This is a genomic window from Ralstonia flaminis (assembly GCF_958415495.1).
Taxonomy (GTDB): domain Bacteria; phylum Pseudomonadota; class Gammaproteobacteria; order Burkholderiales; family Burkholderiaceae; genus Ralstonia; species Ralstonia flaminis.
The window spans coordinates 1-55,402 of sequence record NZ_CATZLL010000013.1 but is presented as its reverse complement, the minus strand read 5'-3'; the positions used below and the strand labels follow the sequence as shown (position 1 = coordinate 55,402).

The 55,402-nt window shown below is 63.0% G+C and carries 55 protein-coding genes and 2 pseudogenes (1 of these 57 cut by a window edge); 19 read left to right on the top strand and 38 right to left on the bottom strand.

Annotated features, from left to right (window positions below; all coding sequences use genetic code 11):
• Positions 1-328: the 5' end (the start) of a hypothetical protein gene (locus R2N11_RS19070; RefSeq protein WP_316682002.1), read on the bottom strand. Its footprint begins 503 nt before the window's first position; 328 of the gene's 831 nt are visible here — the first part of the coding sequence; the start codon lies at positions 326-328; its stop codon lies beyond the left edge, outside the window.
• Entirely contained in the window at positions 325-876 is a 552-nt protein-coding gene (locus R2N11_RS19065) for a Pvc16 family protein (RefSeq protein ID WP_316682001.1), read from the bottom strand. Before R2N11_RS19065 ends, R2N11_RS19070 begins: the two co-directional genes overlap by 4 nt.
• An 818-nt stretch (positions 877-1,694) precedes the next feature.
• Between R2N11_RS19065 and R2N11_RS19060 the strand changes: the two genes are divergently transcribed.
• On the top strand, positions 1,695-2,900 hold the full coding sequence (locus R2N11_RS19060) for a sterol desaturase family protein (RefSeq protein WP_316682000.1): 1,206 nt from the start codon (positions 1,695-1,697) through the stop codon (positions 2,898-2,900).
• Positions 2,901-2,920: 20 nt separating this feature from the next.
• A pseudogene (locus R2N11_RS19055) lies at positions 2,921-3,448 on the top strand (cupin domain-containing protein).
• On the opposite strand, the gene R2N11_RS19050 reads toward R2N11_RS19055, so the two are convergent.
• Together R2N11_RS19050 and R2N11_RS19045 are read right to left on the bottom strand one after the other, a co-directional pair.
• The gene (locus R2N11_RS19050; RefSeq protein ID WP_316681999.1) at positions 3,449-3,580 is read right to left on the bottom strand and encodes a hypothetical protein; all 132 of its coding nucleotides are present in this window, start codon (positions 3,578-3,580) and stop codon (positions 3,449-3,451) included. It abuts the pseudogene before it with no gap.
• 167 nt (positions 3,581-3,747) lie between these two features.
• Positions 3,748-3,981: a hypothetical protein gene (locus R2N11_RS19045; RefSeq protein ID WP_316681998.1), complete on the bottom strand. Its 234-nt coding sequence runs from the start codon at positions 3,979-3,981 to the stop codon at positions 3,748-3,750.
• Between the two features lie 207 nt (positions 3,982-4,188).
• Here R2N11_RS19045 and R2N11_RS19040 point away from each other — a divergent pair, with 207 nt between their 5' ends.
• Entirely contained in the window at positions 4,189-5,067 is an 879-nt protein-coding gene (locus tag R2N11_RS19040) for a 2-hydroxy-3-oxopropionate reductase (RefSeq protein ID WP_316681997.1), read from the top strand.
• 60 nt (positions 5,068-5,127) lie between these two features.
• On the opposite strand, the gene R2N11_RS19035 is transcribed toward R2N11_RS19040, so the two are convergent.
• From R2N11_RS19035 to R2N11_RS18965, 15 genes are all read right to left on the bottom strand, one after another.
• On the bottom strand, positions 5,128-6,240 hold the full coding sequence (locus R2N11_RS19035) for a porin (protein WP_316681996.1): 1,113 nt from the start codon (positions 6,238-6,240) through the stop codon (positions 5,128-5,130).
• Positions 6,241-6,400: 160 nt separating this feature from the next.
• Positions 6,401-7,357: a PDR/VanB family oxidoreductase gene (locus tag R2N11_RS19030; protein ID WP_199027861.1), complete on the bottom strand. Its 957-nt coding sequence runs from the start codon at positions 7,355-7,357 to the stop codon at positions 6,401-6,403.
• Positions 7,358-7,378: 21 nt separating this feature from the next.
• Complete coding sequence (locus R2N11_RS19025) at positions 7,379-8,341, bottom strand: VOC family protein (protein ID WP_316681995.1); 963 nt, start codon at positions 8,339-8,341, stop codon at positions 7,379-7,381.
• Between the two features lie 67 nt (positions 8,342-8,408).
• Positions 8,409-9,674, bottom strand: coding sequence for an MFS transporter (locus tag R2N11_RS19020; protein ID WP_316681994.1), 1,266 nt, complete (start codon positions 9,672-9,674; stop codon positions 8,409-8,411).
• 75 nt (positions 9,675-9,749) lie between these two features.
• Positions 9,750-11,246 carry an aldehyde dehydrogenase gene (locus tag R2N11_RS19015; protein ID WP_316681993.1) on the bottom strand — a complete coding sequence of 499 codons (1,497 nt, stop codon included), beginning with the start codon at positions 11,244-11,246 and terminating at the stop codon, positions 9,750-9,752.
• 16 nt (positions 11,247-11,262) lie between these two features.
• Positions 11,263-12,066, bottom strand: coding sequence for an aspartate dehydrogenase (locus tag R2N11_RS19010; protein ID WP_316682083.1), 804 nt, complete (start codon positions 12,064-12,066; stop codon positions 11,263-11,265).
• A gap of 32 nt (positions 12,067-12,098) precedes the next feature.
• Positions 12,099-13,826 (bottom strand): thiamine pyrophosphate-binding protein, encoded by a 1,728-nt coding sequence (locus R2N11_RS19005; protein ID WP_316681992.1) that lies wholly within the window; start codon positions 13,824-13,826, stop codon positions 12,099-12,101.
• Positions 13,819-14,622, bottom strand: coding sequence for an SDR family oxidoreductase (locus R2N11_RS19000; protein WP_199027851.1), 804 nt, complete (start codon positions 14,620-14,622; stop codon positions 13,819-13,821). The genes R2N11_RS19005 and R2N11_RS19000 overlap by 8 nt, the downstream gene beginning before the upstream one ends.
• Before the next feature lie 2 nt (positions 14,623-14,624).
• Positions 14,625-15,452, bottom strand: coding sequence for an IclR family transcriptional regulator (locus R2N11_RS18995; protein WP_199027849.1), 828 nt, complete (start codon positions 15,450-15,452; stop codon positions 14,625-14,627).
• A gap of 12 nt (positions 15,453-15,464) precedes the next feature.
• Entirely contained in the window at positions 15,465-16,367 is a 903-nt protein-coding gene (locus tag R2N11_RS18990) for an alpha/beta fold hydrolase (RefSeq protein ID WP_316681990.1), read from the bottom strand.
• A 4-nt stretch (positions 16,368-16,371) separates the two neighbouring features.
• Positions 16,372-16,908 (bottom strand): cupin domain-containing protein, encoded by a 537-nt coding sequence (locus R2N11_RS18985; RefSeq protein WP_199027845.1) that lies wholly within the window; start codon positions 16,906-16,908, stop codon positions 16,372-16,374.
• A 40-nt stretch (positions 16,909-16,948) separates the two neighbouring features.
• Entirely contained in the window at positions 16,949-17,722 is a 774-nt protein-coding gene (locus R2N11_RS18980; RefSeq protein ID WP_199027843.1) for an SDR family oxidoreductase, read from the bottom strand.
• The gene (locus R2N11_RS18975; protein ID WP_316681989.1) at positions 17,715-18,782 is read right to left on the bottom strand and encodes a Rieske 2Fe-2S domain-containing protein; all 1,068 of its coding nucleotides are present in this window, start codon (positions 18,780-18,782) and stop codon (positions 17,715-17,717) included. The genes R2N11_RS18980 and R2N11_RS18975 overlap by 8 nt, the downstream gene beginning before the upstream one ends.
• A 71-nt stretch (positions 18,783-18,853) precedes the next feature.
• Positions 18,854-19,159, bottom strand: coding sequence for a recombinase-like helix-turn-helix domain-containing protein (locus R2N11_RS18970; protein WP_316681988.1), 306 nt, complete (start codon positions 19,157-19,159; stop codon positions 18,854-18,856).
• A 198-nt stretch (positions 19,160-19,357) separates the two neighbouring features.
• Positions 19,358-19,924, bottom strand: a complete 567-nt coding sequence (locus tag R2N11_RS18965) for a TetR/AcrR family transcriptional regulator (protein ID WP_316681987.1) — start codon at positions 19,922-19,924, stop codon at positions 19,358-19,360.
• Between the two features lie 93 nt (positions 19,925-20,017).
• Here R2N11_RS18965 and R2N11_RS18960 point away from each other — a divergent pair, with 93 nt between their 5' ends.
• The gene (locus R2N11_RS18960; RefSeq protein ID WP_316681986.1) at positions 20,018-20,434 is read left to right on the top strand and encodes a helix-turn-helix transcriptional regulator; all 417 of its coding nucleotides are present in this window, start codon (positions 20,018-20,020) and stop codon (positions 20,432-20,434) included.
• Between the two features lie 12 nt (positions 20,435-20,446).
• Here R2N11_RS18960 and R2N11_RS18955 read toward each other — a convergent pair whose 3' ends face one another.
• From R2N11_RS18955 to R2N11_RS18945, 3 genes are all read right to left on the bottom strand, one after another.
• Positions 20,447-20,923, bottom strand: coding sequence for a nuclear transport factor 2 family protein (locus tag R2N11_RS18955; RefSeq protein ID WP_199027835.1), 477 nt, complete (start codon positions 20,921-20,923; stop codon positions 20,447-20,449).
• Between the two features lie 151 nt (positions 20,924-21,074).
• A complete protein-coding gene (locus tag R2N11_RS18950; protein ID WP_316681985.1) occupies positions 21,075-21,542 on the bottom strand; it encodes a GNAT family N-acetyltransferase in 468 nt (155 codons plus the stop codon).
• 435 nt (positions 21,543-21,977) lie between these two features.
• Positions 21,978-22,217, bottom strand: coding sequence for a DUF2798 domain-containing protein (locus tag R2N11_RS18945; protein WP_199027831.1), 240 nt, complete (start codon positions 22,215-22,217; stop codon positions 21,978-21,980).
• Positions 22,218-22,325: 108 nt separating this feature from the next.
• Here R2N11_RS18945 and R2N11_RS18940 point away from each other — a divergent pair, with 108 nt between their 5' ends.
• Positions 22,326-23,234, top strand: coding sequence for a LysR family transcriptional regulator (locus R2N11_RS18940; protein ID WP_316681984.1), 909 nt, complete (start codon positions 22,326-22,328; stop codon positions 23,232-23,234).
• A 3-nt stretch (positions 23,235-23,237) separates the two neighbouring features.
• Here the strand turns inward: R2N11_RS18940 and R2N11_RS18935 are convergent, their stop codons facing one another.
• The 5 genes from R2N11_RS18935 to R2N11_RS18915 are packed head-to-tail and all read right to left on the bottom strand — an operon-like array spanning position 23,238 to position 27,891.
• On the bottom strand, positions 23,238-23,717 hold the full coding sequence (locus tag R2N11_RS18935; RefSeq protein WP_316681983.1) for a hypothetical protein: 480 nt from the start codon (positions 23,715-23,717) through the stop codon (positions 23,238-23,240).
• 31 nt (positions 23,718-23,748) lie between these two features.
• Positions 23,749-24,531: an FAD:protein FMN transferase gene (locus R2N11_RS18930; protein ID WP_316681982.1), complete on the bottom strand. Its 783-nt coding sequence runs from the start codon at positions 24,529-24,531 to the stop codon at positions 23,749-23,751.
• Between the two features lie 8 nt (positions 24,532-24,539).
• On the bottom strand, positions 24,540-25,100 hold the full coding sequence (locus tag R2N11_RS18925; protein WP_316681981.1) for an FMN-binding protein: 561 nt from the start codon (positions 25,098-25,100) through the stop codon (positions 24,540-24,542).
• Positions 25,101-25,146: 46 nt separating this feature from the next.
• The gene (locus R2N11_RS18920) at positions 25,147-26,523 is read right to left on the bottom strand and encodes a porin (protein WP_199027823.1); all 1,377 of its coding nucleotides are present in this window, start codon (positions 26,521-26,523) and stop codon (positions 25,147-25,149) included.
• Positions 26,524-26,553: 30 nt separating this feature from the next.
• Positions 26,554-27,891, bottom strand: a complete 1,338-nt coding sequence (locus R2N11_RS18915; RefSeq protein ID WP_430715456.1) for a cytochrome-c peroxidase — start codon at positions 27,889-27,891, stop codon at positions 26,554-26,556.
• A 300-nt stretch (positions 27,892-28,191) separates the two neighbouring features.
• Between R2N11_RS18915 and R2N11_RS18910 the strand changes: the two genes are divergently transcribed.
• Entirely contained in the window at positions 28,192-29,220 is a 1,029-nt protein-coding gene (locus tag R2N11_RS18910; protein ID WP_430715455.1) for an alpha/beta fold hydrolase, read from the top strand.
• 13 nt (positions 29,221-29,233) lie between these two features.
• Here R2N11_RS18910 and R2N11_RS18905 read toward each other — a convergent pair whose 3' ends face one another.
• Together R2N11_RS18905 and aspT are read right to left on the bottom strand one after the other, a co-directional pair.
• The gene (locus tag R2N11_RS18905) at positions 29,234-30,859 is read right to left on the bottom strand and encodes a bifunctional aspartate transaminase/aspartate 4-decarboxylase (protein WP_199027819.1); all 1,626 of its coding nucleotides are present in this window, start codon (positions 30,857-30,859) and stop codon (positions 29,234-29,236) included.
• 76 nt (positions 30,860-30,935) lie between these two features.
• On the bottom strand, positions 30,936-32,621 hold the full coding sequence (gene aspT / locus R2N11_RS18900; RefSeq protein WP_316681979.1) for an aspartate-alanine antiporter: 1,686 nt from the start codon (positions 32,619-32,621) through the stop codon (positions 30,936-30,938).
• A gap of 347 nt (positions 32,622-32,968) precedes the next feature.
• On the opposite strand from aspT, the gene R2N11_RS18895 reads away from it, so the two are divergent.
• Positions 32,969-33,166, top strand: coding sequence for a hypothetical protein (locus tag R2N11_RS18895; RefSeq protein ID WP_199027815.1), 198 nt, complete (start codon positions 32,969-32,971; stop codon positions 33,164-33,166).
• Between the two features lie 36 nt (positions 33,167-33,202).
• Here the strand turns inward: R2N11_RS18895 and R2N11_RS18890 are convergent, their stop codons facing one another.
• A complete protein-coding gene (locus R2N11_RS18890) occupies positions 33,203-33,745 on the bottom strand; it encodes a surface-adhesin E family protein (protein WP_199027813.1) in 543 nt (180 codons plus the stop codon).
• 65 nt (positions 33,746-33,810) lie between these two features.
• A complete protein-coding gene (locus R2N11_RS18885) occupies positions 33,811-34,683 on the bottom strand; it encodes a D-amino-acid transaminase (protein ID WP_316681978.1) in 873 nt (290 codons plus the stop codon).
• A gap of 175 nt (positions 34,684-34,858) precedes the next feature.
• Here R2N11_RS18885 and R2N11_RS18880 point away from each other — a divergent pair, with 175 nt between their 5' ends.
• Together R2N11_RS18880 and R2N11_RS18875 are read left to right on the top strand one after the other, a co-directional pair.
• The gene (locus tag R2N11_RS18880) at positions 34,859-35,368 is read left to right on the top strand and encodes a GNAT family N-acetyltransferase (protein ID WP_199027809.1); all 510 of its coding nucleotides are present in this window, start codon (positions 34,859-34,861) and stop codon (positions 35,366-35,368) included.
• A gap of 105 nt (positions 35,369-35,473) precedes the next feature.
• Positions 35,474-35,812, top strand: a complete 339-nt coding sequence (locus R2N11_RS18875) for a hypothetical protein (protein WP_316681977.1) — start codon at positions 35,474-35,476, stop codon at positions 35,810-35,812.
• Positions 35,813-35,830: 18 nt separating this feature from the next.
• Here the strand turns inward: R2N11_RS18875 and R2N11_RS18870 are convergent, their stop codons facing one another.
• From R2N11_RS18870 to R2N11_RS18855, 4 genes are all read right to left on the bottom strand, one after another.
• A complete protein-coding gene (locus tag R2N11_RS18870; RefSeq protein ID WP_316681976.1) occupies positions 35,831-36,574 on the bottom strand; it encodes an ABC transporter ATP-binding protein in 744 nt (247 codons plus the stop codon).
• A gap of 11 nt (positions 36,575-36,585) precedes the next feature.
• Positions 36,586-38,412 (bottom strand): branched-chain amino acid ABC transporter ATP-binding protein/permease, encoded by a 1,827-nt coding sequence (locus R2N11_RS18865; protein WP_199027803.1) that lies wholly within the window; start codon positions 38,410-38,412, stop codon positions 36,586-36,588.
• Between the two features lie 4 nt (positions 38,413-38,416).
• Complete coding sequence (locus tag R2N11_RS18860; RefSeq protein WP_316681975.1) at positions 38,417-39,469, bottom strand: branched-chain amino acid ABC transporter permease; 1,053 nt, start codon at positions 39,467-39,469, stop codon at positions 38,417-38,419.
• Between the two features lie 123 nt (positions 39,470-39,592).
• A complete protein-coding gene (locus R2N11_RS18855; protein WP_316682081.1) occupies positions 39,593-40,477 on the bottom strand; it encodes an IclR family transcriptional regulator in 885 nt (294 codons plus the stop codon).
• 292 nt (positions 40,478-40,769) lie between these two features.
• Here R2N11_RS18855 and R2N11_RS18850 point away from each other — a divergent pair, with 292 nt between their 5' ends.
• The 5 genes from R2N11_RS18850 (at position 40,770) to prfH (ending at position 45,734) form a co-directional block, all read left to right on the top strand.
• Positions 40,770-41,729 carry an MBL fold metallo-hydrolase gene (locus tag R2N11_RS18850; protein WP_316681974.1) on the top strand — a complete coding sequence of 320 codons (960 nt, stop codon included), beginning with the start codon at positions 40,770-40,772 and terminating at the stop codon, positions 41,727-41,729.
• A gap of 72 nt (positions 41,730-41,801) precedes the next feature.
• Complete coding sequence (locus R2N11_RS18845; protein WP_316681973.1) at positions 41,802-43,481, top strand: FAD-dependent oxidoreductase; 1,680 nt, start codon at positions 41,802-41,804, stop codon at positions 43,479-43,481.
• A 30-nt stretch (positions 43,482-43,511) separates the two neighbouring features.
• On the top strand, positions 43,512-43,718 hold the full coding sequence (locus R2N11_RS18840) for a DUF2783 domain-containing protein (protein ID WP_199032582.1): 207 nt from the start codon (positions 43,512-43,514) through the stop codon (positions 43,716-43,718).
• Positions 43,719-43,980: 262 nt separating this feature from the next.
• Complete coding sequence (locus R2N11_RS18835) at positions 43,981-45,111, top strand: RNA ligase RtcB family protein (protein WP_316681972.1); 1,131 nt, start codon at positions 43,981-43,983, stop codon at positions 45,109-45,111.
• Positions 45,111-45,734, top strand: a complete 624-nt coding sequence (prfH, locus tag R2N11_RS18830; RefSeq protein WP_199032580.1) for a peptide chain release factor H — start codon at positions 45,111-45,113, stop codon at positions 45,732-45,734. The genes R2N11_RS18835 and prfH overlap by 1 nt, the downstream gene beginning before the upstream one ends.
• Here the strand turns inward: prfH and R2N11_RS18825 are convergent.
• A complete protein-coding gene (locus R2N11_RS18825; protein ID WP_199032579.1) occupies positions 45,731-46,783 on the bottom strand; it encodes an aldo/keto reductase in 1,053 nt (350 codons plus the stop codon). The genes prfH and R2N11_RS18825 overlap by 4 nt on opposite strands.
• Positions 46,784-47,106: 323 nt before the next feature.
• Between R2N11_RS18825 and R2N11_RS18820 the strand changes: the two genes are divergently transcribed.
• Complete coding sequence (locus tag R2N11_RS18820) at positions 47,107-48,372, top strand: glutamate carboxypeptidase (protein ID WP_316681971.1); 1,266 nt, start codon at positions 47,107-47,109, stop codon at positions 48,370-48,372.
• A 44-nt stretch (positions 48,373-48,416) separates the two neighbouring features.
• On the opposite strand, the gene R2N11_RS18815 is transcribed toward R2N11_RS18820, so the two are convergent.
• Positions 48,417-49,334, bottom strand: coding sequence for a LysR family transcriptional regulator (locus R2N11_RS18815; RefSeq protein WP_316681970.1), 918 nt, complete (start codon positions 49,332-49,334; stop codon positions 48,417-48,419).
• Positions 49,335-49,481: 147 nt separating this feature from the next.
• Here R2N11_RS18815 and R2N11_RS18810 point away from each other — a divergent pair, with 147 nt between their 5' ends.
• From R2N11_RS18810 to fahA, 3 genes are read left to right on the top strand one after another with little or no spacing between them, the layout of a single operon-like run.
• Positions 49,482-50,870, top strand: a complete 1,389-nt coding sequence (locus R2N11_RS18810) for an MFS transporter (protein WP_316681969.1) — start codon at positions 49,482-49,484, stop codon at positions 50,868-50,870.
• 57 nt (positions 50,871-50,927) lie between these two features.
• Positions 50,928-52,274 (top strand): homogentisate 1,2-dioxygenase, encoded by a 1,347-nt coding sequence (hmgA, locus tag R2N11_RS18805; protein WP_316681968.1) that lies wholly within the window; start codon positions 50,928-50,930, stop codon positions 52,272-52,274.
• Between the two features lie 48 nt (positions 52,275-52,322).
• Positions 52,323-53,588, top strand: coding sequence for a fumarylacetoacetase (gene fahA, locus R2N11_RS18800; protein ID WP_316681967.1), 1,266 nt, complete (start codon positions 52,323-52,325; stop codon positions 53,586-53,588).
• A 220-nt stretch (positions 53,589-53,808) separates the two neighbouring features.
• Here fahA and R2N11_RS18795 read toward each other — a convergent pair whose 3' ends face one another.
• Positions 53,809-54,852, bottom strand: a complete 1,044-nt coding sequence (locus R2N11_RS18795; RefSeq protein ID WP_316681966.1) for a right-handed parallel beta-helix repeat-containing protein — start codon at positions 54,850-54,852, stop codon at positions 53,809-53,811.
• Between the two features lie 240 nt (positions 54,853-55,092).
• Here R2N11_RS18795 and R2N11_RS18790 point away from each other — a divergent pair.
• Positions 55,093-55,251, top strand: a pseudogene (locus R2N11_RS18790) (fumarylacetoacetase); the annotation flags it as partial.
• Positions 55,252-55,402: the final 151 nt, after the last annotated feature.

Below are 55,402 nucleotides of genomic sequence, written 5' to 3'. Positions count from 1 at the left end.
CGGCGAGCATGCGCACATCCGTGTAGCAAGCCCACTGCGGATCGGACGAATGCAGCGCCAGCACCAGGCCATCAGTCAGCCAAGCATCGCGTTCGCTCCACAGCCCCGCCAACTGGCGCTCCGGCGCGAGCATGACGGCATGACGCGCATCGCCACGCAGATGCAAGTCAAAGCGGGCCATCAGCGCCGCTGCGGCCGGCTCCGCCCGCAGATGCAGCGCATCGGGCCGGCCCGGCGCGAAGTACGGATGACGCACGGTCAGGCTTGCAAGCGTGCGGTATCCAGGCATCGTCTCGCGGGTGGTGCCGGGTTGGCTGGCCGCTGTCATCGCACCGCCCTCTGGGCATCGATATCGGGCTGGCTGACCAGCGTTTCCCGGCGGCTCGGCGCGTCGTCACCCAGGCAGACCAGCCGCACCCGGTACAACACCGATGGCAAGTAACGGCCGCCATGAATGCTCCACAAACTGTGCATCTCGCTATTGCTCAGGTTCTCGATGTTCAGGACCAGCCGATCGATGCGCGGGTCCAGGCCCGGCGAGTTCTGATGGTCGAATACCGGCCGCGCCTGGAAGTACGCGATGGCATCGGACAGAAAACGCAGTGCTTCGGGATAGCTCTGTCCGCTGAAGGTCGCCGCGCAGATCACCAGCAAGTTCAGGAACAGCGGCTCCGCGCCGCGCAGTTGCGTGCGTTGCTCGCTGCCGCCCCCGCCCGTGCGATGCGCCGCGGTGTCGCGCTCAACACCGCTGATGAACAGCACCAGCTTGTTGCTCGCCGATGTCACCACGCCACCGCCGGGTTCTTGCAGGTTCGAGACCACGACCAGGTCTTCGGCCAGCACGAGACGCCGTCGCAAATGCTGGTTCAACTGCATCGCGAGATGGCCAAGGGCACTGTCAATCACGGTTGGTTGGCGAGTTGTCGCGGCTATGTTGCCGGGCACCGGCGTCCGTCGCGGACCGCCGTCAGCCGCAGCGCTTCGGGAATCGTTCGCCCGATATTGATGGGGCACCCGGCGACGAGCCATCGGTAGATTGCTGAAGTGCGATGCTGAAATCCTTAGGACATCGGTAACGTGTCTTGGCACACGTCGTCCGCCGTCAACAAAGCGCAGCTAGCCCACATGGTGAAAGACGCCAATGGAAGAAAACGCCAACGAGAACGGCGACTCGCGCAACGGCAAGAAGTGATGTGTTCGTGGGCCAACCATCCAGATGCACGCAACGCATTGGCAGGGCCGGGGTGACTCGGCACTGTTCAGCGCGGGTTGATCGGGAGCAATCTGGCCTTGTTGCTTGGGGGCAGGTCAGCCAGCCAGCTCTGCACCGGAGAGCGCAACTGCGGGCAATGGCGAGCATGGCCACCTTGTTGCTCTTGGGCATCGCCTTGCTCATGAACGCGGGGATGCACCCATCCCGCAGTTCAACATTGAACTCCGGCAACCGCGCAGCATTAACAACCGCTTCGGCAGTTTGATTTAGGTCATCTGACGCGTCCAACCCATGCCTTGATTCCAGCAGCCAGACGCAAGAGAACCGGTGCGATTTACATCGCGTACCGGTATATCATCCGGGGCGTTGCTTCTACGGAAAATCCGCTGCAACAAGCGGCATCCAAGCTAAAAGGGTTTCCGGTATAGGGCACGTCATTTGTTATCAAAACAAAATAAAACAATACGCGCGAGTCAGGTCCATGAATACCAACCATAAACCTTCGGCACCGTTGCCCGAAGAGGAACACCATCCCGCCATCGTCCGCGTGGCTGACGCCACGATTCGCGATGCCAACACGCTGCTGCACTCCAGCGGCGGCATGGTCTTTGGCCGCGGCATGGTCGGCACCGTGCTGGCACTGGTGCTGGGCTTCCTCTGCCTGCTGGGCGTGCTGGCATTTCACTTTCCGCAGTACCTGACAACGCCAGAGCTGCGACGCTCGTACTCCGTGGATGTGATCCGGCAGATCCTGTTTTTCTCGCTGCTGATTTCCGGCGGCTTGTCGCTGGCGAATATCGTGCTGGATAACCGCCGCCGCCTGAACTGCCTGGCGTTTGTGTTCGTGGTGATTGCAGTGGCATTGGGCGGCTCACGCGTGCCGGTGGGCGATTTTCCGGACCACACGCCGTATATCGGCATGGACTGGTTCATTCTCGACCTGCTTGGCTCCACGGCCATCTTCGTGCTGCTCGAAAAGCTGTTCCCACTCTATAAGAAGCAGCCGGTGTTCCGCGCTGAGTGGCAGACAGACATGGCGCACTTCGCGGTCAACCACTTCATTGTGGGCCTGGTGCTGCTGGTGGTGAACTTCCTGATCCACCGCGTGTTCGGGTGGATGGTTCACGCAGAATTCCAACAGATGGTGCAGCACATCTGGTTCATTCCGCAGTTGCTGTTGTGCATGCTGGTGGCCGATCTGATGGAGTACGTCACACACCGCGCGTATCACGAGGTGCCGCTCCTGTGGCGCTTCCATGCCGTGCATCACAGCGTGAAGACGATGGATTGGCTGGCCGGCTCACGCCAGCACATTCTTGAATTGATCGTTACGCGGGTGGCCGTGCTGGGACCACTGTTCGTGCTGGGCTTCGACAAGGCCGTGGTTGATGTCTACATCATCATCGTGGGCTTCCAGGCTGTGTTCAACCATGCCAACGTGCACCTGCCGTGGGGGCCGTTGAAGTACATCTTCGTGACACCGGATTTTCACCACTGGCACCATTCGTCAGAAGACGAAGCCATCGACAAGAACTACGCTGCGCACTTCGCGTTCATCGACTACCTGTTCGGCACGGCGGTGAAATCGAAGAAGGCATTTCCGGAAAAATACGGCGTGGTGGGTGACTACATGCCTGACGGCTTCATCAACCAGCAGCGTTTTCCGTTCCAGCGTCAGAAGGGTTGAGCCGAAGACGCCTCATCATCATGCCAATCCACCCCGCTGCGTTGCACCTCATCCGTCGGCTCGGCCTCGAACCGCACCCGGAAGGCGGCTTCTACCGCGAGACCTATCGCAGCGAGGAACGCATCCAACGCGGCCGCACTGATGGTCAGACCGTCGAACGTGCGGCTGCCACCGCGATCTACTACCTGCTGGCAGATGATGCATATTCCGCCTGGCATCGGATCCAGTCGGACGAGCTCTGGCATTTCCATACGGGCGATGCATTAGACGTGCATGTGTTGGAAGACGACGGTACGGTGCGCACGCATCGCCTGGGCCAAGTGGCCGAGGACGAGATGGCGGTGTACCAGGCGGTGGTGCCGGCGGGCCGGTAGTTTGCTGCCGAGCGTGTGGCCGGTGCGCACGGTTACGCGCTGGTTGGCTGCACGGTCGCGCCGGGTTTCGAGTTCAGTGAATTCGAATTGGCCGAGGGCGGTGTGCTGCTGGCAAGTCATTCGGCACATGGAGATCTAATCCGAAGGCTGCTACCCAAGCCTGCGGTGCGCTAGTCAGCACCACACCACATTCTCATAGCCAACCGTGCGACGGTAAACGCTCATGCCGCGCCAGGTGCTGTACTCCATGTACGCGCATGTCAGGACGACGATCCAGTTGGCGGCTGTGGTGGCTGTGGTGGACATATCCCCTCCCATCTCTGCCGTGCTCCGATAGCTGTCTTATCGGCACGGATTCAGCTTATGAGAGGGCAGCGCAAAGCCATTGTGCGAGCAATGATGGTTCTTGCCGCCTATTCTCAGGGCGATCTTTCGCGTCACGTCGCCGCTATGTGATGCACGATTGACGAGCCCTACGCCACTCGCCTCAGGGGGCGGAACACATCGGGCTCCCACAGGCGCATTGCCAGCAACAACGCCGTACCGCGCTTCTCGGCAAGCGGTGCATCGGCAGCCTCGTCATGCAAGGTGGCGGGCTTGGCGCGCAACCTGCGCAGCTCGGCCGGCAACTGCGCATATCCCGCCTTGGTCAGCATGCCATGGCTGAAATCCAGAGTCTCTTCCGCGCCGTCGAAGCGGCTTTCCATGAAGTCCGGCATGCCCCCGTTACAGCCTGTGGGGAAACGGACGGACACCGTGCTGGTAGCCCGGCAGCCTGCGTGGCAGGTCGAACACATCTACGACTACTGAGACGCAATCCTGACCAATAAGCGCAGGGTTCATGCACCGCAGCACCCAAACTGATCTACGCTGGCGGTCTGCCTCAATCCATTGCCTCTTGGGAGAAGAACATCATGGCAACCGTCGGCTTCATCGGTCTGGGCATCATGGGCGCGCACATGGCCCGCAACCTGCTCAAGGGTGGCCACACCCTCGTGGTCAGCGGCAAGCACTCCGTGCCTGACGACCTGCGTGCGCAGGCGAAGGTCGTCGCCAATTCCGCCGCTGTGGCACACGCGGCGGATATCGTCATCGCCATGGTGCCGGACACGTCAGACGTGGCGAACGTGCTGTTCGGTGAAGACGGCATCGCCCAAGGTCTTGCCGCCGGCAAGCTGTTCATCGACATGAGTTCGATCTCGCCCCTCGAAACGCAGGCGTTTGCCAAGCGCGTCGAAGCACTGGGGGCCGACTACCTGGATGCGCCAGTCTCGGGCGGTGAAGTTGGTGCACGCGATGCCACGCTCACCATCATGGTCGGCGGCAAGGAAGCCACGTTCGAACGCGCCAAGCCGCTGTTTGCGTTGATGGGCAAGAACATCACGCACGTGGGTGCGTCGGGTGCCGGGCAAACGTGCAAGGTTGCCAACCAGATCATCGTTGCGTTGACCATCGAGGCGGTGGGCGAAGCGCTGCTGTTTGCCTCCAAGGCTGGAGCAGATCCGGCGCGCGTGCGCGAGGCGCTGATGGGCGGCTTTGCCTCATCACGCATTCTGGAGGTGCATGGCGAGCGCATGATCAAGCGCACATTCGACCCGGGCTTCCGTATCGAGCTGCACCAGAAAGACTTGAACCTGGCGCTTGAAGGTGCGCGCAAGCTCGGCATTGCCTTGCCAAACACGGCCAGCACGCAGCAGCTCTTCAGCGTATGCGCGGCCAATGGCGGCAAGGCGTGGGATCACTCGGCAATGGTAAAGGCGCTTGAGCTGATGGCAGACCACACCGTCGCCTGACCGCACGCAAAGCAACACGGCGCTGCGAGTCTGCCCGCAGCGCCACGTTCGGTCACAACATCAGAACGAGTGATGCACCCCGGTGCTGACAACGATCTGGCTGCGGTTGGCCGACACGCCCACGCCGTTGATCGCCGCCGATTGGGCGTCACCTGAGGCGCGCTGATACGTGCCCTGCAGGTACACCTGCGTGCGCTTGGAAAACGCATACACATTGCCCACGCTGAACTGGTTCCAGCGCGCGCTTTCGTACTTGCTGAAGGTGTAGCCCACGTTGAGCGTGTTAGCGGCGCTGTAGTGCCACGCGGTGCCCAGATCGACGTTCTGCGAGCGGGCATTAGCGCCACCCAGCGTAATGCGCGTCTGCGTGTAAACCGCATTGATCTGCACCGGCAGGTTGCTGAACTGGTACAGCGTGCCCGCACCGAACGACTTGACCGAGCTCATCGGCGTCATCACGCCCGGCACCAGCGTTGTACCCAGCGTGTTGGTAATCCCCAGGCGACCGGCAATGTCCAGCGCGCGGTCGTTCGACGCGGTGTAGGCCGCTGCCGCACGGAAGCCACCATTGCTGTAGTACGCGCCCAGGCTGTAGCTGCGGCTCTTCGACGGCGAACCCGGCACCTCCCCAAAACCGTACATGCCGCCCAGTTGCAGCCCGCCGAAGATGGGCGAGACATAGCGCACGGCGTTGTCGATCTGGAACTGGTTGGCCAGGTTGTCGAAGTTGCCCGGGTGGAACAGGTAGAAGTTGGTGAGCTGGAAGCCGTTGCTCAGGCGGCCGAGGTAGTCGAACATGAAATCCGCCTGATGGCCGAGCTGGATGTTGCCCAGGCGCTCGTTCGACAGACCAACCCATGCGGCGCGATTGAACAGCTTGCCAGCCACTACGCTGTTGCCGGTGTCACCGAGAAAACCCGATTCCAACTGGAAGATGGCCTGCGTGCCGCCGCCAAGATCTTCCGAGCCACGCAGGCCGAAGCGATCCGGCTGCATCGTACCCGGGTCCATACGCAGGGCCGAGCCGCTGGTCGCGCCGCTCTTCAGGTTGTTGATGTACGCCACGCCTTGGTCAATGCTGCCATACAGCGTTACGTTGCTCTGCGCGGCTGCGGTACCTGCCAGGCCCATCGCCGCCCCAACGCCCACCATCGTGCACAGTGTCTTCCTCATTCTTGCTTCCTCCGTTGGCCAGGGTGTCGGGCCCTGCCGGTTGTTATCGCCTGCCTGGTGGCAGGCTGTTATTAATCGTTCCACCTATGAAACGACGTTTAAGAAATTGACAACGCAAAAAAAGGAGAGCGCGCGGCTGGTCAGGCCGGCGCTCAACTGCTTAAAGATCAACCACCAGCCGCTTGCCCTTGCAGCCGGATACGCAAACCATCATGGTCTGGTTGGAGGCACGCTCGCTCTTGGAGAGCACGCTGTCGCGATGCTCGGGTTCGCCCTCCAGCACGCGGGTCTCGCAGGAGCCGCACACGCCTTCCTTGCAGCTGTACTCGACCTCTACGCCCACTTCCAGCAGCGCGTCGAGCAGCGACTTGCCGGCGGGCACGCACAGCTCCGAGCCGGTGCGCGCGAGCTTGACCGTGTACTCACCCTCCTGCACCGACGACACTTCCGCATCCGCGGCAAAGCGTTCGATGTGGACATTGGTGTAGCCCAGCGCTTCGCATGCGGCCTCGAAAGCGCGCAGCATCGGGCCGGGTCCGCAGCAGTAGAAATGCGTATCCGCCGGATGCCCTGCGAGCAGCGCCTTCAAATCAGGCGGGCCGCCTGCATCTGCGTCGAAGTGAAAGCGCACGGCATCGCCATGGGCCGCCAGTTCATCGGCGAAGGCCGCTTCTGTGCGTGAGCGCGCGCAGTAGAGCATCGAGAAGGTCTTGCCCCGCTCTGCCAGCCGACGCGCCATGCACACGATGGGCGTCACGCCAATGCCACCGGCCACCAGCACCGTACGCGGCGCGGCTTCATCCAATGCGAAGTTGTTGCGCGGGCCTCCGATCTTGAGCATCGAGCCCACACGCAGTTGCTCATGCACGTAGCGCGAGCCGCCGCGGCTATTGCGATCGAGCAGCACGCCAACCACGTAGCGGTCACGCACCTCCGGCGCACCGCATAGCGAGTAGCTGCGCACCAGACCATTGCCCAGGTGCAGGTCGATATGCGCGCCCGGTGCATATTCGGGCAGCGTCTTGCCGTCCACATCGCGCAGCTCCACGCTCACGATGCCCTGGGCTTCGTAGCGCATGGCGTGCACGCGCAGGTTGAGGGGGGGATTCGTACTCATGGCACTTCTCTCTGCAACGTTTCAGCGCTTTTCCGTGAGGAACTTGCCTTCCGGGCCAACGACGTTCTTCTGGCGGCGCGTGTTGCCGTCAATGCCACCGTCGATGGCCCATTCAGCAAACACAGTCGGGCCGGGTTCGAAATCGCGCGGCTGCCAATCGCCGTCGAGTTGGTCTTCATCGGCGTAGTACTCGATCAGGCCGCCGGCGGGGTTCCTGAAGTACCAGAAGTACGCCGACGAAATCGGGTGACGACCCGGGCCGAGTTGCGTATCCCAGCCACAACGCGAGACGTGCATGCCGCCGCCAAACACCTCGTGGATGTCGCGCACCGTGAAAGCCACATGGTTGAGCCCGCTCTTGGCTTGCGGTGTTTGCAACAGGAAAAGATCGTGGTGACCGCCTTCCGGTTCGCAACGCAGAAAGGCGCCGCGGCCTGGGTAGTGATCGGACGGCACGAAGCCGAGCTTGTCGATATAGAAGCGCTCCGTGGTCGCCACGTCCTTCACGAAGAACACCACGTGGCCCACTTCGATGGGCGTGGCGCGTTCGTAGATTGGGCTGGGCTGGTTCAAGCGCGGCTTGTCCGTCCAGGTGTTCATGGCGGCGCATTGCACCTCGACATCGCGCTTGGCGGTCAGCTGCACGCGCACGGCCAGACCGTTCGGGTCGGTGCAACCAACGCGGCCATCGGCGTTGACGTAGCCGGGCTGGTCCGCCAGCTTGTCGGCCAGGCGATCCAGTACGGCTTGCGAATCCGCGCCCCAGATCACCTCACGTAGTGTTGGGCCGGCTTCCATGGCGGGCGGCAGCGTTGCATCGTCGCTGCGCTTGACGCGTACGCGGCAGCCGTTGAGCGTTTCGAACAGCAAACCGCTGGCGTCTTCTGCCTTCAGCGTGAGCCCCCAATCCTGGAAGAACTGCTGACAGGCGGCAAGGTCGTCGGCACCGTAGACGATTTCGTCGATGCCTCGAATGGTATTCATCTTCATCTCCTGCTTTGCGCCGCGTGGCCTTGGGTGGCCGGCGAGCGCGGTGATTCATTGCGGGTTGTCAGTGCGCCGCGCCCGGGACAGCACGCGTGGCCGCCTCACCATTGCGCAGCAAGGCCAGGCCACACAGCAGCACGATCAATTGGGTACCCACCAGGCTGCCGAAACCCGCGGCAAGGCCACCGCCGCTCCCCAACCCGATCACGACACCCATGATGGCTGGCATGAAACCCGCCACCAGGCTACCGACGCCATTGGTGACGCCAAACGCGCACGCAACGTGCTCTGGCTTGGCGTTGAATTGCACGGTGCTGGGGATGGCCGGGCTCTGCAGGCCCCAGCACAGGCTGGCGGCCGTCAACCAGTAAGCGGCGGCATAGCGGTCGGTACTATTGATGGCCAACAGCACTGCCACCGCCACGCCCAGGCTGCCAAACACAAAGATCAGCGGGATGCGGCGGCGCGGGATGATATCCAGCAGCAGGCCGCCCAACAGCACGCCGAGCACGGCCGCGTACTGCGGCATGGACGCCATCCAGCCCATCTCGCGCAGGGAAAAGCCACGCGCTTCCTTCAGGTAGGTCGGCAACCAGTTACTGCTGCCCCACAGGTAGGAAAGGAAGGCGGCGGTCAGCACCGTCATGGTCAGGATATGGCGCGTGTGGAAGGCGCCGCGAAACATCTCGCCAACCGTGTTCAGCGCGGCCGGCAGCGATTCCGGCTTGGGGATGGCCGCGTAGCGAGCCGGCATGCGCACGAACGCCAGCACCAGCGGAATGCCCAAGAGCAGATTAAGGAGGCCGAGCAGATGGAACGACGCTTCCCAGTCGGCGCTGGCAATGGCGTAGCCCACCAGCGGATAGCCGACGGCCAAACCGACACCTGTGCCCATGTTGAAGATCGCATTGGGCTTGCCGCTTTCCCGGCTGTCGAAATGGGCCTTGATGTAAGACGCGCCCAGCGAGAAGAGCGGCCCTTCGGCAAAACCCAGCACGAAGCGGGATGCCAACAGCTCCATGTAGCTGTTGAACCAGGGCGAAACCATGGTGATGACACCCCACAGCACCAGCCCATAGATCAGGCTACGGCGCACACCAAACAGCGCCGCGCAGAACGGGGTGAACACAATGGCCGACAAGCCATAGCCTGCCATGAACGCCGTCGCCAGCAGCCCTTGGCCGCTGCGGTCGCTCGCAGCAAGACCCACATGCTGCAGAAAATCATGCTGCGTGATCAGCACCGCAATATTGATGCGGTCGATATACGAAATGGCGACGACCAGGAACAACACGACCACGCCAAACCAGCGTTGCGCACTTGAGTTCATTGCGAGCTCCTTTGCGCGTTGCGTTGATGCGATTTCATTCTTTTGTCTCCTCACACCTGCCTTGGCTTCAAGGCTTCAATTGGCCCAGGCCAGCGGTTGTTCGTTCAGGCCCCAGTAGAGGCTCTTCTGCTCCATGTACTGCAGGATGCCCAGGCGGCCCTTCTCGCGGCCCAGGCCGCTGTCGCGCCAGCCACCGAACGGCGTCGAGATCGAGAACTGTTTGTACGTGTTAATCCACACGTTGCCGGCCTGCACCGCACGGCCGATGCGCCAGGCGCGCTTGTAGTCGCGCGTCCAGATGCCGGCGGCCAATGCGTAGACGCTGTCGTTGGCTTGCTCGATGAGTTCCTCCTCATCGTCAAACGGCATGGCGACTAGCACCGGGCCGAAGATCTCTTCTTGGCAGATGCGCGCGCTATTGGTCAGGCCTTCGATGATGGTGGGCGTGTAGAAGTAGCCCGACTCGCAGCCGGTGATTTCCGGGCGCAGGCCGCCGGTGCGCAGGTGACCGCCCTCTTCCACGCCCATTGCCACGTACGACTCGATGGTGTCGCGGTGGCGATCGGTGATCAGCGGGCCCATTTGCGTGGACTCATCAGCCGGGTTGCCGACACGCAGGCGTGCGGCGGCGGCCGCCAGGCGGTCCATGAACGGCTCATACAGGGAGCGAGCAACAAACAAACGCGAACCCGCGATGCACGACTCGCCCGACGAGCTGAAAATGCCGTACAGCACACCGTTGACCGCGTGGTCGAGATCGGCGTCTTCAAACACCATGGTGGGCGACTTGCCACCCAGCTCCAGCGACACCGGCATCATCTTGTCGGCCGCGATGTGCGCGATGTGGCGGCCGGTGTTCGTGCCGCCCGTGAACGACACGCGACGCACCAGCGGGTGCTTGGTGATCGCATCACCGATGATCGACCCCTTGCCCGGCAGCACGCTGATCATGCCCTTGGGCACGCCAGCTTCTTCGCAGATAGCGGCCAGTTCCAGCGCCATCAGCGGTGTGACCTCAGCGGGCTTGACGACGACGGCATTGCCGGCTGCCAGCGCGGGCGCCATCTTCTGCGCCTCGCTGGCGATGGGTGAATTCCATGGTGTGATGGCGGCCACCACGCCCATGGGCTCGTGCACGCTCATCGTCAGGCAGTCACCACGTGCGGGCGTCAGCGATTCCTCTAGCGTTTCGCAGGCGGCGCCGAAGAATTGGAACGTCGCAGCAGCACTCGCCACCAGGGCGCGCGTTTCGTTGATCGGCTTGCCGTTATCCAGGCGCTGGCGCTGGGCCAGGGCTTCGCTGCGCGAGCGGATCAGCTCGGCCACGCGGTACAGCACAGCCGCACGCTCATGCGGCTTGCGCTGCGCCCAGCCACTGGAGAGGAAGGCTCGGTAGGCACCGGCCACGGCCTCTTCCACATCAGCCACGCTGGCGGCGTTGAGTTCAGCCACGACTTCGCCCGTGGCGGGGTACCGCGTGACATAGCGCTCGCCGGTGCCGAGGCGCCATTCACCTGCAATGCAGATCGGCAGCAAAGCAGTTGCGGTTGGATTCAAGGTGGAGACAGTCATGGCGCAGTGGCCTCACTCAGATCGAAACAGCGTGCGCGCGGTTGCCCAGCGCACGCACCACGCTGAACACCGTCAGCGCAGAAGTCTTGGGATTGGCTGCCAGCGGTTTGCCGCGCATGGTCAGCTCGAAGCCGCCAAAAGCGCCGCGCGCCTCGACGTGGTGAATGTTCTCGTCCACCGTCGGATCGGCCAGCAGCTTGACGTGCGTGTGTTCGAGCCCCAGGCCCGCCAGCGACAGCGTGGCCGCCACATTGGCGTTCTTCGGAAACAGGCGCGCGGCCTCGCGAGCACTGCCTTCGAAAATCACGGTCGGCTCGCGCAGCGCATCCAGATCGAACTGCTGATCGGCCGGCGTGTCCTTCCAGGCGCGCGGGGGCTTGCGGCCGGTGTAGACCACCGCATCCAGCCCGCCAAGGCGTGCGGCGGCCAGCGCATCGATGGCACCGATGGCGCCCGACAGCAACTGCATCTGCGCGTTGCCACGCCGTGCTGCAGCTTCCAGGCGTTCGGCCATGCCCGGTTCGGACAACGCACCGACGGACACCACCAGGCAATCGATGCCCTGCTCCAACGCCGGCACCACGTGCTCTTCCAGTGCGTCGTGCCCGGCGCATTCGACCAGCAGGTCGGGGCGCTCATCTGCGGACAGATGCGTGACTACGCGGGCGTTTGGCGCGAGCGGGGCAATGGCCTCGCGCGCCTTATCCATCGCGTGCTCCGGCACGATCACGGCATCAAAGCAGACGTCTGGATCGCTCTTGAGCAGCTCCAGCACGCCCTGCCCGATCGCTCCGCAACCGACCATCGATACATGCAGCATGTCCGGCTCCTTGGGTTGGCTCAGTTGCTGGCTCACGCCACCACCGTGGTGCGCTCGGCTGCGCGTTCGCCCTGGCCTTCCTTGGCCTGCTGGTTGACCGGCGGGCCCGCAAAGATGGTCTTGAAGCTGCCGATGGAGAGCATGTCGATCTCCAGCAGAAACGGGCCTTCGCCCGAAGCTGCCTCTTTCAGAGCGTCGCCTACGTCGGCCAGATCCGACACGCGGCGATGGCGCAACTGCAGGGATTGCGAGAGCGCCGTGTAGTCCGGCGTGTGCAGATCCACGTAATGACGGCGGCCGCCATACTGCGCGTCCTGGATGTTCTTGATGACGCCGTAGCCCTTGTCGTTCATCAGCACGATGACGAGGTTGGCGCGCTCCTGCACAGCCGTAGCCAGCTCACCCAGGTTCAGGATGAAGCCGCCGTCGCCGGCCAGGCAGAAGGTGGTCTTGTCCGATGCGGTTGCCGCGGCACCGATGGCCGCGCCGATGCCCATCGCCAGCCCCTGGCCGATGCCGCCGCCCAGGGCATGCACGCCCGCACGTGAGTCGAAAATACGCAGGTGACGGTTGCCCCAGGTGCTGTTGGAGACGGTCACATCGCGCACCCAGTTGAACTCACGACCGACGGCAGCTTGGAGGGCTTCCACCAGCTTCGAGTACGGGCCGAGACCATCGACCAGTGCACCAACAGCCGTCTCATGTGCAGCACGCAGGTCGCCGGCAAATGCCGCATCGATCTGCATCTTCTTCTCCAGCCGGTCGGCCAGACCGTCCAGCGCGAGGGCCGAATCACCGCAGACGAAGTAGTCGCTGGCGTAGCAACGGCCTTCGGCCGAAGCATCCGCGTCAATGCGGTACAGCGGACGCGGCAGCTTCAGTTCGTACTTGAGCGTTTCATTGCCACGCAGGCGCGAGCCGACCACGACCATCGCATCGCACGTCTGGTAGAACGCTTCGACCGGCTTGTGCAGGTTGAAGGCACCCAGCGAGCGCGGATCGTCTTCCGGCACGATGCCGCGGCCTTGCGTGCTGGTGACCACACCAAAGCCCAAGTCCATCAGGCGCTTGACCTGCTTGGCGGCATGACGGGCACCACCGCCCAGCCACAGCATCGGGCGGCGCGCGCGCGACAGGCGCTCTGCCAGCTCATCCAGCGCGTGGGCCGACGGCACATGCTGCGGCACCAGCAGCGGGCGCAGGTCGTCCGGCATCGGGATCAGCGCGGCCTGGATGTCGATGGGAATCTCCACGCTCACCGGGCCGGTCGGAGCGGTCAGTGCGGTCTGCACGGCCAGCTTGATCGTGCTGATGGCGGTGTCCGCGCTGCGGATGCGGAAGGCAGCCTTGGAGACGGCCTTGAGCATCGTGAGCTGATCCGGTGCCTCGTGGATGTAGGCGAGGCTCTGGTCCAAGTAAGGCGTTTCGATCTGGCCGGTGATATGCAGCAGCGGCGTACCTGCGGTCAGCGCTTCGACCATCGCGCCTGCTGCATTGCCGGCAGCCGTGCCAGTGCTGGTCAGGCACACGCCCAGGCCACCCGTAGTGCGGGCATACGCGTCGGCCATGTTGGTGCCGCCGGCTTCACCGCGTGCCGGAATGAAGCGGATCTTGCCGCGCTCGCCCATCGCGTCGAGGATGGGCATGTTGTGGATGGAGATCACACCAAAGGCGGCCTTGACCTCGCAGGCTTCCAGGAAGGCTGCAATGGCGCAGCCCACCGTAACCAGTTGTTGTTCCTGTTGTTGTCGTTTAAGCATGACGGGAGTGTCCTCCGGAGATATCGATGTGGCTGCCCGTGGTGTACGAAGACAACGGCGAGGCAAGGAACAGAATGGCGCGGGCTGCTTCTTCGGGCAGGCCCAGGCGGCCAAGGGGAATATGTTTTTGCGCGGCCAGGCGGCGCGTCCACGCGGCCCAGTCGAGATGACGATCTTCTTCAGCGCGTGCTTCGAAGCGGCGGCGCCACTGGCCCGACTCGACCAGCCCGATCAGAATGCCGTTGACGCGCACGCCCTTCGGCGCGAACTCGGTGGCCATCGAGCGCACCAGGTTGAGCACCCCCGCACGCGCGGCCGACGTGGCCACCATGTGGGGCTCGGGCTGCTGCGCCAGGAGCGAATTCACACAGACGATGGCGCCGTGCTCCGAGCGCTCCAGTTGCGGCATGAGCGCGCGCGTCGGGTGGATGACGGAAAAGAACTTGAGATGCAGCTCTTGCGTCCACGCGGCATCGTCGGTATCGGCAAAGGTCGAGACGCGGCCCTGGCCGGCGTTGTTGACCAGCATGTCGATGGGGCCAAGCTCCTGCTCCACCGCATCAGCAAACGCAGCCATCTGCGCTGCATCAAGCACGTCGCAGGTTGCGGCAAACAGCTTGGCGCCCGGGAATCGACTGCGCAGACGCTGCTCGGCTTGCGCGAGGCGCTCCGCATTGCGGCCGCACAGCGCCACAGCTGCACCGGCTTCCAGCAGCAGTTCAACGGTGGCGAAGCCGATGCCGGAGGAGCCTCCGGTCACCACGGCAGCCTTGCCTGTCAGATCAATCATCGGCATGGTCATTCCCGGAACAGGTTGACGACCTTGCCGCTGGCGGGGCGGTAGTCCAGCAGGTACGACAGCTCACCGGCGGCGGCGCGCACCTTGTCGATCATCGAATCCAGCTGCGCAGGCTCGATGCGCGGTGACGGGATCGTCGTGCCGAGCGCGGCCACCACCTTGCCGCCGCGGTCCAGCACGGGGGCGGCAATCGTGGAGATGTTGGCCTCGAAGAAGCCCTCTTGCAGCACGTAGCCGTGCTCGCGATCACGCTGGACCATTTCGAACAGTTCTTCCACCGTGCGTGGCGTGTTGGCGGAGAACACCTCCAGCTGTGGCTCCGGATAGAGCTGGCGCAACTCAGCCAGCGACAGATCCGCCAACAGCACGCGGCCCAGCACCGTGGCATGCGCAGGCAAGCGCGTGCCAACATTGACGGAGCTCGTGAACGGCGTGGGCGCCACCGATTTCGCCACGTAGACGATCGAGCGGCCATCGCGCACCACGAGGTTGCACGGATAGTGGATGTCGTCGCGCAGGCGGTCGAGCAGCGGACGGCCCAGCTCGGTCAACTCCAGCGAGGCGAGGTATTCAAAGCCCAGGCGCAGCACGGCCATGCCGAGGCGGAAATCACGGCCACCGTCGACACGCTCCACGAAGCCCATCACTTCAAGCGTGGTGAGCAGACGGAATACCGTCGAGCGCGGCACCTTAAGTCGGCGCGCCAGTTCCGGCGCAGACAGCACGCGGTCTTTGTGGCTGAACTCGCACAGCAGGCGCAGGCCGCGTTCGAGCCCGGGCACGATGTACTTTTCCTGCACGTCTTCTGAGATGAGGTCGTTGCTCATACGTGTTGGCGCTTACGCGTTTCGGGAATGGGAGAGGACGGCTTGTTCGATCCAGCCAGCAACGGCATCAGGCGCATCGATATAGGAGGCATGCCCGGCAGACGGCACGAGCGCAAACGGCAGGCCGAAGGTCTCAGCCAGGGCTGCACAGCCTTGCGGCGGCGTGATGCCGTCAACATCGCCACAGGCCACGCGGGCAGGTGTCGATGCCGGGCGCTTGCGCAGATAGGCGCCGATGTCGTCGCCGCTGAGCATCGCCACGGCCTGGCGATAGCCGCCATCGTTCAGGCGCTTCATGTTCCAGTGCACCCATGCGCGCTCTTCGTCGGAGGCATTCGGGCGCAGCAGATGTGCGTGGCGCGATTCCGCCATGCCATCAATGCCAAGCTGGCCGAGCGTTGCCAGACGCTGTGCCTGCACCGTGCGGGATTTTTCTTCCTGGCCCGGTTGGCCGTAGCCTTGCGCAGGGTTCAGGAGCAACAGGCACTTCGCCTGCATCGCTGCCGGCGCTTCGGCCACATACGCCGAGGCCATCAGCGCACCCAGCGAATGCCCGACGATCGCGCCAGGCTTCACCTGCAACACCGAGAGCCATGCCTGCAAGCGCACCGCATAGTCGGCAGCGCGCGGCTCGGCTTGTTCCAGCGGCGTGGAGTTACCGTAACCCGGGGCATCCCACGCGAACACACGCATGGTTTGCGAAAGGACTTGCGCGCAAGGCAGCCACGATGCGGCGCTGGAGCTGATGCCGTGCAACAGCACCACCACCGGCCCGCGCTCGCCCCATTGCCGGTAGCCGATGCGATCGCCTTGCTCGTTGATCGCGACGGTGTGTTCGGCAAACTCGGCGCCGAGCACGGCAAGCGCGTCGGCAACGCGGAATGGGTGGGAAGACATGACAGCCTGCGCGCTCATGGCATCAACGCTTGATCTTGGCGAGCGGGTGCTCGGGCGGGTACGTGGGCGTGATCGGCTTCTTGGCGCCGAGCATCACGCACATCAGCGCATCTTCATCGCCGATGTTGATTTCTTCGCGGTACACGCCCGGCGGCACCGAGACCAGATCACGATCCGTCAGGATGGTCTCAAAGCGCTCGCCGTCCTTCTCCAGGACCAGCTTGAGCTTGCCGCGGATGACGAAGAACACCTCTTCCACATCGATGTGCAGGTGCGGCGGGCCTTCGTGGCCAGCCGGGATGACCATGGTCGAAAACGTGAAGTGTTCAGACGGCACCGTGTTTGTGTCGGCCGCGACGCCCGTGCCGCCCGTGCCGAGGTAGCGCATTTGCGCACGGCGGTATTTCGGGTCGTAGTCGGCCTGGAACTTGAGGGCGTCCCAGTCGTAGCGGCGGGTGGCGAAGCGCGCCACGCGGCTGTTCATCCAGTCTTCAAACGACGCGCCTTCCGGGCGGTCCCACGTGCGCTGCACTTGCTGTTGTTCGGAGAGATCGCTCATCGAATACCTCTTCTCAATGGTGTTTGGTTACGTGACTGCGTTACTGCATGACAAAACCGCCGTTGACGGCCAGTGTCTGGCCCGTCACGAATCGGGAGAGATCGGACAGCGCGAACAGCACGGCGCCGCAGACATCGTCGGGCACCTGATCGCGCGAGATGGCACGCTGATCGCGGTACAGCGCATGCCGGTGCGCCGGCACGTATTCGGTGGCTTCCACCAGCGTCAGGCCCGGGGCGATGGCGTTGACGGTGATGCCATCTGCGCCGCATTCGCGCGCCAATGACTTGGTCATGCCGATGACGGCGCTCTTGCTGGCCACATAGGCCAGCAGGTTCGGGGCGCCCCACAGTGGCGTGTCCGACGACAGGTTGACGATGGCGCCACGGCCCGACGCCTTGAGCGCCGGCAGGCAGGCCGTCGTCATCAACCAGGTGCCGCGCACGTTGACGTTCATCACGCGGTCCCAGGTGTCGATGTCAATGGACGAGGCATCGCGCCCGCCCGAGTTGGTGATGGCCGCGTTGTTGACGAGGCCGTCAAGACCACCCAGTGCCTGCGCAGCCGCGGCGGCGCAGGCCTGGATCGAAGCGGGGTCACCCAAGTCGAGCGCAAAACCATGAGCTTCGAAGCCAGCCGCACGCAGTGCTGCGGCCTCTTCTTGCACACGCTCACCCAGAATGTCAGCCAGCGCGACCGCGCCACCGGCTTCGGCGATGGACTTGGCAAACGCCAGACCCAGTCCGCGTGCCGCGCCCGTCACGAGCACCTTGCGGCCGGCCAGCAGTCCGGTGGCTGGATTGCGCTCAGGCATGTTGGGCTTCCGAAGCGATGGGCTTGAGCATGGCGACCGGCGCGTCGGCCAGTTCGGCGGCAGCGCGGCGTGCCAGCAAACGGCGGATACGCGTGATGCCGATGTCGTGCTGGTACAGCGTCTCGTGGTCGCGCGCCTCAGGTGCCATCGATTCAAGCACCACGCGGTCCTGCTCGAGCACGTCCCAGTGCAGGCCTTCCAGACGGTTGCGGTACAGGAAGCGCCACACATCGCGCTCCCAGCCTTGCACGTGGCGCGTGCGCCAGAAATAGACGATGCAATGCTCTTCATCCACCGGTGTGGTGATGCCGATGATGGTGAACGGGCCACCCGGGCCAACCTTCGGCTGATACGGAATCGACAGGCGCAGCCACATCGTGCCGGTCTCGCCAAACTCGGTCCAATCGAAGTTCACGCCGCGCTGGCCGGTCTTCTGGAACATGATGCCGTGCTCCGTTTCCAGCACTTCCATCACGGCCTTCTTCTCACCGCTGGCCATGGAGTGCGACACGGCGTGCAGGTACGCACCGTGCATCGGGTCCATGACGTTGTCGATGGCGTAGCGGTAGTTGACGTTCCAGTGCGCGAAGCAGAGGAAGTGGCTGTGCTCTTCATTGGTCAGCTCTTCGGGCAGGCGCAACGTGCCGACGGCGTCGTCATATTCCGACGGAGCCTTGTCGCCAAACCACAGGAAGATGGCACCGGCACGTTCCTGCACCGGGTAGCTACGCACGCAGGTCTTGCCCTCCATGGGGCAGCTATCGACTGCCGGCACGCTCGTGACCGTGCCCTGGCCGTTCACCTCGACACCGTGGTACCAGCAGGCCACGTGGTCACCCAGGTTCCAGCCCATCGACAGGCGCGCGCCGCGGTGCGGGCAGCGGTCTTCCAGTGCATGTACCTGACCGGCAGTATCACGCCACAGCACGATGTTCTGGCTCAGGCGGGTGATGCCCACTGGCGCGTTCTTCACGTTCCACGATGCCGCCACCGGATACCAGTAGTTGCGCAGACCCGTGTTGATGCGCGCTTCCTTCTGCGCTTCCTTGTTGCCTTCCATTGCTTGCCTCGCTTGATGGGGTTGCGCCGGCTGCCTCTGCGGGCAATACGGCGTCGAATCGTGTGTGGAGATCAGGCGCCCAGGCGGCGCATTTCGGCCAGGAACGTGTCTTCCGTCCAGACTTCGCCACCAGCGGCGTTGCGTGGGCCGCGCTCGTTCAGCACGGCGACGATGTCGGCCGGCGTTTGCGCACCACCCAGGAACGCCGCCTCCAGCGAATCGGCCAGCTGGTTTTCATAGGCGGTCGGCGCAGCAGCACGCGTCTGCCACACCAGATTGGCGACGTGGCCCGGGCGCTCGACACGGCCCTTGCCTGCGACGTTGTTCGGAGAAATCGGCTCCCACGGAGCGAGGTCTGGGTTGAATTGCGGCTGCATTTTTGTCGACTCCATCACGTTTCGGTTGTTTTACCTATGAAACGTCTGTTAATATCTGGAACACAGGTGCAACTATAGACCGCGTCTTCAAAATCGAAGATGCGGGATTACCCTATGCTTTTGTGAAAAAGTTGTGCGCCTGAAGCCGGCTGATCAGCCGGATGGCGCGCTCGGCGCGGGTCTTAGCCGAGTCCGTCCTTAGCGGAGTCGGGCCAGCAACCGACGCCCGGCATCGACGACCGCACGGTCGCCGGTCATCTGATAGCGCACGATCATCCCCTCCACGCACAGCAACGCCTCTTCGGCGATCGCCTTCGGGCGTGGATAGTCCAGGCGGCGCGCCAGTTCAGTCAGATAAGCGCCAAGTTCTGCCTTGTGCGCCACGGCCTTCTCCACCAGTTGCGCATCGCCAGTCTCTGCACCAGATTCCGCCACCAGGTTGATGAAGGCGCAGCCGCGATAGGTGTCGGCTGAGAACCAGCTTGCCAGCACGTCGGCCAACACATCCAACTCGGGGCGCTTGACCAGGCGCGCCTCCGTTTCTTCTCTGAACCACGCCATCCAGCGTGCGTGCCGCGCATCCAGGAATGCGGCAATCAAGTCGTTCTTGGAGGGGAAATGCCGGTACAACGACATCTTGGCCACGCCAGACTCGGCAATGATCCGGTCAATACCGGTGGCACGAAAGCCCTCCTGCAGAAACAGGCGCTCGGCCGTTTCCATGATGCGCTCGCGAGCGGAGAGGGTTTCGGTAGCCTTGATCATCTCGGTGCCTTCAGGTGGGATGATCGCAGTATGGTGTTGACAGACAGACCTGTCTACCCAATCATGTAGACAGATCTGTCTCACGCCAACTTCGTGACCGCCACATCAACCGCCACGCTTGCCGATTGCTGCACCGCGCCGCCACTGCGTGTTCGGCCGGCGCCGTCGCCATTGCCACTGTGGCGCTTGAGGCTGGCAACAACTTACATCGAAGCCAACCTGAGTGAGCCGATACGACTGGAAGATGTCGCGCGCGCCGCGGGCCTCACGCGCATGCACTTCGCCGCACAATTCAGAGCGGCAATGGGTGTGCGCCCCCACGACTACCTGCTCCAGCGGCGCATTGCGCGTGCCCAAGTCCTGCTCATGCGGGCCGAGACGGCCGTCGTGGAGATTGCGCTGTCTGTCGGCTTCCAGAGCCAGGCGCATTTCTCAACCGTATTCAAGCGGCTCGCTGGTGACAGCCCGTCGATCTGGCGGCGCCGCGCGCTCGACGGGATGCACGGCTAGTCGACCACGGAGTTACAACCCAAGGTCGGACAAGCCCGCGTGATCATCGGGCCGACGGCCTAGTGGCCAGAAGAACTTGCGGTCAGCCTCCCTGATCGGCGCATCGTTGATGCACGCGTAGCGGCGCTGCATCACGCCATGCGCATCAAACTCCCAATTCTCGTTGCCGTACGAGCGATACCAATTGCCGGAATCGTCGTGCCATTCGTAAGCAAAGCGCACACCGATGCGATTGCCGCCGAATGCCCAGAGCTCTTTGATCAGGCGGTAGTCGAGTTCCTTCTGCCACTTGCGCGTGAGGAAGGCGACGATCTGCTCGCGGCCGGTGACGAACTCGGCACGGTTGCGCCATTGGCTGTCCGGCGTATAGGCCAGTGCGACCTTCTCGGGGTTGCGGCTGTTCCAGCCGTCCTCGGCGAGGCGGACTTTTTGGGTAGCCGACTCCAGCGTGAACGGCGGAACGGGTGGGCGGACTTCGTTGGCAGACATTGGACACTCCTGTGCGATCGATTGCGCCGCTGGCATGGCACTGCCGCGGCGTGAACACAGTCTGCCGACCTGCTGTGCGTACCGATACCAAGATCGCACGGTGCTTTGCGGGAACGCACGATTGGCGTGCCCGCCTCTCACGCTGTTCGGGCTACAGGAATTTTCGATACACAACAAAGCCCGACTTTTCTGCCATCGTGTCGTACAGCCGCATGGCGGTCACATTGGTCTCATGGGTCTGCCAATAAACACGCGGCAAACCCGCCTCCGCTGCACGGCGGTAGACCGCCTCGATCAGCGCACGACCCACGCCCTGCCCGCGCGCTGCCTCCACCGTGAACAGATCCTGCAGATAGCACGTCATCTGCACCTGCGTCGTGCTGCGGTGGAAGAGGAAATGCACAATGCCCAGCAGCACGCCATCGCGCTCGGCAACCATGGCGTACACGGGTTCATGCTCGTCAAAGAAACGCTGCCACGTCGTCTGCGTAACGAACTCAGGCAAGGCGGCGTCGCCCGCGCGGCCGTAGAAGGCGTTGTAGCCATCCCAGAGCGGCTTCCACGCGGCAAAGTCTTCCTGGCGGATGGGGCGGATCAGCAGCTCGGCGGGTGCAGGCATGGTAGGCCGTCGGTGTGGTGAGACGGCCATTTTGCCAGCGGATCCTGAGGGTTCGCGCGTGCCCGGACACGCGGCAACAGCACCCATGCGGGTAAGTCCTAAGGGCCCTCGAAAGTTTCGCGAAAGCGCGCAGGCCCTACAGTCCGGCCACTGCTTGGCGATGCTCTCCGCTGCTGCATAAGGCGGAGTCGGTCGGGTGTCAGGTAGACGCGCCTGGCAGCAACGCGCGGCAAGGGTGGGCGCTTGGCGTGATTGGGGAATCCGCGCCGCTGGCCCAACCGAAGGTTGCCGTGTCTGCGCTGTCTTGCGTATAGGGTTGGCGGCATTACGATCGGGGCTTCGCGTGCCGCCAGCTTGGTATCACACCGATTTTGATCGGTCTTTCCTGCTGTCAACCTTCCGGCCCGCTGGCCCTCCTGGCGGGCCTTTTTCTTTTCAGGGCTGAACCGCTTCCGGCATCAGCAGACGTTGCGTCAGACGTTGCACTGTCGGCGCAGCGATCAGCACGATGGTGAACGCCGCCGGCCAAGCCAGCACGAAAGCATGCGCCCAGCGAGCGAGAAAGTCTGCGCTGAAGCCGGCGTTGATCCAACCAATCCAGCCCGTCATCAAGAGCGACATGAGGCCGGACATCAGCCAGGCAAACGTGACACGAAGGCGAGTAGGCATCGACATGGCGGTTCTCCTTTGCAAAGCCATCAAATGTGATTGACGGTATGCTAGACAACTGCATTTCAAGAAACCATAGACGTTTATTAAAACTTAAATTCCGGAAATGGAATCATGTTTGACGATCTCGCCCTATTCGTTTCCATCGTGGACCACGGCAGCCTGCAGGCCGCGGCGCGCCACGCCAACCTGCCTGCGGCCACCCTCACGCGGCGCCTTCAGAAGCTGGAGGCCACCCTCGGCTGCCAGCTCCTGCTGCGCAGCGCCCGCAGCCTGAAGCCCACACCGGAGGGCCTGCTCTACTACGAGCAGTGCCGCCCATTGCTGACCGCACTCACACAAGCCACGGCAACGCTCGACGACGACCTCAACCAGGTCAAAGGCACCCTGCGCGTACTGGCGCCGCTGAATCTGTCACGCGGGCTGCTGGGGCCGGCTTATGCGAGCTTCATGGCGGCATGGCCGGAGATCCGCCTGGAGCTGTCGCTGAGCAACCGCAATGAAGATGTCTGGCGGCACGGCGCGGACCTAGCCATCCGCGTCGGCCAACAGGACGACCCCAAGCTGCGGCAACGCCGGCTGGGGGTGATCGGCATTGTGCTGGTGGCCTCGCCCACGTATCTGGCCGAGCACGGCGTGCCAGCGCATCCGCACGAACTGGAGGCGCATCGGCTGCTGGTGGCGTCCCCCATTTCCACTTGGCGCTTCACCTCACCCGATGGCAAGGAGACCATCGAGATGCAGCCGCAAGGGCAATGCGATGTGAACGATATCGAGTTGGCGGCGTCGCTGGCAGAGGCAGGACAGGGTCTGCTGTATTGCCCGCGCACGCTGTGCCATGCTGCGTTGGAAGCAGGCCGGCTGGTACGCGTGCTGCCTGAATGGCGCACGCCACAGCGCACCATCTATGCGGTGTGGCCACAGCAGCAATTGCCGCGCAAGGTGCGCGCACTGCTGGAGCATCTGGCTGAATTCGCAGCGGCCAACCCGCTGTTGCAAGACGGGCCGGAGTTGCCCGCCTGACCCTCACATCTGGAAGGTCGCCAACGCACGGCGCTTGCGCCGCCCGATCACGATGTGTACCCACAAGGCGATGCACACCACCACGCCGGCCACCCAGTGCAGGATCTCTGCACTCTGGCGCGGCAGTTCGCCGTTGACGTAGTACAGCGCATAGCCCGTCACCACCAGCACGGCAGTGAGCGCTCCAAACACCGCGCCCGCCGCGCGATTGCGCCGTCGCACCCATGCATTGCGGATATGCGGGCCCCACAGCATGCCGAGCAGATACAACCCCGCCATGGCGGCTGCGCCGTGCAGCTTCATGCTCCACGCCAACGCCAGCATGCCGCCCTCGCTGCCGTCATCCAAAAAATGCAGCGCCAGCCAGACCAGCCCTGTCACCAGCAGCACGGCAAACACGCCATACACCATCCAGCGCCGACGGCGGCTGAGGCGGAAGGCGCTTTCGCGCAGATGATGAGAAAAACGGGGAGAAGCGGACATGACGGACTGGGCAACCGGGTAATCCGGCGAGCTAAATGGGCGAGTATAGGGCCACCGTTGCGCTGTACCGATCCAGCAGTGGCTGCGCAGCATCACCCATGGCAAGCACGATCTTGGTCAGCGCATCGGCCAGCATGCAGGTCGGCGCCTGCACGGTCGCTCCGGCAAGCGCAGGCAGATGGGCGCGATGGGCATCGTGAATGCGTGACACGCTGCCTGCATGCGCACCCAAACCACCCGCAGTGGAACTGGCGAGCGCCGCGTTATCGAGTGTCACCGTCATGGCAACATGCGCCGCGTTGCGTGGGTCACGCACCTGCACCACCATCGGCCGCACACCATCGTGGCGCAAGTCACCACCGGCATTGACGACAGCGCGTTCGATCTCATGCGCCTGCATCACTTCGATGGCGCGATCCACGGCATAGCCCTTGGCGATGCCGCCCAGGTCCATCGATGCCTTCGTCTGCTTGAACAGCACGTCGCCGTCGACCGCGATAGGAAAGCGCGTGTCGGCCAACTGTTCAGGTGTGCCGACACGGCAGTCGAAGGCGTGCGCCGACGCGTCATACAGCGTGGCGGCAAGGCGCAGTACAGCAAGGGTTCGATGATCGACCAGCAGCCGTGCACCGGGCACGCCACGGTTGATCACCTGCAACTCGCTGTGTGGCGCGTGAAAGCTCAACAACGCATGCACGGCGGCAATCTCATCGAATGCCGCCGCCACGGCTGCCTGCGCGCCTGGTCCTTCAGCCTGCACATCCACCAACGTGCCAAGCAATGGCCGTGCGCGCCGGCAGACAACCGCCGCCATGGCGTGCGTCAGCCCTTGACCAGCGCCAGCTGCGCCATCACCGCAATGCGGCGAATGCCGTCGGTCAGGTGCGTGCACGACAACGTCGCCCCGCTGATGTTGTTGATGTCATCCCCAACGCGCAGCGCCGACTTGGCCGACTTGCCCAGGAACTGCGCGCGCCACGGCTTGTTACGGACTTCGTAGCCGTGGCTTTCGCGGTACGTGAGGATCTCGACGCCGGTGATCTCGCCCGCCGCATTCAAACCCACGGCGTAGTTGATCAGCTCAAACTTGCCGATGACCGCATCGGTCACGACATAGCCGATCGCCTTATCACCTTGCCTGGCTTGCCACACACGCCAGACACCGGGCTTGGCTGGGCCGCCGGCGCGATCGGCCAACTGTTTAAGTTGGTCGGCAGACAGCGCAAGCACCACCGGCTCAAAGCTGGTGGCATCGGGAAAGATCGATTTCTGGGCCTCGGCCGCAGTCATATAGTCTGCGGCAAAGGCGTTCGTGACGACCACGCCCGGCGCGCCGATGGCGGCGGCACAGACGAGAACGATGGGCACTGGCTGATAACGCATGGCTTGCGCCTCCTTCGGTTCTGCAGATGTTCAGATCTGCCGATGCTTAGAACGACACGCCCAAGCCCAGATCCACGCGCGAGAAATCGCGGTTCTTGGCAAAGCGCTGGTAGTCGATCTTGAACACCACGTTCGGGTTCAGGTAGAAGTTCGCGCCCACGGTGTAGACCGTGTCGGATAGCGACGGCCAGCCAGAAGGCATCGTGAAGCCCGGCACCAGGCCTTCGTACTTCTCCGCCATGTTGTAACGCTCGTAGCGGACGAACGGCGCAAAGCGGTAGTCGCCCTTCTGCCACACGTTGTAGGCCGCCTGTGCATACCAGCCGTAGAACGCCGCCGGCATCGGGTTGGCTGCGCCCGGGTTCAACTGGTTGGCGGCAGCCGTGTTGCTGAACGTACCACGAGCATACAGAGCAGACAGATCCCACTTGCCCGGCGTCCAACGGGCATGTGCTTCATACAGCGTGGCGCGTTGCTCAGGCAGCGCGGCTTCGAGGCTCGAACGGCTGCTCTTGCCGGTGAAGACCGAGCCGCCCAGCGTCACGCCCGGAATACCGCTGTAGTTGAGCGCCACGTACTGCGACAGGTTCTTCGCGTTGGCCAGCCCCAGCTCCTGGTGCGATTGCTGCATCGGGGCGATGGCGTTGTTCTGCATCTGCAGCGCAGAGGTGAACAGCGGGTTCTCCGGGTTGAAGTTCCACTTGGCCAGATCCAGACCCGTGGTCAGGCCCACGTTCCAGTTCAGGCCGAAGTCGGTATCGCCATACAACGCCAGACCGCCTTCACGCCAGGTGCTCGGGATGATCAGCGTTTCCACAAAATTGCGGTTCACGCCGTAGAAGTTGGTCGGCTCGTGATTGCGGTTGATGAAGCCCGCCGGGATCAGGAACAGACCGGCGTTCAGGCCAATCTTGTCGGTCAGCTTGTGGTCGATATAGAACTGCTCGACTTCGAACTCGCCTACGTCCGACGACGATGTGACGCCATGTTCAACCTCGAACTCGGAGTTGAAGCGCGTCTTGTCGTTGAACTTGTAGCCGATGCCAAACACTGCACGGGCCAAGTCCATCGTGGTGTCTTGGGAGCGGCGGGTCGGACGGTTGTAGTAGACCTCGCCGTAGCCCCACAGCGTGAGGTTGTCCAGCGGTGACGGCTTGGTCGAAGCCAGCTGCGCCGTCTGCACGGTCTGCTGCACGTCTTGCAGGGCAGCCGTTTGCTGCGCCTGGGCCTTGGCCTGCGTTTGCTGCTGCGTGGCCAGCGTCGTGTTCTGCGCTTTCACTTCCTTCAGCTCGGCCTTGAGCGCTTCAATTTGCGCGGCCATCGCATCGAGTTTCTGTTCGAGTTGCGCCGTGGTGGCGGCATTGGCTGCGCCAGCCCCCATCAGCGCAATGGCGGCGGCGGCCGACAACGCGGTTCGTTTCATGCTGTGACGCTCCCTGGTCTTTGAATCGATTTATTTGTGGATTGCCGTCTTGACCAGCGTGGCTCCGCTAGCAGAAACGGTCTGGATACGGGCCGCGCCCACGCTTGCCGCGGTAGAGCCGCATTGCGCCGGCACGTTGTAGGCAGATGGGTTGGCCGGATCAAACCCATCCGTGAGCGTGCACAGGAAATGCACGAGATCGCTCATCTCCTGGTTCGTCATCGACGGCGCCACAGTCGGGTTGTAGGGCACTTCCGCCACGTTCACGTTGGCATCGAAGGCAACCGGCAGATCGTTGTAGGGCACGTCGGGCGTACCGTCGACCTTGACGTACCAGCGGCCGGGATCGGTATCGCGCGTGACATACCAGGCGACCACCTGGTCCAGCGTCTGGAACACGCCGTTGTGGAAGTACGGCCCGGTCAGCGCGATGTTGCGCAGCGTGGGTACCTTGAACTTGCCGCAGGTCGAGCCACCCACGCGGAAGTCCGTGCGCAGTGGGCCACAGATGCCGAGGTCGTAGTAGCTGTAGTTCGGGTCACCCAGCGCTGCGCCGTTCTTTGGCACGTAAGGCAGCGTGGTGCCTTCCAGGTTGGCGGCAATGCTCCAGTTGCGCGGGATGCCGACGTTGTCGTAGGTGAAGTCAGTGAACAGCGCGGGCGTGGTCCCCGTTCTCGACGAGATGTGGCACGCGTTGCAGTTGCCCTTGGTCGGGTTGTTGAACAGCAGCAGTCCGCGCGTCTCGGCATCCGTCAGGGTGGCCTTGCCGGCGAGGTACGCGTCGTACTTGCTATCAAACGTATGGAAGCTCGGGTCTTCCGATTGATACGCCGCAAGCGCCCGGCCGATGCTCTGCATGGCCGTTGCGGTGTCCTGGATGCCAGCCTTGGTGAAGACCGCGGTCAACTGGTCGATATACGGTCGCGTCAGCAGGATTTTGACCACGTCGTCATTCGACGCGTTGGCCATCTCGAACTCGTTGGTGAACGGCTGCTGCGCCTGGTCTGCCAGCGACGGCGAACGGCCATCACGGAAAAAGCCGCCGGACGCCTTACCGGTCGCATCGATCTTGAAGTTGGGCGTGTACGACGCGTAGTTCAGCGACGGCGCATTGCGCAGGCCCGGCAGATCATGGTTCGGACCGCCAAACGAAACAGCCAGGTTGTTCGGGTCAGTAAACCCGCGAGCCGGATCGTGGCACGACGCGCACGACTGCTTGCCAGAGGCAGAGAGCGCCTGATCAAAAAAGATCTGCTTGCCTACCTGCGCCATCGGCGACAGGCCATTGGCGGCCGGTGTGCCGGTTGAGGTGCTGCTCCCGCCATCTCCACCGCCGCAGGCCGTCACCAATGCAGCACAGGTTGCCATCCACATTGCACGCCACGAGACGCACGCCAACAGACGGGCGCGCGCGCCGTCTCCTCCATGTTCTTTTTTTTCTTGCATTTCCCTGATCTCGGCGGCCTATCGGCTCACGCAGGCCGCTCAATTAATGGTAATAGGAACAATTCGCGTTCGCATTCTATGGGACTTTTCCGTGGAAATCTATGGCGTTTGTGGCGGTGCGCACACGCAACGTCAGTGAAGTTGCGCATTGTCAAACGGTGATACCGGCCCCTACCATGCCATCGATCAATGTCACTCTTTGATCGACATGGAGACCCGCCGATGCCCACGCCAGCCGCCCCCTCGCGCTCAGATGCGCATCCGGATTCGCCCCAGACACGTGGTCTTCCTCCATCCATTCGGCGGTCGTCCCACGTCGTGCACTCAGGCGACGTGCGCTTGCATGCACGCCTGACGCAGCCTCGGGATGATGCTGCGCGGCAGCGCCCCGCCATCGTTCTCGTGCATGGGTATCCGGACGACAGCTCCGTCTGGGACGGCGTGCGCGATGCACTGGCGCGCCATAGTCGCGTCATCACCTTCGATGTGCGTGGCGCTGGCTTATCCGATGCGCCGGCCGACACCACCGGCTACCGCATCCCGCAGTTCGTCGATGACCTCGCAGCCGTCGCCAATGCGCTGCTGCCCGGCGAGCGCTTCCACCTGGTCGGGCATGACTGGGGCTCCATCCACAGCTGGGAATCGGTGACGACCGACCGCCTGCGCGGGCGCATCGCGTCATACACGTCGATCTCAGGACCGTGCCTGGACCACGTCGGCCACTGGATGCGGGCTCAGCTCGACACCGGCACCTGGGCGGCAAAGCGCGCGGTGTGGAAGCAGCGGCTGCAGTCGTGGTACGTGGGGGTTTTCCACCTGCCGCTGGTGCCGGAATGGTCGTGGCGACTGTGGATGGCGAGCGCGTGGCCGTGGTGGCTGCGCAAGACGGAAGGCATACGCGGTGCGGAGCAACGGCCATCGCTGGTGCGCGATGCGTGCAATGGTGTTCGGATGTACCGCGCCAATTTTCGCGAGCGACTGGCTCGTCCGCAGGCACGTGCGCCGCATGCCCCCGTGCAGTTGATCGTGCCGACGCGGGATCGCTACGTGAGCCCCGCCGTCACGCGCGCCGTGGAAGCCTGGGTATCACACTACTGGCGGCACGAGATCGACGCCGGCCATTGGCTGCCGCTACGCCGGCCCGACTGGGTGGCGGACTGCGTTCGTCGTTTTGCCGACTTCGCGGAATCGGGCAACGAAACCACCGCACTGCAGCGCGCACGCGTGGCCGGCACGTTGGTGCCGGCCTGATCCTGCAAACGCGTTACTTGCCGCCCTCATCCAGCCAGCGCTGGTGATATTCCTCCAGCAAGCGCTGCAACGTTGCACCGATGCGGATGTAGTCCGGCTCGTTCAAGTTGGCCAGCGACACGCGCACCGACGGGTTGAGTGCACCAAATCCATTGCCGGGCAGCAGCACCACGCCGCTCTCCTTGGCCAGGCGGAACAGCACATCCGCCGGTTTGGTCTTGGTCTTGAACCATTGCACGAACGCCTCGCCGTAGGTCTTTCGGCCCACCACTTCGGCATCCAGGATGTTGTAGTACGCGACGTCATTCTCGTCTGCATCGCACTCGATGCCGATGGCCTGGTACAGGGCAGCCTTGCGCCCGCGCACGAGGCGCTTGACCGCGGCCTTGTAAGCATCCGGCTGATCCATGAGTGCATACAGCGAGAACAGTGCCATCTGCACCTGTTGCGGCGTCGACAGGCCTGCCGTGTGGTTCAACGCCACGGTACGGCTGTCCGCCACCAGGCGATCAATGAACTTGAGCTGATCGGGTTCGGTCGTGATGGACGCATAGCGCTGGTGCAGGATCTTGCGCTTGTCTTCAGGCAACGCGGCCAGCTTGTCGTCCAGCACATTCTTCTCGTGCGTGGCGATGGTACCCAGCCGCCAGCCCGTGGCGCCGAAGTACTTGGAGTACGAATACACGAGGATCGTGTTGTACGGGGCCACCGCAAACAGCGACACAAAGTCGTCCGCAAACGTGCCGTACACGTCGTCGGTGAGGATGATGAGGTCGTTGCCGGCCTTGTGCCGCTCGTCCACGATGGCCTTGAGCTTCTTCAGGCCATCCTTGGAGATCTTGACTGACGGCGGGTTGCTCGGGTTGACGAGGAAGAACGCCTTCACGCTCGGATCACGCAGCTTGTCGAGTTCTTCGTCGGTATATTGCCAGCCATTGAACGGATCGGCATTGAGCTTGACCTCGACAAGCTGAAAGCTATTGAGCTCCGGAATTTCGATGTACGGCGTAAAGATCGGCATGCCCAGCGCAATCTTGTCGCCGGCATTGAGCAGGAAGTTTTCCTTGAGCGTACTGAAGAGGTAGGTCATCGCGGCCGTGCCGCCCTCCACCGCAAACAAATCAAACTGGCCGACGAACGGCGCACTGCCGATCATTTCCTGCTTCAGGTACCGCGCGGCAATCTGCTCACTGACCTTCAGCATGCGATCGGGCACCGGATAGTTGCAGCCGAGAATGCCGTTTACCATCTCCGCCAGAAAATCCTCGGCGGAAAGGCCAAGCTGATCGCGTACGTACGACACCGCGTGATGCAGAAACTTCACGCCGGGCACCTCTGCGTTGCGGCGTGCAAAGCTTTCAAAGCGGGCCTCAAAACCTTGCTTGGTCGGGATTCCACCAATCTTCTCGGCCAGGTACGAGAACGAGCGCTCGGACTCCTCCAGCGCGAACAGGCCAAGCTGGAAGAACCCATGGCGCGGCTCCAATGCCAGAAAATTCGGATTGCCGCGCCCGGCATTGAGCATGATGCGTTGCGAATCGCTCTGCGCGAGCTGGATCAGGACGTCCTTCAGTTCAAACGGGCTCAGTTGCCCAAGGGCTTCCAGCTCCTTGGATTTTTGCGTCGGATTGGTAGTCATCGCAGGTTCCAGTGGATGCGGCGTTGGCGAAGCGGCAGCCCGCCACGCATGGGCAGGCCGATGAGAGACGAGAGGCTCAGGCAAAGGCGATCACAAGCGGACCAAGCAAGGTCAGCAGCACGTTCGCCAGTGCGTAGGTAATGGCAAAGGGAATGGTCGGCACGCTGCTCTCGGCCTTCTCAAGCACGCCACCAAAGGCGGGGTTGGCCGAACGCGCGCCCGACAGTGCCCCCGCCAGCACGGCAACGTTGTCGTAACGGAGCACATAACGGCCAAACAGGTAGGTCAGGATCAACGGCACCATCGTGACGATCACGCCGGCAATGAAGATCGACACGCCGCTCTTCTGCAGCGTCGCCCACGCCTGCGCGCCGGAGCCCAGGCCCACGCACGCCACAAAGGCGGCCAAGCCCATGTCCTTGAGGATTTGCGATGCCGCATTCGGCAACTGGCCGAAGGTCGGGTGCTTGCCGCGCAGCCAGCCAAACACCAGCCCCGAGAGCAGCGCCCCGCCGCCGCTGCCCAGCGTGAGCGGAATACCGCCTACCTTCGCCACCAGCGTACCGATCAGCAAGCCGACCAGCACGCCCAGACCGAGATAAACGAAGTCCGTCTTGTCGCCGGGCGGCACGGGATAGCCGACTTCGGCAGACGCGCGCTTGATGTCGGACGGCGCCCCGTGCAGCGTGACGACATCACCGTGCAGCATGATGGTGCCGTCCAGCAGCGGTACAGCCTTGCCCATGCGCGTGATGCGCGCGATGTACACGCCGTGCTTCATGTCACGTGTGGCCTGTGCCTTCAACTCGCCCAGCGTCTTGTGGCTTGCGCCCTTGCGCGTGAACACGACGTCGCGCACCTGCAGCGGTTGATCCATGTCGGAAGACATGGCGGACTCGTCGCCCAGCAGCGTCCAGGCCCTGGCGGCGGCTTCGCGACGGCCGATCAGCAAGACGCGATCAGCGTGTTGCAGCTTCAACTTCGGCTCGATGGCGATTTCCTCGCCGTCGCGCAAGATGCGCTCGATGGTGATGCCGTCGTCCAGCGTGGTTTCGACTTCCGCCACAGTCTTGCCCGCGCCTGTGGTCACGTCGTACACGCGCCCGACCAGCGCCGGCAACGAGGCCACCTCGCCCTGCTCCAGCGGGCGCTTGCCGCCGGCCATTTCAAGCTCGGCTTTCTTGGCATCGTCGCGCAGCTCACGCCCCATCAGGCGCGGCAGAATGTTCACGCACATGATGATGGCGCCCAGGCTACCGAACACGTATGTCACCGCGTAGCCAATGGCCACGTTCGACTGTAGGTGAGCCACCTCATCGGCCGGCAAGCCCATGCGTGACAGGGCATCGCCCGCCGTGCCGATGACGGCCGACTGAGTCATGCCGCCCGCCGCAATGCCTGCAGTCAGCCCCTTGTCGAAGCCGAACAACTTGCCGCAGACAAGTATGGTGACCAGGCCGCTCACCGCAAGAAACACCGCCATGGCGATCTCGCGCAGCGTGCTGCGATTGAGGGAGCTAAAGAACTGCGGCCCGCTTTCGTAGCCGACCGCGTAAATGAAGAGCGCGAACATGATGCTCTTCACGCCAGAATCGATCGTCACGCCAAACTGGCTGATCAGCACCGCGGCAATCAGCGATCCGCCCACGCCGCCGATCTGAAACTTGCCGAAATTGATCTTGCCGACCGCGTAGCCAACGGCAAGCGACAGAAAGAGCGCCGTCTCCGGCACGCTTTTGAACACGGTGTGAATCCAATCCATTGGCAGCGACTCTCCGGAAGGTCTTACGGACTTGTCTGATTGACCAAACAAACAGACATCACATGGTGCGCCACACTGTGCGGCGCACAACACGCTCGTGGACCTTAGAAGCTACACATCGGTGATGTCAATTTCACAAAATTTAACTGCCACAGCACAGATTTCGTGTTTTGCATTAGAAGATTGCGCCCAACGCAAACGTTGACGTACCTGCATCTCGCTGCAATCATCGTCCATCAATAACATCGCTGACGGCCCGCCACGACCTGGCGCCCGGACAGCCCGAGCCGCCGGCTTCGCGCAAACCGCGACGCCCGGTCATCGATACAAAAGACAGGGACAAGACGATGAAAAGCAAAGTGGTGGTCTACGGACCGCTCTACGGGAAGTGGTACGCGATTCTGGTCAACGACGGCGTGGCCGAAGAATCGAATCAGTTCGGATCGTACGAAGCCGCCATGGGCTTCGCCTCAAACCGATATCCGGAGCTTGAGCAGGAGCGACAGCCCTACGCGCGGGGCCGCGAGGAAGAAGTGCAGGTCTGAGGCAGCGCATCAACGCTGCCTGTGCGCTTTCGTATATCAGTGCGACTGCACTGAGCAGAAACGCCCCGCAATCCAGTCGAACACGCTGCCCTCGCGAAGCGAGCGGCTTTGCGCGTCTTCACCGTAGCGGATCTGGTACAGAGGGTTGCCACCGGCATTACGCGTGCGGTAGAGCGTCTGCGCAATCACCGTGTAGGTGCGCTGCGCGCAGTCGAGCACCACCTGCTTGACCGAAGAACGGATCGGCTGGCCGTCTGACGTCTTGATCGTGAAATCGGGTAGGACGTTGCGCAACAGCTTGAAATGGACGGTGGGCGTGCCGGCTTGCGCCTCGACCTGCGGCTTGACCGATTGCTTGTCGACGTATGACACCACGCCAGTGGCGCCTACGAAGCGGCGCCAGCGATCATCGTCGCTGGCGCGCTCGGGCGCTGCGGATGCGGCAGGGCTTGCGGACACGGCCGGCGCAGCCGCCGACGTGGAGTCGGTTTGAGCAAACACGGGCATTGCTGCCCACTGTGCAACAACCAATAGGGTTGCTGCAATGGCGCGTTGCGGGCGCCAGCCTCCTGTCTTCATGGGTGGTCTCGCCTTGCTGCAAAAACTGAGCGGGCGATTCTACCGCGTCGGCCCAACCGTTCTCGTCACATCTGGTCGACGGGTTCGGCTGCGTCAATACCGGCAAACCGCAGATACAGCGTGCGCAGCGCCTGCGTCAGCGGGCCCGGCTGGCCGTTACCGATCTTGACGCCATCAATGGAAGCCACCGGCATCACGAACGTCGATGCGCTGGTGTAGAACGCCTCGGCCGCCTGTTGGGCTTCCTGCACGGTGAAGGTGCGCTCCTCCAGCGTCAGGCCATGCTCACGCGCCAGCGCCATGATTGACACGCGGGTGATGCCCGGCAGAACGGCATTCGACAGCGGGCGCGTGATCAGGCGCTTGTCTGCGGTGATGATGAACGCCGTGGACGACGCGCCTTCGGTCACGCGGTCGCCATCGGTCATCCAGGCTTCGTGGGCACCAGCGGCGGCGGCCATCTGCTTGGCCATCACCTGCGGCAGCAGGCCGACGCTCTTGATATCACAGCGCTTCCAGCGCAAGTCCGGCACCGTCACCACGGTCGCACCCTTGCGCGCGAGCGGGCTGTCGACAATGGTTTTGACTTGCGTAAAAGCCACGGCTGTCGGCGTGATCTTGGCGGGAATGCCAAAGTCGCGCTCGGCCACGCCGCGCGTAACCTGCATGTAGACGACACCCTCGTCCAGACCATTGCGTGCCACCAGCTCTTCGCACACGCGTGTCCATTCAGCCTCGGTGCATGGGTTCTCGATGTCGATCGCGGATAGCGAGCGCGTCAGGCGCGCGAGGTGCGCATCGCTGTCGACAAGCTTGCCGCGCGCGACGGCGGTCACTTCGTAAATGCCATCGGCAAAGGTGAAACCACGGTCCATGATGGAGACGGTAGCCTCGGCGGCGGGCACATATTGGCCGTTCAGGAAGACGATTCGGGACATGCTGGGAGGAGGAGATTCAAGGCGGGCGGGACTGCCCTGCCAAGGAATCTAAAGCATACGTGGGCCACACCGCGAATAACGTTTTGCGCCCGGGTTATGCGCAAACGGCATGAGGCGCCAGAAGCGTCCGGTAAACTTGCGGGTTTTCCGGATGCTTCCCGCCCCCTTGCCCGCCATGTCCGACCTCATCATCCGACCTGTAGCCGATACCGATCTGCCTGGCATTCTGGCCGTGCAGCGGGCGTGTTACGGGGATGGGTTCCTGGAGCCTGGCGATGCCCTCGCCAGCCGCTGGGCGCGCAGCCCGGCCATGTGCCTGGTCGCGCTGGATGGCGCAGCGGTGGTCGGCTACCTGCTCTCACATGCATGGCACGCATGGGCGCCGCCCAAACTGCACGTACCACTGCCGGCGGCAGATGCAGCGGACGTACTCTGGTTTGTGCATGACATGGCGATTGCACCGGCAGGCCGCGGCCAGTGCCTCGGCGAGCGACTGTACGCAACCGCGTGCACCAGCGCCCAGGCACAGGGCCTGCGCCAATCACGCCTGGTAGCAGTGCAAGGCGCCGATGCCTTCTGGCGCCGTCTCGGCTACCAATCCGCCGACATTGACAGCACACAGCTGGCGGCATTGCGCACCATCTACGGCGACGACGCCGAGTTGATGGAGCGCCCATTGTCCTGAGCGCCCGCCTCGTCACTCCGTTACAATTCGTAACGCTCGTATATCTTCTGTAAGACTGCTCGCGCTCGGTTCGAATACAGTGCGGCCGTCTTGAGGAATTCCCACATGCATAAGAACTTGGCGCTGTATGCGCTGGCCGCTATTGCGGCGCTGTCGTCCCAGGCCGTCCTGGCCCGAGTCAATGTCGATATCGGCATTGGCGTGCCGGGGCCGGTGTACGTTGCACCTGCGCCGGTCTATGCGCCAGCACCGGTCTACGCACCGCCTCCGCCGCCCGCTTACTACGCACCACCTGTCTATGTGGCACCGCAGCCGGTGGTGGTTGCGCCGCCCGGCTACTACGAAGACCCGCGTGCCCGCGCATGGCAGGAACAGCAGTGGCGCGAGCAGCGCTGGCGTGAGCGCGAATGGCGCAAGCACCATCGCTATCACGACGACGATTGATTTCGCTCTCGGCGGCGATCAAGCCGCCTTCTTTGCCAGTCCCAGGTAGGTCTCGATCACGCGCGGGTTGACGGCCAGTTCCTGCGCTGGGCCTTCGAGCGTCATGTCCCCGGTTTCCAGCACATAGCCGTAGTCGGCCACCTGCAGGGCAGCGCGCGCGTTCTGTTCGATCAGCAGCGTCGCCACGCCGGTTTTGCGCAGGTCGCTGATGATGTGGAAGATCTCTTTCACGATGAGCGGCGCAAGGCCAAGGCTCGGCTCGTCCAGCATCAGCAACTGCGGCTTGGCCATCAGCGCACGCCCCACGGCCAGCATCTGGCGCTCGCCGCCGGAGAGCGTGCCAGCTTCCTGCACACGGCGCTCCTTCAGGCGCGGGAAGAGGTCGTAGACCACGTCCATCTGGTCGAGATAGTTACGTTCACCCGCGCGCTTGCGACGGTAGGCGCCGAGCACAAGGTTGTCTTCCACGCTCATGGTGGCAAACAGTTCGCGCTTTTCCGGCACGAGGCACATGCCGCGCGCCACGCGCTTCTCCACCGGTAGCCCGGTCAGGTTATGACCGAGATACGAAACCACGCCGTTGGCCGACCCCGTGGTCGGCAGCGCGCCCATGATGGCGCCCAGCATGGTCGATTTGCCCGCGCCGTTCGGGCCAATGACGGTGACGATCTGCCCCGCTTCCACCTTCAGGTTCGCGCCGTGCAGCGCTTCCACCTTGCCGTAGCGGACGTGCAGGTCCTTCACTTCGAGAATGATCGACATGCGCGTTCTCCTTATTCCACGCCGCCCAGATAGGCTTCAAGTACTGCCGGGTTTTGCTGCACTTCCTGCGGCAGCCCTTCGGCGATCTTGGTGCCGAACTCCATCACGACAAGCCGATCGGTCAGGTTCATGACAAAGTCCATGTCGTGCTCGACCAGCAGCACGCTCATGCCCTCCGCCTTCAACTTGGTGAGCAGTGCGGCCAGGGCCTGCTTCTCCTTGTAACGCAGGCCGGCTGCGGGTTCGTCAAGCAACAGCAGTGCCGGGTCGCAGCACAGCGCGCGGGCGATCTCCAGAATCCGTTGCTGGCCAAGTGCCAGGCTGCCGGCTTCCTGATACATGCAATCAGCCAAGCCCACACGCTCCAGCTGGCGGCGCGCTTCGAACAGCAGCTTCTGCTCTTCAGCCTGGTTCATGCGCACCACGCTGGCAAGCACCCCACCCTGCGCTGCGAAATCACCACGCAGGTGGGCGCCGAGCGCCACGTTCTCGAGCACCGTCATGCCAGACAGCAGTTGCACATGCTGGAAGGTACGGCCGATGCCGCGCTTGACGATCTCGCGCGAGGGCTTGCCGCTGATCTGCTCGCCTCGGTAAAGTACCTCGCCGCGCGTGACGGGCAGTACGCCGGTAACAAGGTTGAAGGTAGTCGACTTGCCGGCGCCGTTCGGGCCGATCAGGCCGATGATCTCGCCGGCCCTGACCTGGAAGCTGACATCGTTCACGGCAACGAGGCCACCGAACTCCTTGCGCGCGGCACGCACGTCGAGAATCAACTCACCCGCTTTCGGCTTCTCGCGCAGCGGCAGCTCCGGTGCCTCGTCCGGCGCGCGAGCTGTCGGCGCAGAGGGAAACAGTTTGCGGATGAACGGCCACACACCGTCACGCGCGTACTGCAGCAGCAACACCAGCAGCACGCCGAACACGATGATCTCGAAGTTGCCGTTGGAGCCCAGCAGACGCGGCAGAATGCTCTGCAGGCTGTCCTTGAGGATGGTCAGCAAACCCGCACCGAGCACCGCACCCCACACGTGGCCAACACCACCGACCACCGCCATGAACAGGTATTCGATGCCATAGTTCAGACCAAACGGCGTCGGGTTCACCGCGCGCTGCAGGTGTGCATAAAGAAAGCCTGAGATGCACGCCAGCACTGCCGCAAACACGAAGATCACCACCTTCATCCACGCCGTGTTCACGCCCATCGCCTCGGCCATCGTGCCGCCCCCCTTGAGCGCGCGAATGGCACGGCCCGGGCGCGAGTTCAGCAGGTTCTGCACCGCCAGCACCGCCACCACCACGACCGCCCAGATCAGGTAGAACATCTCGCGCCCGGTCTGCAATGGCTTGCCAAGCAAGTTCAGCACGGGAATGCCGTTCAGCCCGTCGTACTTGCCCAGAAACTCCAGATTGCCGAACAGGAAAAACAACGACAACCCCCAGGCAATCGTCGCCAGCGGCAGGTAGTGACCCGACATGCGCATCGTGATGAGCCCGATCACATAGGCGCAAACCATCGTGATGACCAGCCCCGCGAGCAAGCCAAGCCACGGAGACAACCCGTACTGTGTGGTCAGATACGCCGTGCTGTACGCACCCAGGCCGACAAACGCCGCCTGCCCAAACGAGGTCAGCCCGCCGACCCCCGTGAGCAGCACAAGACCTAGCGCGACAAGGCTATAGAGCCCGATGTAGTTCAACAGCGTGATCCAGAACTCGGGCGTGGGCACCACAGGAATCAGCGCCAACACCACCACAAACACGGCGGTCAGCACACGGTTGCGCGAGAGCCAGCCGCGCTGGCCAGCCTGGTCGGAAGATTTGGTGAGCGTGGTCATCGGCTTATTCCTCTTCTTCGACGTGCTTGGTGGTGAGCGACCGCCACAGCAGCACGGGGATGATCAGCGTGAACACGATCACCTCCTTGAACGCCGACGCCCAGAACGATGAGTACGACTCCAGCAATCCCACCAGCAGCGCGCCCAGAGCAGCCACCGGATAGCTGACCAGGCCGCCCACGATGGCACCCACGAACCCCTTCAGGCCGATCAGGAAACCAGACTCGTAGTAGACCGTGGTGAGCGGCGCGATCAGAACGCCGCACAGCGCGCCCAGTGCCGCGGCCAGCGTAAAGGCCAAGCGCCCGGCTTGCGTGGTGCCGATGCCAACCAGCCGCGCCCCCAACCGGTTCACGGCCGTGGCACGCAACGCCTTGCCCGACACCGTACGTCCAAAGTAGAAGTACAGCGCCACAATCATCAGCAGCGACACCGCCACCACCCACAGGCTCTGGCCTGACACCGAGAGCGCGCCCAGATCGAAGCGCGCATCCGAGAAGGCATCGGTACGCGAGCCTTCCGCGCCGAACATCACGAGACCCAGCCCCACCATCGCAAAGTGCACCCCCACCGAGACGATCAGCAGCACCAGGGTGCTCGCTTCGGCCAACGGCTCGTAGGCTAGGCGGTAGATCATGGGCCCCATCGGAATGACGATGAGCAGCGCGAGCGCCACCTGCACGGCCATCGGCAACGTCATTGGCGCAAGCATGCTGGCTGCGGCGTACACCGCCAGCGGAAAGACCAAGTACTTGCCCGCGTAGATCGCACCCGTGCGCAACGCATGCAGGCGTAGTTCGGGTTGCAACAGCGTGCGGCCCATCTCGACGAGAAAGGTCAGCACACCGAGGACAACGAGCATCGACGCAGACAGCGGCGCCTTGTTTGCCTGAATGGCCGCCAGCGTGAGCGCGCCATAGGCGACGAACTCCCCCTGCGGGATGAAGATCACGCGCGTGACCGAAAACACCAGTACGAGCGCCAATGCCAGGAGCGCGTAGATCGCGCCCGATGTCACGCCGTCCTGCGCCAGGATGGCGGCAATCGACAAGTCCATGAGTCTCCTCGTTCTTGTAGTCATGGCATTCGCGCAGGCTGCAGGCCGCACGAGGGGGCACCACGATTTACGAGATAGTAAATTTCTTACGAAAGGATGAAATTGGCGAGAACCCTAAGCCCGCTAACGCGGTACGCGTGCTCGACGGGCGCTCGCCTTGGCGGGTTCGGGTGCCGGCGCCTGTAGCATCGCAGAAAGCTGTGTCACGAAGGCACGCAGCGTGGCTTCGTGCTCGCCGCCGCGTTCCGCATGAAAGAGCGGCTCCAGGTTCAGCGCGATGAGTACCAACGCCAACTGCCCGCGCTCGCCAAACACCGGCAATGACAGCGCGCTCACCCCAGGCAACAGGCTGCCCGAGACCCATGACGCGCCCTCCCGGCGAATGTCTTCACACAGGCGGTAGTAGTCCGTCAGCGAGCGCGGCAGACCCGGCAGATCGTCGCTGCCGCGCTTGTGCAGTTCACGCTCGACCAGCGGCAGCGTCTGCTCGATCGGCAGATACGCACCGAACAGGCGGCCAGTGGCGGAATTGAGCATCGGCATGACATCCCCGATGCGCAGGTTCACGCCAGGTGCGCCGCCGGCTTTTTCCCAGTGCACAACGGTTGGGCCACGATCGCTCCACACAGCAATGCCGATGGTGTGGCCGGTCTGGTCACGCACACCAGCCAGCAAAGGCCGCGTGCGGATGATGGCATCGGTGCGGTTGAGGCTCGCCAACCCCAGGCGCAGCGCAAAGGGCCCAAGCTCATAACGGCCGGTAAGCGGGTCTTGCGAGACAGCCCCCACGCGCTGCAGGCTCACCAGGTAGCGATGCGCCTTGGACGGATGCATGCCCGCCGCACGTGCCAGATCACCCAGTGCCATCGCGCGCATGGCATGCGTCAGCGCCACCAGCAATTGAGCGCCGACCTCGATGGACTGAATGCCGGAGCGGTCGCGATTTGCGCGCGCATCGTCAGCATCGCCATCGGGTGGCAGGTCGTCTTCGACTTCAGTGGTCTCCATGTCCTCGTGGGGCGCAAGTTGGGTAGCACCGGGCAGTGCCGGAGCCGACAAGTGCTGCGAGCGTAGCATGCGGACCGCCGCTGTTAACGGCGTTTTAATTTTTATGCATTGTAGAAACAATGCTTCTAATCATAATCAACGTATACCCTAGGCGCGCCACCCAACCGTGCAGTCTATGATTGCCAACGTTCGGTTTTTCCTGACATCAGCGTGCCTCCAACCACGCGCTCACGGCATCTTCACGCCGAAACAAATTCCCCAAAACGTAATTCACTACGACAGGAGTGACAGAATGGCCAAAGCCTTCGCCTCGCAAGCCGACCTCGAGGCCAAACAAGTCACCTTCACCCAGCTCTCCCCCAACGCCTACGCCTACACCGCCGAGGGCGATCCGAACTCGGGCGTCATCATCGGCGACGACTCGGTGCTGATCGTGGACACCACCGCCACGCCGGCGATGGCGCAGGACCTGATCGCGCGCATCCGCGCCATTACCGACAAGCCGATCAAGCATGTGGTGCTGTCGCACTACCACGCAGTGCGCGTGCTGGGCGCGTCGGCCTACTTTGCTGAAGGTGCACAGAACATCATCGCCAGCCGCGGCACGTACGAAATGATCGTCGAGCGCGGTGAAGCGGATATGAAGTCAGAAATCGAACGCTTCCCGCGTCTGTTTGCCGGCGTGGAAACCGTGCCCGGCCTGACCTGGCCGACGCTGGTGTTCGAGCGCGAACTCACGCTGTTCCTCGGCAAACTGGAAGTGAAGATCCTGCACCTGGGCGCCGGCCACACGAAGGGCGACACGGTGGTGTGGATTCCGTCGCAGAAGGTGCTCTTCTCGGGTGATCTGGTCGAATATGATGCCGCCTGCTACTGCGGGGACGCGCAGCTCGAAGAGTGGCCCGCCACGCTGGATGCGCTGCGTGCGCTCGGCGCCGACAAGCTCGTGCCCGGCCGCGGCCCGGCGCTGCTGAACCCCGCCGAAGTCGACAAGGGCCTCGCCTACACGCGCGATTTCGTCTCGACGCTGCTTGAACGCGGCAAGGAAGCTGTCGCGCAGAAGATGGACCTCAAGGCCGCCATGGCCCACACCCGCGCCGCGATGGACCCGAAGTTCGGCCACGTCTTCATCTACGAACACTGTCTGCCGTTTGACGTGACGCGTGCCTTTGATGAAGCCAGCGGCATCAAGCACCCGCGCATCTGGACGGCCCAGCGCGATCAGGAGATGTGGGCCGCGCTGCAGAACTGACAGCGCACTTCTGCCGTGAACTGATTCCACCAACAAAGCGGCGGCCAAGACCGTCGCGGGTGCGAGCGAGACATGAACCCCGATTTCCAGAACCGTGTTTTTTCGTACGCGCCGTGCGTTGAACAACAGCCTGGCGCAGCGACCAAATCACGCCCTGTCGTGATCGTCGGCGCGGGGCCCGTTGGCCTCGCCACGGCCATTGACCTGGCGCAGCAGGGCGTGCCTGTCGTCGTTGTGGATGACGATTGCACGCTGTCCACCGGCTCGCGTGCCATCTGCTTTTCCAAGCGCTCGCTGGAGATCTTCGACCGCCTTGGCTGCGGCGACCGCATGGTCGACAAGGGCGTGAGCTGGAACGTTGGCAAGGTCTACCTCAAGAATGAACTGCTCTACAGCTTCGACCTGCTGCCCGAAGCGGGCCACCATCGCCCGGCCTTCATCAACTTGCAGCAGTACTACGTCGAGGGCTTCCTTGCTGAACGCGCCCAGGCGCTGCCCAACATCGAGCTGCGCTGGAAGAACAAGGTGACAGGGCTCACGCAGGATGCGGACGGCGTGACGATCACCATCGAGACGCCCGACGGCACCTACACACAGCGCGCGCAATACGTGGTCGCCTCCGATGGTTCACGCAGCCCCGTGCGCCACATGATGGGCCTCGAAGCCCACGGCCAGACGTTCAAGGACCGCTTCCTGATCGCCGATGTGCGCATGGACGCGCCGTTCCCAAGCGAGCGTTGGTTCTGGTTCGATCCCCCATTCCACCCGAATCAATCGGTGCTGCTGCACCACCAGCCAGACAACGTCTGGCGCATCGACTTCCAGCTCGGCTGGGACGCCGACCCGGTGGCCGAGAAGCAACCCGAGCGCGTCATCCCGCGCGTGCGCGCATTGCTGGGCGAAGGCGTCGATTTCGAACTGGAATGGGTCAGCGTCTATACGTTCTCATGCGAGCGCATGGACCGCTTCCGTCACGGCCGTGTGCTGTTCATCGGCGATGCGGCGCACCGTGTGTCGCCCTTCGGCGCGCGTGGTGCCAACAGCGGTCTGCAAGATGCCGAGAACCTCGCGTGGAAGCTGCGCATGGTCCTCAATGGCGACGCCCCCGACACGTTGCTCGACACCTACGCCAGCGAACGCGAATTTGCCGCCGATGACAACATCCGTCACTCCACGCGCTCAACCGATTTCATCACGCCAAAAAGCGCTGTCAGCCGGCTCTTTCGCGACGCCACGCTGCGGCTGGCCAAGCACTACCCGTTTGCGCGCACGCTGGTCAACAGCGGGCGCCTGTCGATGCCGACGGTGCTCGAAGGCTCACCGCTGCTGACACCCGATGAGGCGCCGTTTGCCGGCACGCTGGTGCCAGGTGCCGTTGCCCTGGACGCGCCGGTACGCGGTGCCGATGGCCGCGCAGGCTGGCTGCTCTCCCACATGCGCGACGGCTTTACCGTGCTGCGTTTCTGTGGTGCCGGCGAGCATGTGGATGCGCTGCCCCTGCCCACGCTGGCGATCTTCCCTTCCGGTGGCAAGGGCATGACCTCGGCCAACGTGACCGCGCTCGAAGACGTCGACGGACTTGTCGCACAACGCTATGACGCACGGCCCGGCACGACCTACCTGATCCGCCCGGACCAGCACGTCTGCGCACGCTGGCGCGCGTTCGACCCTGCCAAGCTGACGGCTGCCGCGCTTCGCGCCAGCGGCCAGGCCGCACCCGCCGCAACGCCACGCGCCACCGCGATCGTCTGAACCGAGCGCCTGAGCACAACGCCGACCACCATGCCGCTGAACACCCAACCCAACCTGCCCCGCCCCGACGATTTCTACGAGGCGTTGATCGACACGCACCGCAACCTGAGCGACGAGCAAAGCGCGATGCTCAACGCGCAGCTCATCCTGCTGCTCGCCAACCACATCGGCGACATGGCGGTGCTGCGCGAAGCGTTGGCGGCAGCGCGGCTGGCGCTTCCAGCAGGCACCGTGTGAGCACCATCGCGTTTCAACAATCCAACACTCGTACCTCACCGCACTTGCGACCGCGCAAAGTGCGGTGCTAGTATCCGCCCCGCTTACCGATCAATCACTTTGCACAGGAGGAAAAAAAATCATGCGTCACCTTGCTTTCCCCTTTGCAGGCCCTTGCCTGGGTTGATCGAATCTCTCGCGCTGTAGCTCACAGCGTCTTCGCATTGCCCTGGGCCCCGGCCTGCCACATCAGACGTTTTTTCAGACCTGATATGGAACATTCATGGGCAACTGCATCTTGCATTTGTTCGATGGCGGCACCCTGATCGCCTCGGACGACACCTGGATCGAAGGCGATGCGATCCGACAACTTCAAACCACCAAAGCACTCGACGGCATGCGCCATGTGGCTGGCATGCCCGACCTGCATCCGGGCCGCGGCTACCCCGTGGGCGCAGCGTTCTTCTCGGTCGCCCGCCTGTATCCGGCGCTGATCGGCGGTGACATCGGCTGCGGCATGACCCTGTGGGCGACGGACATCGAGGCCAACAAGGTCAGCCTGGACAAGCTCGACAAGCGGCTCGGCAACATCGACACGCCACTCGACGAAAGCTGGCGAGAACTGGTGGCGGCATTGGCTCCAGTGGGCACCGGTTTTGATGCCGCACTGGGCACCATCGGTGGTGGCAACCACTTTGCCGAACTGCTGCGCGTGGATACCATCTACGACGAAGCGGCTGGCATCTCCTTGAACCCGCGGCAGCTTCTGCTGCTGGCACACAGCGGCTCGCGCGGGCTGGGCCAGGCAATCTTGGAAGAACAAGTGCGCGCGCACGGCCACAGCGGGCTGTCGCAAGACGACCCGGCGTGCGCGGCCTATCTGGAGCGCCATGACACGGCGCTGCGCTTTGCCAAGGCCAACCGCGAGCTGATCGCGCGCCGCATGCTGGACCGCCTGCACGCGCAGGGCAAACCGCTGCTCGATGTGCATCACAACTTTGTTGCACCGGCCACGGTCCATGGCGAACGCGGCTGGCTGCACCGCAAGGGCGCAACGCCGTCGGATGCAGGTGTAGTCGTCATCCCTGGTTCACGCGGAGACTATAGCTACCTCGTCGCCCCGCTGCCGAGCGAACATGGCCTGTTCTCGCTCGCGCACGGCGCGGGCCGCAAATGGATGCGCAGCGACTGCAAGGACCGCCTCGTGCGACGCTTCACGCCAGCGCAACTCAACCGGACCAAGCTCGGCAGCCACGTCATTTGCGAAGACAAGCAGTTGATTTATGAAGAGGCACCCGAAGCCTACAAGTCGATCGACAGCGTGATCGCACCTTTGGTGGACGCTGGCTTGGTTAAGGTGCTCGCGCGCCTGCGCCCGGTGCTGACCTACAAGACGCGTGGGGAGTGCTGCTGATGGTGTTGCTGCAATTCTCTTCTGCGCAGGGGCCGGCGGAATGCGAGCTGGCGGTCGTGAAAGCGCTGGCGACCCTGCAACGTGAGTCAGCACAGGCCGGCGTGCAAGTCGAGCTGCTCGACCAGGAGGACGGCACACGCCCCGGCACGCTGCGTTCTGCGCTGGTCAGCCTGGAGGGCGATGCTGAAGACGCCGTGGCGCGCGCATGGGAGGGCACGATTCAATGGACGTGCCCAAGCCCCTATCGCCCGCGGCACGCACGCAAGAACTGGTTCTTCGGCGTGGCACGTTGCGCGGCGCCGTCTGAAACACTACCCGGCGAGATCCGCTTTGAGACGACGCGCTCGTCCGGCCCGGGCGGGCAGCATGTGAACAAGACGGAATCCGCCGTGCGCGCCACGCACGTCGCAACGGGCATCAGCGTAAAGGTGCAGACAGAGCGCAGCCAGCACGCCAACAAGCGGCTGGCCGTGCTGCTGCTTGCACACAAGCTGGCAGACCATGACGCGGCAATCCATGCTGCGCAGCGCGCGGAACGGCGCACGCTCCATCATCAGGTGGAGCGCGGTAACCCGCGCCGTGTGTTCAAGGGCGAACGGTTCGAGGCCGCGCCAGGTGCTTAGCGACCAGCCTGCCGCGTGCCGGCAAGCTGGCCGCGCCGGTACTCACCCTGGCGCTCCAGCATCCAGCCGGGGTATTCGGCCGGGAGTTTGCTCAGACCATCGAGCTGCGCCAACTCTTGCGCCGTCAGCTCAACCTTGGTGGCGGCAATGTTGTCATCAAGCTGCTCGACCTTTTTGGCACCGACAATCACGCTGGTCACCACGCGCTGGTGCAGCAGCCAGGCCAGCGCAATCTGTGCAACCGACACGCCGCGCGCATCAGCCATGACACGCATGGCATCGATGCAGGTGTAGGCACGCTCGCGGTCCACCGGTGGGAAATCGAATGTCGTGCGGCGGCTGCCCTGCTCGCCCTGTTGCTCGCGCGTGTACTTGCCGCTGAGCAGGCCACCGGCCAGCGGGCTCCACACCATCAGGCCCAGGCCTTCGCTCTGCAGCATCGGCACCAGTTCGCGCTCCAGATCACGGCCAGCGATGGTGTAGTACGCCTGCAGGCTTTCGAAGCGCGCGCAACCAAGGCGCTCCGCAATCCCCAGCGCCTTGACGATCTGCCAGGCGGCCCAGTTCGAGACACCGGCATAGCGCACGTGCCCCTGCTGCACCAGTGTGTCGAGCGCACGCACGGTTTCCTCGATCGGTGTGGCCGGGTCGAAGCCGTGGATCTGGTAGAGATCAATGTGATCGAGCTGCAGTCGCTTCAGGCTGGCCTTGACGCCGTCCATGATGTGCAAGCGCGTGGCGCCGCGTGCGTTCGCGCCTTCGCCGGTCTGGCCAAACACCTTGGTGGCCACAACCACGCTATCGCGCGGCACCTTCAGATTTTTGAGCGCCTGCCCGGTGATCCTTTCCGACACGCCGTTCGAATACACATCCGCCGTATCGATAAAGTTGATGCCAGCCTCAAGCGAGCGGCCGATCAACCGTTCAGCGTCGGCTTGCTGCAGGTCGCCAATGTGCTGCCAGATGCCGTCATTGCCGCCAAAGGTCATCGTCCCCAGGCACAGTTCCGATACGAACAGGCCTGTCCGTCCCAACATGTTGTAGCGCATGTGATCCACTCCGGTACGTGGTGATTGAATGCCGAGCACACAGGCTCGCGCATTGGAAGCAGCGCAGAGGATAGGACGGATTGGTCAACCGTGCAGGGCACAGCATTCTGGTGGTTTTTTGGGGCTCGCCGCTCGATGCTTGCAAACCAACGTGTGGCGGCAACTGGTGCGCTTTGCATACCCGATTGGAAAGCGCTTGACGCTCCAGCAAGCGTCCTCTCCTGCGCACCTTGCGAAAACCCAGTGCGATAATTCCTCGCGATTGTTGATCGGCGCGACGCGCACCCGCTTCACAATCGCTCCCTCCATCAGAATAAACAGCTATGAAAATGAGACAACTGGTGCCACTGGCAGCGGCATTGGCCTGCGCCACCTCCGCCACCGCATTCGCACAGCCCGCCAAGGCAGCCAACGCCGATAGCGCCTTGCTCCAAGCCGCGCAACAGCGCAAGGATGCCTTCGTCAAAGACCTGGCCACGCTGGTCAATATCGACACCGGCACCGATGATGCCAATGGGCTGGCCAAAGTCGAGGCGATCCTCGCACAACGTTTGAAAGACCTCGGCGCCAGCGTCGAAGTCGTTGCCGCGCCGCCGGCTGCAGGCAAAGCCGTGATTGGCAAGCTGCAAGGCACCGGCACGCAGAACATCATGCTGATGATTCATTACGACACCGTGTTCGGCGTGGGCGAGGCCGCCAAGCGCCCGTTCAAGATCACCAGCAACAAAGCTACCGGCCCCGGCGTGGCCGATGCCAAGGGCGGTGCGCTGATGATCCTCTACGCGCTGGAGATCGCCCGCGAGCGCGGCTTCAAGGACTACAAGACGCTGACCGTGCTGTTCAACCCCGATGAGGAAAAAAGCTCGCTCGGCTCACGCAGCCTGATCACCAAGCTGTCAGCCGATCAGGATTACGTGCTGGTGTATGAGCCGCCCGAGGCCGATGTGGTGACAGTGGCCACCAACGGCATCGCCTATGTGCATCTGGACGTAAAGGGCCGTGCATCGCACGCAGGCTCGGCACCGGAAGCCGGCCGCAATGCCGCGCTGGAACTGTCCAACCAGATCGTGCAGCTCAAGGATCTGGGCGACCCGGCCAAGGGCACCACGGTCAACTGGACGGTGGTCCGCTCGGGCGAGCGCGTCAACATCATCCCCGAGGCGGCCTCCGCTACCGCTGACATGCGCATGGCCGACGTGGCCGAAGTGCAGCGCGTGCAGGCCGATGCCGACAAGATCATCCAGAAGAAGCTGATTGCCGACACCGAGGTCAAGGTCAAGGTGGAGAACCGCCGCCCGCCGTTCAGCCGGAATGCCGACAGCGACCGCCTGGCCGCTGCTGCCGATGGCATCTACAAGGAGTTGGGCAAGTCGATCAAACCGGTCGCCATGCGCTACGGCACCGATGCCGGCTTCGCCTACCACCCGAACGGTGGCAAGCCCGTCGTGTTGGACGGCATGGGCATCGTTGGCGACCGGCTGCACTCGTCAGACGAATGGGCCGACCTCGACAGCGTGGTGCCGCGCCTGTACCTGACGGTGCGCATGATGGAGGTCATGGGCAAGAGCAAGGGCAAGCTCGCCGATTGATTCGGCCCGCCGAGTCATCTCTGCGGATGCGGGGATGACTCACGCTACCCGTCTAATTCTGCAAACCGCTGCGCAACCAGATTGCGCAACCACTGATTGCCGGCATCCTGATGGAAGCGCCGGTGCCAGAACACATTGGTCTGCAGCGCCGGCAGCTTGAGCGGCGGCGCCACAAACTGCAGCCCGAACGGCGGCGCGGCGCGCTCGGCCAGCTTGCGCGGCACCGTTACGACCAGGTCCGTGGTGCTGACGATGTACGGCACCGCAACGAAGTGCGGCACCGAAAAGCGCGCCGACTGCGTGATCCCCGCCTTATCCAGCAGCGGCCCGATGGCGTTGTACGGGCTGGCTGAACTCGCCACCACAAGGTGCGATGCGGCGCGAAAGCGCTCCAATGTCAGCTCGCCATCCGATAGCGCATGGCCGTGCCGGAACATCGTCACGTAGCCCTGCTGAAACAGGCGGCGCTGGAAGATGCTCTCGCCTGACAGGTCATCAAACGCGCCGATGGCGAGGTCGATCGCCCCCGCCTCCATCTCCGCCTTCATGTCGAACCCGCCGGCGCGCAGGGTATCGATGCGCACGCCGAGTGCCTGCTCGGCACACAGCTGCGCCAGTACGGGCATGAAATACACCTCGCCGACGTCGCTCATGGCAATGGTGAAGGTGCGCGTCGAACTGGCCGCTTCAAAGTGCGTGCGCTGGCCCAGGGCCCGCTGCAGCGTATCCAGCGCCATGGCGACCGGCTCGGCCAGTTGCTCGGCAAGTGCGGTTGGCATCATGCCGCGTGGGGTGCGCACGAACAGCTCGTCGTCGAAGGTCTGGCGCAGGCGGGCCAGGGCATTGCTCACCGCCGGCTGCGACAGGCCGAGCCGGTCCGCCGCCACGGAAATGCGCTTCTCACGCAGGATTTCCTGAAAGACCACCAGGAGGTTCAGATCCACATCGCGCAGATTGAGCATGCGGCGCCTCAATATTCACAATATCAATAGCATGCATTCTCGCATTGATATTTCAAATTTTCACGCAATCCGGACAATACGCGCACAACCAAAAGAACCAGAACGACAGAGCGGCCAAAGCAATCTTGCCGTCACCGGAGACCCTCCATGCGCCCAGCCCCCTCGCCTGCTGCCCCCATTGACCTTGCGCGCCTGATTGATCAGGGCAGGGTCGGCGGCTTCCAAATCCTGTTGCTCGCCATCTGCGGGCTGTGCCTGATCATCGATGGCTTTGACGTGCAGGCCATGGGCTACGTGGCGCCGGCCATCATCAAAGACTGGAACATCACCAAGGCGAGCCTCGGGCCGGTATTCGGTGCCGGGCTGTTCGGCATGCTGGTCGGCTCGCTCGTGTTTGGCGTGCTGGGCGATCGCTTCGGACGTCGACCAGTGCTGATCATCGCCACGTTCTTCTTTGCGGCTTGCATGCTGGCCACCACGCAGGTGGAAACGGTGCAGGCGCTGCTCGTTCTGCGCTTCATCACCGGCCTGGGGCTAGGCTGCATCATGCCCAACGCAATGGCGCTGGCCGGCGAGTTCAGCCCGGCGCGCTCGCGTGTGACGTGGATGATGCTGGTGTCGTGCGGCTTTACCGTAGGCGCGGCGCTGGGCGGGTTCGTGAGCGCGGCGCTGCTGTCACGCTTCGGCTGGCACGCGGTGTTCCTGGTCGGCGGTCTGGTGCCGCTCGTCATCGGCGCGATGATGGTGCTGTGGCTACCGGAATCCCTGCAATACCTTGTACTCAAGGGTGATCCACAAACGCGCCATCAGCGTCTTGCACGCTGGCTAGGCAAGCTCGCCCCGCAACTGCAAGTCAACGCGCAAACGCAGTTCGTGGTGCCGGAAGCGCCGGCGCGTGGCATGCCGGTCTCCGCGCTGTTCACGGAAGGCCGCGCCAAGGTCACGCTGGTGCTGTGGGTCATCAACTTCATGAACCTGATCGACCTGTATTTCCTGTCGAACTGGCTGCCAACGTTGATCCGTGATGCGGGCTACTCGACGGATACCTCGGTGCTGGTGGCGACCGCGCTGCAGGTGGGCGGCGTGATCGGCACGCTCACGCTCGGCCGGTTGATCGACCGTCTTGGCTTTGTACGCGTGCTGGCCGTGTGCTTCCTGATTGCCTGCGCCACCGTCGCGCTGATCGGCCATGTGGCGGCGGCGCTGCCAATGCTGGTGGCTGTGGTGTTTGTCGCCGGCTTCTGCATTGTCGGCGGGCAGCCTGCGGTGAATGCACTGGCCGCCACGTATTACCCGACCACGCTGCGCGCCACGGGCATTGGCTGGAGCCTGGGCGTGGGCCGCATCGGCTCTGTACTCGGCCCCGTGATCGGTGGACAACTGATTGCCATGCAGTGGACCAGCCCCGCGCTGTTTTCTGCTGCTGCGGTACCGGCACTGGTGTCGTTCGGCATGGTGCTCGTGCTCACGCTGGCCGCCAGTGGTCCGGACGCCGCACGATTTGCTGCACGCCAATCCGCACGCAATCCGGCTTGATGACGCTGTAACGACTACGCTTTCTTTTGACGCACCCCTCCAACTGAGGACCTCGCCATGAACATGCTCGCCCCGACGGCCAAGAACGCATTGACCCCCGCGTCGCTGGACCGCCCCGCTTACCAAAGCGGCTTCGGCAACGAGTTCGCCACCGAAGCCCTGCCGGGCGCGCTGCCGCACGGCCAAAATTCACCGCAGAAGGCACCGTATGGCCTGTATGCGGAGCAGATTTCCGGCACGGCCTTCACCGCACCGCGTGCGCACAACCGCCGCTCGTGGCTGTACCGCATCCGCCCGGGCGCTGTGCACCTGCCGTTCGAGGCCATTGCGCAGCAGCGCTTCCATAGCAACTTCAACGAAGTGCCGCCCTCGCCCAACCAGTTGCGCTGGGACCCGCTGCCCGCACCCGCCGCTGGCACGGATTTCGTAGACGGCATCGTCACCTTTGCAGGCAATGGCGGCCCCGACGCACAAACCGGCTGCGGTATCCACCTGTACGCCGCCAACGCGTCGATGACGGACCGCTTCTTCTACAACGCGGACGGCGAACTGCTGATCGTGCCGCAACAGGGTCGCCTGCGCCTGTTGACGGAGATGGGCGTGGTCGATGTCGAACCGCTGGAGATTGTTGTCGTCCCACGCGGCGTGCGTTTCCGCGTTGAGCTGCCGGACGACGAAGCGCGCGGCTACATCTGCGAGAACTTCGGTGCGATCTTCCGCCTGCCGGACCTGGGCGTGATCGGCTCAAACGGCCTGGCCAACCCGCGTGACTTCCTCACACCGCACGCCTGGTATGAAGACCGCGAAGGCGACTTTGAACTCGTCGCCAAATTCCAGGGCAACCTGTGGCGCGCGAAGATCGGCCACTCGCCGCTGGACGTGGTGGCCTGGCATGGCAACTTCGCGCCGTACAAGTACGACCTGCGCCTGTTCAACACCATCGGCTCGATCAGCTACGACCACCCGGACCCGTCGATCTTCCTGGTGCTGCAAAGCCCGTCCGACACGCCGGGCGTGGACACCATCGACTTCGTCATCTTCCCGCCCCGCTGGCTGGCGGCCGAGAACACGTTCCGCCCACCCTGGTTTCACCGCAATGTCGCCAGCGAGTTCATGGGCCTGATCCAGGGCGTATACGACGCCAAGGCTGAAGGCTTCGTACCGGGTGGCGCCAGCCTGCACAACTGCATGAGCGGTCACGGGCCGGATGCCGACACGTTCGAGAAAGCCAGCAATGGCGATACCACCAAGCCGCACAAGGTGGACGCGACGATGGCCTTCATGTTCGAGACGCCAGCGGTCATCCGCCCGACGCGCTTTGCAGCCGAATCCGCGCAACTGCAAGCCAAGTACTTCGAGTGCTGGCAGGGTCTGAAGAAGCATTTCGACCCGAGCAAGCGCTAAGCCGGCCTCAACGCAAGACAAGATCAACGACAACGCCCCCGACCCGACATGACCACACGACAACTGAGCTGGCTGGAATCCGCCAACACGCCCGAAACGCATTTCCCGCTGGAAAACCTACCGTTCGGCATCTTCTCCACCAAAGAGAACCCGTCGCCGCGCGCAGGTGTGGCGCTTGGCGATCAGGTGGTCGACCTTGGCGCGCTGGACGACGCCGGCCTGCTGCCCGCATCCACGCGCGGCGCGTTCCGTACCGGCACGCTCAACACCTTCATCGCCCTCGGCAAGCCGGTGTGGCATGAAACGCGCAAGAAGCTGCAGGCGCTATTTAGCGTGGCTGATACACACGTGCGCGACAACGCCACGCTGCACACTCGCGCGCTGGTGCCGCAATCGCATGCGGTGATGCACCTGCCGATCGACATTCCTGGCTACACGGATTTCTATTCGTCCAAGGAACACGCCACCAACGTCGGCCGCATGTTCCGCGACCCTGAAAATGCGCTGCTGCCCAACTGGCTGGAAATCCCCATCGGCTACAACGGCCGCGCCAGTTCGGTGGTGGTGAGCGGCACGCCGTTGCACCGCCCGATGGGCCAGATCAAGCTGCCGGATCAACCGCGCCCGATCTTCAGCGCCTGCCGCAAACTGGACTACGAGCTGGAGATGGCCTTCGTGGTCGGTAAGCCGAGTGCGCTGGGCGAAGCGATTTCCGTCGATGCTGCACCCGACTACATGTTCGGCGTGGTACTGCTCAACGACTGGAGCGCACGTGATATCCAGCAATGGGAATACGTGCCGCTGGGGCCGTTCAACGCCAAGACGTTCGGCACGTCGATCTCCCCATGGATCGTGACAATGGAAGCGCTGGAGCCGTTCCGCGTGGCCAACCCGGCGCAATCACCCGAGCCGCTGGAGTACCTGCGTCAAAGCCACCCCAACGCCTACGACATCGCGCTGGAAACCGCGCTGCGTCCGCACGGTGGCGCGCGCGCCACCATTGCCCGCACCAACTTCCGCGCGATGTACTGGACGATGGCGCAGCAACTGGCGCATCACACCGTGTCCGGCTGCAACGTGCGCGTGGGCGATCTGATGGGCTCTGGCACCATCAGCGGCACCACGCCCGATTCGTACGGCAGCCTGCTGGAGCTGACCGTCAACGGCAAGCAGCCGCTTGACCTGGGCAACGGCACCACGCGCGCCTTCCTGGAAGACGGCGATGAAGTCATCATGACCGGCTGGTGCCAGGGGGATGGCTATCGCGTGGGTTTTGGGGAAGTGCGTGGGGAAGTGCTCGCGGCACGGACATAAAGGAATAACAATCGCGTGTTTGCGAAGTAGATGGCAACTTCCTTGAGTAGACCCCGCTCCAGCGGGGCTTCTTTCTTCTGGAACGCATCATTCCAACGTCTTACGCTTCAATGATTGTTCTTGAACTGCCGTCCATGCAAATCAGCGCTTCGGCCGACAGGAAAAAGCCGCCCAAGTGGACGGCTCGTTACGGAGAGATAGAAAGCTTATGGTGTGACGATCAAACCGAAACCAGAGGCTGTGGGCTGATCATATAGCAGTCCACACAACCATCAGTAATGACGTTGTCCAGAATCTGCGGCGAGGCAGTTCTGGGCCGGATGAAGCCCGTGCGAATCGACTGCGTATAGACACCAACATTCACCGTATTATTCTTCGCTCGGGCCCCAACCACCATCGTGTCATAGCAATAGTTCAGCGTAACACCTGCCCCACATTGCTCACCACCAGAGTTAATGACACGGCTGTATTCCTGCCCTTCCAGCGCGATGCCCCACGTTGACTGGCCCGCTCCGATACCAGCAGTAGTACCTACGCAATAGCAATCGATGACAGTATTGTGTGCACCACCATTGTCCAGAAGAAGCATTGTACGACCTTGCCAGTTGGCCGTTGTAATTCGCTCGAACAGCCCATCATGGGACATGTGGATATGAATACCGACAGCTGAATCGCCCGTGAACTCCAAACTACGGAAGACTAAATTTCTAATAGGTTTGCATTTTGCAACGATTGCATTAGTCGGATGCGATCGTTTAATCTTTTTATTCAAAATTAAGGATCGCGCCGAAGTGTAGACTACGGACGCCACTTCCATAGGACCATCTACCGGTAGCAAATACTGCTCCGGATCAGTCGATGCTGATGAAATAAATACCCAATCACCCGGCGAATATAGAGAACCGTCGTTGACAAAAATTTCCGTGCGATCAGCGCTTGCGGTCTGAGTCAAATACCCCGCGCTATCCAGATTACCGTTGTACTCGAATGCGGCATAGCTGGGATCAGTCGGGGCAACCAGATTTCGCCCGATACCACTCGTATCGATTGTGACGGTGGAAAAGTTAGGTGATGGCTCAATAATCACACCATCGTAGGGGTTCTTGTTGGCATCCTGCAGACTAATAGGCGTACCGATAGGACAAGTATCGCCATCAATTTGTATCCAACGAAATCCTGTAGCTAAAAGTCCGCTGATTTGAGGACCGTTATCAGAATCAGGAGAAGGTGTGAAGATGTAGGGCGTTGAAGGGTAGATGCTCATGTTTCAGTTGTAATTTTAGTTTGGACAGCAGAATTGCTTGTGGTTGATTCCTCGACCTGTACGACTATTACCATCCTAACCATTTTTCCCGAGAAACTGTGGAGATATCTAATGCTCCACCTCTACGCGGATATCACCTAGCTGCTATGCATAGGTAGAGAGCATGTCCATCTCGTTTGCCGACGCAACAGTTCGCGCACCATGCTGGATTTGCGTCCTAACCGACTGACACCGCCCCTCAACGGCAAGCTGCCGCTGCAGCTCGGCAACGGCACCACGCGCGCCTTCCTGGAAGACGGCGATGAAGTCATCATGACCGGCTGGTGCCAGGGGGATGGTTATCGCGTGGGCTTTGGTGAAGTGCGTGGGGAAATCCTGCCAGCACGCAGTGTGAAGTAATGCATGATTGAGCAGCGGATTAAGAGTCCGCTGACACTGTACGCAAACAAGGGGTATCCACTTAGCTCCAGCTATGCCAGAATTACTGGATGGATATACAGGTAGAGCGGATATTACCCCCAGAACCGGGCAAGGACTACCCCCGCAACTG

Excerpts from the sequence above, each read along its gene's own strand:
- R2N11_RS19065 (WP_316682001.1), bottom strand. The coding sequence starts at position 876 with ATGCAGTTGAACCAGCATTTGCGACGGCGTCTCGTGCTGGCCGAAGAC.
- R2N11_RS19060 (WP_316682000.1), top strand. The coding sequence starts at position 1,695 with ATGAATACCAACCATAAACCTTCGGCACCGTTGCCCGAAGAGGAACAC.
- R2N11_RS19050 (WP_316681999.1), bottom strand. The coding sequence starts at position 3,580 with ATGTCCACCACAGCCACCACAGCCGCCAACTGGATCGTCGTCCTGACA.
- R2N11_RS19045 (WP_316681998.1), bottom strand. The coding sequence starts at position 3,981 with ATGGAAAGCCGCTTCGACGGCGCGGAAGAGACTCTGGATTTCAGCCAT.
- R2N11_RS19040 (WP_316681997.1), top strand. The coding sequence starts at position 4,189 with ATGGCAACCGTCGGCTTCATCGGTCTGGGCATCATGGGCGCGCACATG.
- R2N11_RS19035 (WP_316681996.1), bottom strand. The coding sequence starts at position 6,240 with ATGAGGAAGACACTGTGCACGATGGTGGGCGTTGGGGCGGCGATGGGC.
- R2N11_RS19030 (WP_199027861.1), bottom strand. The coding sequence starts at position 7,357 with ATGAGTACGAATCCCCCCCTCAACCTGCGCGTGCACGCCATGCGCTAC.
- R2N11_RS19025 (WP_316681995.1), bottom strand. The coding sequence starts at position 8,341 with ATGAATACCATTCGAGGCATCGACGAAATCGTCTACGGTGCCGACGAC.
- R2N11_RS19020 (WP_316681994.1), bottom strand. The coding sequence starts at position 9,674 with ATGAACTCAAGTGCGCAACGCTGGTTTGGCGTGGTCGTGTTGTTCCTG.
- R2N11_RS19015 (WP_316681993.1), bottom strand. The coding sequence starts at position 11,246 with ATGACTGTCTCCACCTTGAATCCAACCGCAACTGCTTTGCTGCCGATC.
- R2N11_RS19010 (WP_316682083.1), bottom strand. The coding sequence starts at position 12,066 with ATGCTGCATGTATCGATGGTCGGTTGCGGAGCGATCGGGCAGGGCGTG.
- R2N11_RS19005 (WP_316681992.1), bottom strand. The coding sequence starts at position 13,826 with ATGCTTAAACGACAACAACAGGAACAACAACTGGTTACGGTGGGCTGC.
- R2N11_RS19000 (WP_199027851.1), bottom strand. The coding sequence starts at position 14,622 with ATGCCGATGATTGATCTGACAGGCAAGGCTGCCGTGGTGACCGGAGGC.
- R2N11_RS18995 (WP_199027849.1), bottom strand. The coding sequence starts at position 15,452 with ATGAGCAACGACCTCATCTCAGAAGACGTGCAGGAAAAGTACATCGTG.
- R2N11_RS18990 (WP_316681990.1), bottom strand. The coding sequence starts at position 16,367 with ATGAGCGCGCAGGCTGTCATGTCTTCCCACCCATTCCGCGTTGCCGAC.
- R2N11_RS18985 (WP_199027845.1), bottom strand. The coding sequence starts at position 16,908 with ATGAGCGATCTCTCCGAACAACAGCAAGTGCAGCGCACGTGGGACCGC.
- R2N11_RS18980 (WP_199027843.1), bottom strand. The coding sequence starts at position 17,722 with ATGCCTGAGCGCAATCCAGCCACCGGACTGCTGGCCGGCCGCAAGGTG.
- R2N11_RS18975 (WP_316681989.1), bottom strand. The coding sequence starts at position 18,782 with ATGGAAGGCAACAAGGAAGCGCAGAAGGAAGCGCGCATCAACACGGGT.
- R2N11_RS18970 (WP_316681988.1), bottom strand. The coding sequence starts at position 19,159 with ATGCAGCCGCAATTCAACCCAGACCTCGCTCCGTGGGAGCCGATTTCT.
- R2N11_RS18965 (WP_316681987.1), bottom strand. The coding sequence starts at position 19,924 with ATGATCAAGGCTACCGAAACCCTCTCCGCTCGCGAGCGCATCATGGAA.
- R2N11_RS18955 (WP_199027835.1), bottom strand. The coding sequence starts at position 20,923 with ATGTCTGCCAACGAAGTCCGCCCACCCGTTCCGCCGTTCACGCTGGAG.
- R2N11_RS18950 (WP_316681985.1), bottom strand. The coding sequence starts at position 21,542 with ATGCCTGCACCCGCCGAGCTGCTGATCCGCCCCATCCGCCAGGAAGAC.
- R2N11_RS18945 (WP_199027831.1), bottom strand. The coding sequence starts at position 22,217 with ATGTCGATGCCTACTCGCCTTCGTGTCACGTTTGCCTGGCTGATGTCC.
- R2N11_RS18940 (WP_316681984.1), top strand. The coding sequence starts at position 22,326 with ATGTTTGACGATCTCGCCCTATTCGTTTCCATCGTGGACCACGGCAGC.
- R2N11_RS18935 (WP_316681983.1), bottom strand. The coding sequence starts at position 23,717 with ATGTCCGCTTCTCCCCGTTTTTCTCATCATCTGCGCGAAAGCGCCTTC.
- R2N11_RS18930 (WP_316681982.1), bottom strand. The coding sequence starts at position 24,531 with ATGGCGGCGGTTGTCTGCCGGCGCGCACGGCCATTGCTTGGCACGTTG.
- R2N11_RS18925 (WP_316681981.1), bottom strand. The coding sequence starts at position 25,100 with ATGCGTTATCAGCCAGTGCCCATCGTTCTCGTCTGTGCCGCCGCCATC.
- R2N11_RS18920 (WP_199027823.1), bottom strand. The coding sequence starts at position 26,523 with ATGAAACGAACCGCGTTGTCGGCCGCCGCCGCCATTGCGCTGATGGGG.
- R2N11_RS18915 (WP_430715456.1), bottom strand. The coding sequence starts at position 27,891 with ATGGCAACCTGTGCTGCATTGGTGACGGCCTGCGGCGGTGGAGATGGC.
- R2N11_RS18910 (WP_430715455.1), top strand. The coding sequence starts at position 28,192 with ATGCCCACGCCAGCCGCCCCCTCGCGCTCAGATGCGCATCCGGATTCG.
- R2N11_RS18905 (WP_199027819.1), bottom strand. The coding sequence starts at position 30,859 with ATGACTACCAATCCGACGCAAAAATCCAAGGAGCTGGAAGCCCTTGGG.
- aspT (WP_316681979.1), bottom strand. The coding sequence starts at position 32,621 with ATGGATTGGATTCACACCGTGTTCAAAAGCGTGCCGGAGACGGCGCTC.
- R2N11_RS18895 (WP_199027815.1), top strand. The coding sequence starts at position 32,969 with ATGAAAAGCAAAGTGGTGGTCTACGGACCGCTCTACGGGAAGTGGTAC.
- R2N11_RS18890 (WP_199027813.1), bottom strand. The coding sequence starts at position 33,745 with ATGAAGACAGGAGGCTGGCGCCCGCAACGCGCCATTGCAGCAACCCTA.
- R2N11_RS18885 (WP_316681978.1), bottom strand. The coding sequence starts at position 34,683 with ATGTCCCGAATCGTCTTCCTGAACGGCCAATATGTGCCCGCCGCCGAG.
- R2N11_RS18880 (WP_199027809.1), top strand. The coding sequence starts at position 34,859 with ATGTCCGACCTCATCATCCGACCTGTAGCCGATACCGATCTGCCTGGC.
- R2N11_RS18875 (WP_316681977.1), top strand. The coding sequence starts at position 35,474 with ATGCATAAGAACTTGGCGCTGTATGCGCTGGCCGCTATTGCGGCGCTG.
- R2N11_RS18870 (WP_316681976.1), bottom strand. The coding sequence starts at position 36,574 with ATGTCGATCATTCTCGAAGTGAAGGACCTGCACGTCCGCTACGGCAAG.
- R2N11_RS18865 (WP_199027803.1), bottom strand. The coding sequence starts at position 38,412 with ATGACCACGCTCACCAAATCTTCCGACCAGGCTGGCCAGCGCGGCTGG.
- R2N11_RS18860 (WP_316681975.1), bottom strand. The coding sequence starts at position 39,469 with ATGGACTTGTCGATTGCCGCCATCCTGGCGCAGGACGGCGTGACATCG.
- R2N11_RS18855 (WP_316682081.1), bottom strand. The coding sequence starts at position 40,477 with ATGGAGACCACTGAAGTCGAAGACGACCTGCCACCCGATGGCGATGCT.
- R2N11_RS18850 (WP_316681974.1), top strand. The coding sequence starts at position 40,770 with ATGGCCAAAGCCTTCGCCTCGCAAGCCGACCTCGAGGCCAAACAAGTC.
- R2N11_RS18845 (WP_316681973.1), top strand. The coding sequence starts at position 41,802 with ATGAACCCCGATTTCCAGAACCGTGTTTTTTCGTACGCGCCGTGCGTT.
- R2N11_RS18840 (WP_199032582.1), top strand. The coding sequence starts at position 43,512 with ATGCCGCTGAACACCCAACCCAACCTGCCCCGCCCCGACGATTTCTAC.
- R2N11_RS18835 (WP_316681972.1), top strand. The coding sequence starts at position 43,981 with ATGGGCAACTGCATCTTGCATTTGTTCGATGGCGGCACCCTGATCGCC.
- prfH (WP_199032580.1), top strand. The coding sequence starts at position 45,111 with ATGGTGTTGCTGCAATTCTCTTCTGCGCAGGGGCCGGCGGAATGCGAG.
- R2N11_RS18825 (WP_199032579.1), bottom strand. The coding sequence starts at position 46,783 with ATGCGCTACAACATGTTGGGACGGACAGGCCTGTTCGTATCGGAACTG.
- R2N11_RS18820 (WP_316681971.1), top strand. The coding sequence starts at position 47,107 with ATGAAAATGAGACAACTGGTGCCACTGGCAGCGGCATTGGCCTGCGCC.
- R2N11_RS18815 (WP_316681970.1), bottom strand. The coding sequence starts at position 49,334 with ATGCTCAATCTGCGCGATGTGGATCTGAACCTCCTGGTGGTCTTTCAG.
- R2N11_RS18810 (WP_316681969.1), top strand. The coding sequence starts at position 49,482 with ATGCGCCCAGCCCCCTCGCCTGCTGCCCCCATTGACCTTGCGCGCCTG.
- hmgA (WP_316681968.1), top strand. The coding sequence starts at position 50,928 with ATGAACATGCTCGCCCCGACGGCCAAGAACGCATTGACCCCCGCGTCG.
- fahA (WP_316681967.1), top strand. The coding sequence starts at position 52,323 with ATGACCACACGACAACTGAGCTGGCTGGAATCCGCCAACACGCCCGAA.
- R2N11_RS18795 (WP_316681966.1), bottom strand. The coding sequence starts at position 54,852 with ATGAGCATCTACCCTTCAACGCCCTACATCTTCACACCTTCTCCTGAT.